The 57,671-nt window shown below is 62.1% G+C and carries 36 protein-coding genes, 2 tRNA genes, 3 rRNA genes and 1 pseudogene (2 of these 42 cut by a window edge); 12 read left to right on the top strand and 30 right to left on the bottom strand.

Features of this window, described 5'->3' with window-relative positions; all coding sequences use genetic code 11:
• The 12 genes from AT395_RS19950 to AT395_RS20005 all read right to left on the bottom strand — a co-directional run.
• On the bottom strand, positions 1–312 hold the beginning of the coding sequence (locus tag AT395_RS19950) for a feruloyl-CoA synthase (protein WP_048628935.1). It extends 1,536 nt beyond the left edge of the window; 312 of the gene's 1,848 nt are visible here — the first part of the coding sequence; its start codon is at positions 310–312; its stop codon lies off the left edge, out of view.
• A 115-nt stretch (positions 313–427) separates the two neighbouring features.
• Positions 428–1,879: an aldehyde dehydrogenase gene (locus tag AT395_RS19955; protein ID WP_042114794.1), complete on the bottom strand. Its 1,452-nt coding sequence runs from the start codon at positions 1,877–1,879 to the stop codon at positions 428–430.
• Positions 1,880–1,926: 47 nt separating this feature from the next.
• Complete coding sequence (locus tag AT395_RS19960; RefSeq protein ID WP_042114793.1) at positions 1,927–2,757, bottom strand: p-hydroxycinnamoyl CoA hydratase/lyase; 831 nt, start codon at positions 2,755–2,757, stop codon at positions 1,927–1,929.
• A 140-nt stretch (positions 2,758–2,897) separates the two neighbouring features.
• Entirely contained in the window at positions 2,898–4,040 is a 1,143-nt protein-coding gene (locus AT395_RS19965; RefSeq protein WP_042114792.1) for a porin, read from the bottom strand.
• Positions 4,041–4,178: 138 nt separating this feature from the next.
• Complete coding sequence (gene mhpT, locus AT395_RS19970; RefSeq protein WP_224787512.1) at positions 4,179–5,435, bottom strand: 3-(3-hydroxy-phenyl)propionate transporter MhpT; 1,257 nt, start codon at positions 5,433–5,435, stop codon at positions 4,179–4,181.
• 304 nt (positions 5,436–5,739) lie between these two features.
• Positions 5,740–6,198 (bottom strand): MarR family winged helix-turn-helix transcriptional regulator, encoded by a 459-nt coding sequence (locus AT395_RS19975; RefSeq protein WP_042118013.1) that lies wholly within the window; start codon positions 6,196–6,198, stop codon positions 5,740–5,742.
• A gap of 344 nt (positions 6,199–6,542) precedes the next feature.
• Entirely contained in the window at positions 6,543–6,908 is a 366-nt protein-coding gene (locus AT395_RS19980; protein WP_042114791.1) for a response regulator, read from the bottom strand.
• A 46-nt stretch (positions 6,909–6,954) separates the two neighbouring features.
• A complete protein-coding gene (locus AT395_RS19985; protein ID WP_052765518.1) occupies positions 6,955–7,596 on the bottom strand; it encodes a chemotaxis protein CheX in 642 nt (213 codons plus the stop codon).
• 29 nt (positions 7,597–7,625) lie between these two features.
• Complete coding sequence (locus tag AT395_RS19990; protein ID WP_042114790.1) at positions 7,626–8,195, bottom strand: hypothetical protein; 570 nt, start codon at positions 8,193–8,195, stop codon at positions 7,626–7,628.
• Between the two features lie 16 nt (positions 8,196–8,211).
• Positions 8,212–8,940 carry a methyl-accepting chemotaxis protein gene (locus AT395_RS19995; RefSeq protein WP_042114789.1) on the bottom strand — a complete coding sequence of 243 codons (729 nt, stop codon included), beginning with the start codon at positions 8,938–8,940 and terminating at the stop codon, positions 8,212–8,214.
• 97 nt (positions 8,941–9,037) lie between these two features.
• Positions 9,038–11,461 carry an MCP four helix bundle domain-containing protein gene (locus tag AT395_RS20000; RefSeq protein WP_048628889.1) on the bottom strand — a complete coding sequence of 808 codons (2,424 nt, stop codon included), beginning with the start codon at positions 11,459–11,461 and terminating at the stop codon, positions 9,038–9,040.
• A 267-nt stretch (positions 11,462–11,728) separates the two neighbouring features.
• Positions 11,729–12,673 carry a LysR family transcriptional regulator gene (locus tag AT395_RS20005; RefSeq protein WP_048628888.1) on the bottom strand — a complete coding sequence of 315 codons (945 nt, stop codon included), beginning with the start codon at positions 12,671–12,673 and terminating at the stop codon, positions 11,729–11,731.
• Between the two features lie 124 nt (positions 12,674–12,797).
• On the opposite strand from AT395_RS20005, the gene AT395_RS20010 reads away from it, so the two are divergent.
• A complete protein-coding gene (locus AT395_RS20010; protein WP_048628887.1) occupies positions 12,798–14,057 on the top strand; it encodes a flavin-dependent oxidoreductase in 1,260 nt (419 codons plus the stop codon).
• Positions 14,058–14,164: 107 nt separating this feature from the next.
• A complete protein-coding gene (locus tag AT395_RS20015) occupies positions 14,165–15,523 on the top strand; it encodes an MFS transporter (RefSeq protein WP_048628886.1) in 1,359 nt (452 codons plus the stop codon).
• On the opposite strand, the gene AT395_RS20020 is transcribed toward AT395_RS20015, so the two are convergent.
• The 6 genes from AT395_RS20020 to AT395_RS20045 form a co-directional block, all read right to left on the bottom strand.
• The gene (locus AT395_RS20020; protein WP_042114783.1) at positions 15,524–17,161 is read right to left on the bottom strand and encodes a gamma-glutamyltransferase family protein; all 1,638 of its coding nucleotides are present in this window, start codon (positions 17,159–17,161) and stop codon (positions 15,524–15,526) included.
• An 83-nt stretch (positions 17,162–17,244) separates the two neighbouring features.
• Positions 17,245–18,168: an ABC transporter permease gene (locus AT395_RS20025; protein WP_224787513.1), complete on the bottom strand. Its 924-nt coding sequence runs from the start codon at positions 18,166–18,168 to the stop codon at positions 17,245–17,247.
• 13 nt (positions 18,169–18,181) lie between these two features.
• Complete coding sequence (locus AT395_RS20030) at positions 18,182–19,126, bottom strand: ABC transporter permease (protein WP_042114782.1); 945 nt, start codon at positions 19,124–19,126, stop codon at positions 18,182–18,184.
• 35 nt (positions 19,127–19,161) lie between these two features.
• A complete protein-coding gene (locus AT395_RS20035) occupies positions 19,162–20,661 on the bottom strand; it encodes an ABC transporter substrate-binding protein (protein ID WP_042114781.1) in 1,500 nt (499 codons plus the stop codon).
• A gap of 41 nt (positions 20,662–20,702) precedes the next feature.
• Positions 20,703–21,791, bottom strand: a complete 1,089-nt coding sequence (locus AT395_RS20040) for an ABC transporter ATP-binding protein (protein WP_048628885.1) — start codon at positions 21,789–21,791, stop codon at positions 20,703–20,705.
• The gene (locus AT395_RS20045; RefSeq protein ID WP_376738405.1) at positions 21,788–22,813 is read right to left on the bottom strand and encodes an ABC transporter ATP-binding protein; all 1,026 of its coding nucleotides are present in this window, start codon (positions 22,811–22,813) and stop codon (positions 21,788–21,790) included. Before AT395_RS20045 ends, AT395_RS20040 begins: the two co-directional genes overlap by 4 nt.
• Before the next feature lie 150 nt (positions 22,814–22,963).
• Here AT395_RS20045 and AT395_RS20050 point away from each other — a divergent pair, with 150 nt between their 5' ends.
• Positions 22,964–23,833, top strand: a complete 870-nt coding sequence (locus tag AT395_RS20050; protein ID WP_048628884.1) for a LysR family transcriptional regulator — start codon at positions 22,964–22,966, stop codon at positions 23,831–23,833.
• Positions 23,834–23,902: 69 nt separating this feature from the next.
• Here AT395_RS20050 and AT395_RS20055 read toward each other — a convergent pair whose 3' ends face one another.
• A complete protein-coding gene (locus AT395_RS20055; RefSeq protein ID WP_042118007.1) occupies positions 23,903–25,237 on the bottom strand; it encodes an MFS transporter in 1,335 nt (444 codons plus the stop codon).
• A gap of 160 nt (positions 25,238–25,397) precedes the next feature.
• Here AT395_RS20055 and cyoA point away from each other — a divergent pair, with 160 nt between their 5' ends.
• The 5 genes from cyoA (at position 25,398) to AT395_RS20080 (ending at position 30,409) form a co-directional block, all read left to right on the top strand.
• The gene (gene cyoA / locus AT395_RS20060; protein ID WP_042114777.1) at positions 25,398–26,432 is read left to right on the top strand and encodes a ubiquinol oxidase subunit II; all 1,035 of its coding nucleotides are present in this window, start codon (positions 25,398–25,400) and stop codon (positions 26,430–26,432) included.
• A gap of 65 nt (positions 26,433–26,497) precedes the next feature.
• A complete protein-coding gene (gene cyoB, locus AT395_RS20065) occupies positions 26,498–28,489 on the top strand; it encodes a cytochrome o ubiquinol oxidase subunit I (RefSeq protein ID WP_042114776.1) in 1,992 nt (663 codons plus the stop codon).
• An 82-nt stretch (positions 28,490–28,571) separates the two neighbouring features.
• Positions 28,572–29,150, top strand: a complete 579-nt coding sequence (gene cyoC, locus AT395_RS20070) for a cytochrome o ubiquinol oxidase subunit III (protein WP_376738404.1) — start codon at positions 28,572–28,574, stop codon at positions 29,148–29,150.
• Positions 29,147–29,548 (top strand): cytochrome o ubiquinol oxidase subunit IV, encoded by a 402-nt coding sequence (gene cyoD / locus AT395_RS20075; protein WP_042114773.1) that lies wholly within the window; start codon positions 29,147–29,149, stop codon positions 29,546–29,548. Before cyoC ends, cyoD begins: the two co-directional genes overlap by 4 nt.
• 12 nt (positions 29,549–29,560) lie before the next feature.
• The gene (locus AT395_RS20080; RefSeq protein WP_376738403.1) at positions 29,561–30,409 is read left to right on the top strand and encodes an SURF1 family protein; all 849 of its coding nucleotides are present in this window, start codon (positions 29,561–29,563) and stop codon (positions 30,407–30,409) included.
• Positions 30,410–30,428: 19 nt separating this feature from the next.
• On the opposite strand, the gene pdxR is transcribed toward AT395_RS20080, so the two are convergent.
• Entirely contained in the window at positions 30,429–31,871 is a 1,443-nt protein-coding gene (pdxR, locus tag AT395_RS20085; RefSeq protein WP_048628883.1) for a MocR-like pyridoxine biosynthesis transcription factor PdxR, read from the bottom strand.
• A gap of 203 nt (positions 31,872–32,074) precedes the next feature.
• On the opposite strand from pdxR, the gene AT395_RS20090 reads away from it, so the two are divergent.
• Complete coding sequence (locus AT395_RS20090) at positions 32,075–32,734, top strand: M24 family metallopeptidase (RefSeq protein ID WP_048628882.1); 660 nt, start codon at positions 32,075–32,077, stop codon at positions 32,732–32,734.
• 677 nt (positions 32,735–33,411) lie between these two features.
• A complete protein-coding gene (gene ggt, locus AT395_RS20095) occupies positions 33,412–35,034 on the top strand; it encodes a gamma-glutamyltransferase (RefSeq protein ID WP_224787517.1) in 1,623 nt (540 codons plus the stop codon).
• Positions 35,035–35,152: 118 nt separating this feature from the next.
• On the opposite strand, the gene AT395_RS20100 is transcribed toward ggt, so the two are convergent.
• The 3 genes and pseudogenes from AT395_RS20100 to AT395_RS20110 all read right to left on the bottom strand — a co-directional run bounded on the left by AT395_RS20100 (position 35,153) and on the right by AT395_RS20110 (position 37,578).
• Positions 35,153–35,797 (bottom strand): methionine ABC transporter permease, encoded by a 645-nt coding sequence (locus AT395_RS20100; RefSeq protein ID WP_047827180.1) that lies wholly within the window; start codon positions 35,795–35,797, stop codon positions 35,153–35,155.
• Between the two features lie 70 nt (positions 35,798–35,867).
• A pseudogene (locus tag AT395_RS20105) lies at positions 35,868–36,671 on the bottom strand (methionine ABC transporter ATP-binding protein); the annotation flags it as partial.
• 85 nt (positions 36,672–36,756) lie between these two features.
• Entirely contained in the window at positions 36,757–37,578 is an 822-nt protein-coding gene (locus AT395_RS20110) for a MetQ/NlpA family ABC transporter substrate-binding protein (protein WP_047827178.1), read from the bottom strand.
• A 324-nt stretch (positions 37,579–37,902) separates the two neighbouring features.
• Between AT395_RS20110 and AT395_RS20115 the strand changes: the two genes are divergently transcribed.
• A complete protein-coding gene (locus AT395_RS20115) occupies positions 37,903–39,171 on the top strand; it encodes a serine hydrolase (protein ID WP_231606119.1) in 1,269 nt (422 codons plus the stop codon).
• A gap of 45 nt (positions 39,172–39,216) precedes the next feature.
• Here AT395_RS20115 and AT395_RS20120 read toward each other — a convergent pair whose 3' ends face one another.
• Positions 39,217–40,731: an MFS transporter gene (locus AT395_RS20120; RefSeq protein WP_047827177.1), complete on the bottom strand. Its 1,515-nt coding sequence runs from the start codon at positions 40,729–40,731 to the stop codon at positions 39,217–39,219.
• A gap of 325 nt (positions 40,732–41,056) precedes the next feature.
• On the opposite strand from AT395_RS20120, the gene AT395_RS20125 reads away from it, so the two are divergent.
• Positions 41,057–43,135: an OPT family oligopeptide transporter gene (locus AT395_RS20125; RefSeq protein ID WP_047827176.1), complete on the top strand. Its 2,079-nt coding sequence runs from the start codon at positions 41,057–41,059 to the stop codon at positions 43,133–43,135.
• A gap of 1,044 nt (positions 43,136–44,179) precedes the next feature.
• Here AT395_RS20125 and rrf read toward each other — a convergent pair.
• From rrf to AT395_RS20155, 6 genes are all read right to left on the bottom strand, one after another.
• A 5S ribosomal RNA gene (rrf, locus tag AT395_RS20130) occupies positions 44,180–44,292 on the bottom strand.
• A 144-nt stretch (positions 44,293–44,436) separates the two neighbouring features.
• Positions 44,437–47,314: ribosomal RNA gene (locus AT395_RS20135) — 23S ribosomal RNA — on the bottom strand.
• Between the two features lie 283 nt (positions 47,315–47,597).
• Positions 47,598–47,673 (bottom strand) — tRNA-Ala (locus AT395_RS20140).
• 45 nt (positions 47,674–47,718) lie between these two features.
• Positions 47,719–47,795 (bottom strand) — tRNA-Ile (locus tag AT395_RS20145).
• A 64-nt stretch (positions 47,796–47,859) separates the two neighbouring features.
• Positions 47,860–49,392 (bottom strand): 16S ribosomal RNA (locus AT395_RS20150).
• The 16S, 23S and 5S rRNA genes sit together here with 2 tRNA genes alongside, the layout of an rRNA operon.
• 621 nt (positions 49,393–50,013) lie before the next feature.
• On the bottom strand, positions 50,014–57,671 hold the 3' portion of the coding sequence (locus AT395_RS20155) for a filamentous haemagglutinin family protein (protein WP_167370742.1). The gene runs 5,524 nt beyond the window's last position; only the last 7,658 of its 13,182 coding nucleotides appear in the window; its start codon lies beyond the right edge, outside the window; it ends in the stop codon at positions 50,014–50,016.

Raw genomic sequence — 57,671 nt, forward strand, 5'->3', positions numbered from 1 at the left:
GCCGGACAGAATCGCGATCGGGCGCTCGGCCGACAACCCGCGATCGCGCAAGGCCTGACCGATGGCGCGGGCACGTTGCAGCATCTGCGCGTACGTAATGCCGATCCATGCGCCGTCGGGGCCGCGCCGTGCGATCAACCAACGCTCGGGATGCCGGGCGGCCCCCGACACCAACCGATCGGTCAGCCGCTCGGGAAAATCACCGAGTGCTTCACGCGAGCGCAGATACCAGAACTCGCCGTCGCGCCGCACTTCCACACCGGGATTACCGATAGTGACCGGGCGGTAGCGATGCGCCGCGATATCCGGCATCTCAGCCGCCGTCGTGTTATTGCCGTGATTCAAAACGCTGTCTCCTGCTTCTATCCCGCCGCGACGCACTCTCAGGCGCGTTCGCGGGCGGGCCCATCCTCATCCCGTCACGCCGTCAGATCGGGTAGTGACGCGGGGTCGTTTGCACCGTGATCCAGCGAAGCTCCGTGAACTCGCCGATGGACGCCTTGCTGCCAAAGCGGCCGTAACCGCTCGCCTTCACCCCGCCGAACGGCATCTGCGCTTCGTCGTGCACCGTCGGTCCATTGATATGGCAGATGCCCGATTCGATGCGCCGGGCCAATTGCATGGCGCGCGACACGTCTCGACTGAAAATTGCCGCCGACAGACCGAATTCGCTGTCGTTGGCCACATTCACGGCTTCGTCGTCGCTCTGCACCCGTTGGATCGTCACCACCGGGCCGAACGACTCTTCGCGATACAGACGCATCGCAGGCGTCACACCATCGACAATCGCCGCCTGCATGATCGCGCCCTCGACGCGGCAGCCCAACGGCAAACGCGCACCATGCTCGCGGGCATCCTCGACAAGTGCGGCCACGCGCGACGCCGCCTGCGCACTGACCATCGCGCCGAGCACGCTGTCAGGCGACGTCGGCGATCCGGCAGGCAATTTCGCTGCCTTGGCGGCGAGCTTCTCGACAAAGGCGTCGGCGATACGCGCATCCACGATGACCCGCTCCGTCGACATGCAGATCTGCCCTTGATTGAAAAAGGCGCCGAAGGCAATGCCATCGACGGCGGCATCGAGATCCGCATCGTCGAGCACGAGCACCGGCGCCTTGCCGCCCAACTCCAGCAACGCCGGCTTGAGATGCTCTGCCGCGAGACGCGCAATGATGCGCCCCACATGCGTGGAGCCGGTGAAATTCACACGGCGCACGGCCGGGTGGGCAATCAGACGCGCCACGATGTCGCCCGCGTCTTCAGGGGCGTTCGTCACGACGTTGACGACCCCGTCGCCAAGCCCCGCCTCGTGCAGACATGCGCCGATCAGCGCATGCACACCGGGACACTGTTCCGACGCTTTGAGCACGACCGTGTTGCCGCAGGCGAGTGGCATGGCGAGCGCTCGCGTGGCCAGAATGACCGGCGCGTTCCACGGCGCAATGCCCAGCACCACGCCAACCGGCGAGCGCACGGCCAGCGCGAGGCTGCCCGGCACATCGCTCGGAATCACGCTGCCGTCGATCTGCGTGGTCATGGCCGCCGCTTCTCGCAGCATGTTGGCCGCGAGCATGACGTTAAAGCCGTACCAGTTGGCCATCGCGCCGGTCTCGGCCGCGCCAATGGCAATGAACTCGGCCGCACGGCTGTCCATACGTTCGGCAGCCGCGAGCAAACGCTGACGCCGCGCCGTGGGCGAGAGCGCCGCCCATGCGGGGAATGCCGCTTGCGCAGCATCGACTGCCGCGTCGGCATCCGCCAACGAGGCCGCCGGGGCGCGCGTGGCGACTTCGCCCGTCACCGGATCGATTCGCTCGAACGTCGCTCCGCCTTGTGCGCCACGCCACTGGCCGCCGATCAGCATCTGAACTTCATGCATTGCGCGATTCCTCTTTCGTCTGTTCGTTCACGAATGAACGCTGTGCGTCAGCGCTTGTAGGCTTGCAGACCCGGCTTGATCGACTTGTCGTCGAGGAACTGCTTGAGGCCCTGCTCGCGGCCATGCTCGGGGTCGCGCAATTGCGCCTGATCGAGCTTGGCGTACAGATAGTCTTCGCTCTGCTCCCACGTGAGTTCGCGTGCGCGCTTGAAGCCATGCTTCGCGGCACGCAGCACCACCGGGTTCTTCTCAAGCAACTTGCCGGCCAGTGCAATGGTGGCATCGCGCAATTGGGCCAGCGGCACGCTTTGATTGACCAGCCCCATGTCGGCAGCTTCCACGCCGGTGAACGTGTCGCCGGTCATGATGTAGTGCAACGCACGACGGTGGCCGACCGTATCGGCCATGGCCTTGCTCACCAGATTTCCCGGCGGAATACCCCAGTTGATCTCCGACAGACCGAAGACAGCTTCATCGGCAGCGATCGCCAGATCGCAGGCAACCAGCGGCGAGAAACCACCACCGAAGCACCAGCCGTTGACCATGGCAATCGTCGGCTTCGAATACATACGCAGACGGCGCCACTGCCAGTCCGATGCGTCACGGCGCACGCGTTCCTGCACGATCTCGGGTCCACCGTCGATCTCGCGGAAATATTCCTTCAGATCCATGCCGGCCGTCCACGCCGCGCCCGCGCCCGTGAGCACGACAACCTTCACGTCGGCATCGAGTTCGATCGCGTCGAGCACCTGATTCATTTCGGTGTTCAGCGTCGGGCTCATGGCGTTGCGCTTCTCCGGGCGATTGAAGATCACCCAGCCAATGCCGCCCTCGACCTTCACGTCGACCGTTTTCCAGCGTCCTTCGTATGCATTCATTTGCGTAATTCCCAAGTGTGCGGGGCAACTTGCGCCGCGCGCCGGGAGTGGCGCGCGGTGTTGCCGACACCCACATTTAATATCAGGCAACCTTACATTGCAAGGGCTGTGTTTTCAGTGGAAACCCTTAGCCCTGGATGTCAGAACGTATGACGCATGCCCAACATCACACCCGCCTGCCCTTCGCCTGCGGGCGGCGTAGTACCGCCACCGCCGCCGCTGACCGAGTACGCGGCGCGTGCACTGTTGAAGAGATAAGCGGCTTGCGCATAGACAGCCGTGCGCACCGAAAGCGAATACGTAGCGCGCAGCGTGGTCATGGTGCCGCGCGTGTCGTGATCGCTGTTGATGATGCGATAGACCTCGGTGTCCACCAGCCATGCCGGCGTGATGCTGTACGCCGCCCCGAGATAGAACAGATTCGAGTGCGTGTTGACGGCAGATGTCGAGACGCGACGCCCCAGCCATCCGCCGCCGACCTTGAACGCGCCGTATTTGTAATAGGCGCCGACGGTCGTGCGCGTGTCCTTATCGTTGCTGCTGGCGAAAGCCGACGGCGCCATGCCGTCGAAGAAGTTGGCCGCGGCATTCGTGCCGCCGCGCTGCTCTTCATATGACGCGGCCACACCGAAGTTGCTCGCGTCGTACTTGAGCATCACCGACCAGTCGCGGCACTGCACCGCTTGTCCGGGCACCTGGCCCGCGCAGGTGCCCTGCCCCGGCGAATTGCCCGTGCCGCCGGAATCGCGGCCGAACGAATACCCGGCGCCGAAGGTCAGCCCCTGCCAGCCGACCTGATAGGTGATCGCATTATCGGTGCGTGCGTTGGGAATGTAGGCGTCGAACGAGCCCATGCCGTAGATGTCCGGCCCGAGTACGTCGGAGCCCAGGAGGGCGTAATACGTCATGGTGTACTGCCGCCCCAGCGCCAGCGTGCCATAGGGTCCCTTGATCCCGACGAATGCCTGACGGCCGAACAGTCGCCCGCCCTGACCGAGATCGCCGCCGCGTATGTTGAAGCCGCTCTCCAACTGGAAGATCGCCGCAAGGCCGCCGCCAAGATCTTCCGAGCCGCGCAGCCCCCAGCGCGACGGCAACTCACCCGTTACCCCCGGCATGCGCACAACGGCGCCGTTCGGGCTCGCATGAGAGACGTATTCGATCCCGGTGTCGACAATGCCGTACAGCGTGATATTCGATTGCGCACCGGCAATGCCGGGAGCCGCCAGTGCGGCAGCGGCGGCGAGGGTTGCGAGCGCACGTGTGCGAGAAGGAAATGCCATGCGAGTCTCCAGATTATTGATGTCGTTATGAGTGCTATCTTGCTTCGGCGAATGCGCGCGAGGCGCACAAGAAAAAACGCGACGGGGCAGCCGAATGCCGTCCGTCGCGTGCAAGCGAGGCCAACCGTTTGAGGCAGGTCAGTCAGCCGCGCGGGGACGACGGATAAGCGTGAGTGCGGCCAATGCAGCCACGATGGTCACGGGAATGCTGGCGCCGATCACCACGGCCGCGCTGCTGCCTACTGCGAGCAGCATGCCGGCAGCGAGCGGCCCGACCACTGAGCCGATACGCCCGATCGCCACGGCTGTGCCCACGCCGGTGCCGCGCATGGCGGTCGGGTAATAGGCGGCGGCGAGCGCGTAGAGCACGGACTGGCCGCCAATGATGAACATGCCCGCGAAGAACGCCGCCGTCGCCAGCACACCGAAGCCCTGGGCGGCGGCCAGACCGACCAGCGAAGCGATCATGCCCAGATACATCCCACCGATCACGAGCGACATACGCGCGCGGTCCATCAGGTAGCCGAGCACGAGCACGCCGACCGCACTGCCCACGTTAAAGAGAATCTGCACCCAGCCGATGTCGCCACGCGCCAGGCCGCGCGACCCCATGAGCGACGGCAGCCAGTTGAGCAGGAAATACAGCACGATGAGTGTGCAGAAGTAAGACACCCAGAGTTGAACAGTCGAGACACCGCGCCCCTCGGAGAACAGCACCTTCATCATCGGCGCAGGCGTGGCGCGCTGGCCTTGTGCAGTCGCCGCGGCAAACGCGCGTGACTCCGGCAGGCACCACGCCAGCAATGGCAACAGGAGCAGCGGGCCGACACCTCCCACGTAGAAGATGTGCCGCCAGTCGGCGTCGCTCACCGCCAGCATGCCGATCGTGGCCGCGATGCCGCCTCCCAGCGGAATGCCGCAGTACATGATGCTCACGGCCGTGCCGCGCAAACGCGGCGCGACGGCTTCCGACGACAGCGCGATCAGGTTCGGCATCGCTCCGCCCAGCCCGATCCCTGTGAGCACACGCACGATCACCAGCATCCAGAAGTCCGACACAAAGGCGGTGGCAATCGACAACACGCCGAACAGCGCCGCCGAGAGCATCAGCACGCGCTTGCGGCCGATGCTGTCCGCCAGCCGCCCCCCCACCATCGCGCCGGGCAGCAAACCGAATGTGCCGGCAGAGAACGCGATCCCCATTTGCGCGACGCTCAGGCCAAACTCCTTGGCCATGCCGCGCGCCGCGACCCCAACCGACTGGAGGTCGAGGCCTTCGAGCAGCGCCACGGCAAAGCACAAGGCCAGCGTCAGCGCCACCGGACTGGTGCCGCTTGCCGCGCCCTCCGCCGCCAAAGGCAACGCTCGTGCGCCGCCGTCCCGATTCGATTCCATGGTGTCTCCTTTGATCTTCTTGATGGACTTCGGTCGCCGCCCGCACGGGGCAGCGCCTGATACGAAGTCAGTCGACACCGGCGACACCGCACGCAAGCGAGTGTCTGCACAGATCATTTAATCAGGTAGCCTGATATTAACGACGTAAGTACGACAGCCACGGCGATGCCGCAAGTGCGGCTCGTCGTTGTCGTCTTACCGTGTCACTGGGATTCGGTCGCGCGTGTCTTCGCGTCGACGGACTCCATTTAATATCAAGCTACCTGACAATACAAGCAATCGGCAGGTCGGGACAAACCCGGAGTCAGTCGCGCAGATTTCGCACGAACATTTCGAGATGGCGTTGCACGGCGGCGGCGTCTTCGCGGCTCACGTCGGCACGCATACGCGTGTCGATCTCCTTGGCCACGGCTTCGCACTGGGCGAGCACGCGCCGGCCTTCGTCGGTCAGTTGCAACAGTACGATGCGGCCGTGATTGGGATCGGGCTCGCGCGTGATCCACTGACGCGACGCCATGACGCTCACCACCTCGTTAGCCGACTGCGGGGTGATGAACGAACGCTGCGCGAGTTGGGCGTTGGAGAGCTTGCCCCGGGCATCGAGCACCGACAGCGCGGTGAACTGGGCCAGCGTGAGGCCCAGCGGCGCCAGCGCTTCCGACATGTGGCGGCGCAGCAAACGATCGAGACTGGCGATAACGTACGTCAGTCGCAGCTTGGAACGGCGCGGGCGCGCCTCGGATACGCCCGATTCCTCGAGCATTTCGCTGCCGGATTCCAGCCCAAGGGGGTCGCGGGACGCCACGGCGGCCGACTTCTTTTTCTGGGGTACAACGCTCATGGTGAGATCGCGGACCCGCGCACACAACGTGCGCGGATTTTCGCGTGGTGCGGGAAAGTCAGCAGTGTAACGCCGCCGCCGTGCGGTGGCGACGGTCGATCCACGGTTCATGCCGACGATGAGCGGCGCTATCGGCTCTTACAGGCTCTTACAGGCTCGTACAGGCTCGTACAGGCTCGTACAGGCTCGTACAGGCTCGCACAGACTCGTACAAGCGCGTACCCCCCTCCGGGGCCAGCGCGGTACCCGCCGCGCCGGCCGTGCGTTCAACTGGCGAGCTTGCGGAACGTCTCCAGCACGGCATCGCCCTTGAACGGCTTGACGATCCAGCCCTTCACACCGGCGGCCTTGCCGCGTTCCTTCATCGCCGGGCTGCTCTCCGTGGTGAGCATCACCACGTTGACGGTCTTGTTCGCGAGTTCGCTGCGAATCTTCTCAACCATCGTCAGGCCGTCCATATTCGGCATGTTCACGTCGCTGATGACGAGCTTCACGCCGGGGCTGGCCTTGATCTTCGCCAGGCCGTCCTTGCCGTCGACGGCAGTGTCCACGTCCAGGCCGTTCTTGCGCAGGAATCCCGCGACTTCGTCGCGCACAGTGCTCGAGTCATCGACCACGAGAATCTTCGACATGGTGTTGTCCTTGTGTGTAAGAGAGAGTGGTAGGTGAGCCGGGATCTCAGAACAGTTCCAGCGCCCCGGTCTCGACGGGCTCGGTCGCAGCCTGCGCGGCTTCGCGAAACGCTTCGGGCGACCAGTTCAGACTGAATACGAAGTGTTGATGCAACGTCACGATCTGTCCGTTGACCGGATCGGTGAGCCGATAGACGAAGCACAACTGCGGATTGTCGGTGCCGAACGAGATGTACTTCTGCTTGTGATTGATGAGCAGAGGCACCTGCACCTGCGCACGGTCGACCGCCGACGGGTCGCCCATGTAGCGATTCTTGAACGCGCCCCAGATCAGGTTCGTCAACTCGCCGAGCATGCCGTTCAGCTCACGAAATCCCGCCTGCCCTTCGCAACGCCCCGTATGTTCGAGCAGTTGCATGAACGGCACCTGTTCGGCCTGCATCATCATGTAGCCGCGGCACCAGGCGCTCTCGAGCGGGATCAGGCTGAAGACTTCGCCAAAGATAATGCGATCGCGCACTACGCTGGGCGGCTCGCAATTCAGCGCAATCTCACCGAACAGGCCGCGAAACACGCCGTCGGTAATGTCGATCATCCCGCGCACGAGCGCCTCGGGATATTCGTGCTCGACACTGTCTTCGAGGATCAAAAACTGGCTGACCGACTCGCGGGGGGTGCTTCGGTTCATTGTCGTCATTTCCTATGGCCTATGCCGATTCAAAACAATTCCAGTTCGCCGCTGGTGTCCTGCGTCTCGCTGAGTTCGGCATTGAAGTCGAGCGGCGCGTGCGCGCACACGCACAGCGTGGCGGCCAGACGCACCGAGCCGTCGAGCGTGATGTCCCACGACGCCAGATGGTTCGGTTTGAGCTGCATGAGGTGAGGCACGCAGCGCGCACTCAGCACATACGGCGTCGACATGCCCAGATCGGGAAAATAGTTGAGCAGTTCCTGATTGATCGCCCCGCAGCAAAGATTGCTGATTTCGAGGAAGACCTCGCGAAACGGCTTGTCGCTGTCGTCGCCGGCGAAGTACCGCGTAGTGATGTCGTCTTCGTCGAAATGCAGCACCAGCAGCATGCGAAAGCCGATGGAGGAGATCGTGAGTACGACCACGTTGGCGTGCCGCACCCCGATGGCGACTTCGGTATCCGGGGTCGCCGAATCCGTCTGACGTACCGCGATCGGTACGATGTCGCACGCGGCGTCCGGCGTGCGGGCCAGCCGCGTGCGGGCCGCCTTATGCAAAATGCGTTCGAAACTGTCGCGTGCCTGAGCGCTGATCACAACGAGACCTGCCTGCTTAGTGAAGACGGGAATGCAACTGCTGCGCCAACGATTCGACGCTCGAGAGCGAGGCCGCAATCATCTTGCCGCCCGCCTGAATGTCCTGAAAGGTTGCCGTGGTCGTCACGTCGTTGCGATGCAGGCTGTCGCGATAGCTCTTCGACAACTCCTCTGAGCGCGTGGCAAGCGCACGCACTTCGCTCGCGACAATGCCGAAGCCGCGTCCCGCCGTGCCTGCACGCGCGGCTTCGATTGACGCATTGAGCGACACGATCAGCACATGACGGACAATCGACGCCAGTTCATGGTTCTTCGCGTGCATGTCCTGATTCTGCGTCATGAGCGAGATCATCTGTTCGTGCCAACGCTCGAACGTGGCCGCCAACCCGCGCAAGCGCGCAGCCTCTCCGGCAATGCGCTCAGCCTCGGCTTGCCAGAGGCCCTTGGCTTCGAGCACGGCGGCTTCCGACTTACGCGCCGCCTGCAAATCCAGTTCCGCCTGCGCGAGACTCGCTTGCAGCGTGGCAAGCGTCTCGTCGTGCGCCTGCGCTGCGTCCTGCTGGCTGGCAACGGCCAGACGCTCGCGCTCAAGGGCCTGCGCCAGCGCCTCGTCGTGCGTCTTCGTCAACGCGCGCCAATGCGCGGTCGCCTGCGCCATGCGCCAGCGATGCGCGACAAACGCCGCCACGCCCGCGCCGATCACGCCGGCAAGGGCGCCTGCCAATAGCCACTCCACTGCATCCATACGCCATTCTTCTCCGAAAGCGGCACGGCGGCGGCAGACCGTCAGGCCTGCGCCGCCTCGCCCATCGTGCTTACTATGCCAACGGTGCGGCCGTTCCTCAGACCTTGTCGGCTTGCGACAGACCGCCACGCGAGGCGGAACGCTCGCCGAGGTCGACAGTCGGCAAGTCGACGGCATCGGCCGCCACACTGTTCAGGTCGAAGCCATCGACCACGAGGTTGTCGGGCAAGCAAACCACCGTCTGAAACTGACGGTATTCGGCGCCCTTTCGCTCATCGGTAAAGCGCAGTTCGATACGGCCGTGTTCGCGGCGCACGAAGTCCTGCACGGCGTCCATGCCCACGCCGCGCCCCGATACCTCGGTCACTTGTGCGGCTGTCGAGAAGCCCGGACGGAAGATGAACTGGGCGATCTGCTCGTCCGTCACATAGGTTTCGGCCGTAATCCAGCCTCGCTGAACTGCGATGCTGCGAATGCGATGCAGCGCCAGTCCGCGACCGTCGTCCGTGAGCGTGACTTGCAGCATGTTGTGATCGAGGCCGACTTCAATGTCGATGGTGCCGGCGGCCGGCTTGCCCTTCGCGCGGCGCTCGTCTGCATCTTCCAGCCCGTGATCCATCGAATTGCGCAGCAGGTGCATGAACACGTCGCGCAGAATCCGCACGGCCGGCGCGCGCAGGCGGTAGCCGTTGTCGTCGATACGCACAACCGGGGCCGGCTTGCCGAGTTCGGCCGCGAGCGAGGGCAGCGAGTCCAGCACGCCGCCCAACGCTTCGCCCACGCCTTCGGTGCCCAGCAAGCGCAATGTCTGATGAACGGCGTCGCGCATGGCCACGAGTTGCAACGGATCGTTCGGATCGGCCGCTTCGAGCATGCGCAGGCACGCGCGAATGTGCGCGCGATCGACCACCATCGACTGCTCGTCGGGCGTTCTGCCCGGGCCCTTACGGCCAAGGCTCATCTCGTTGATCTGCGCGTACGTGTCGACCGCCTCGCGAACCCGTTCGAGTTCGCGCATGAGGCCGTCCTGATCCCACAGACGGGCAACGTCGGGCTGGCGCAGTTCGTGATAGCGCTGCTCGGTCTCGTGCACCACGTTCGTCAGGTATTGCAGGTTATAGGTGCGCGCGTTGCCCTTGATGGTATGCATGTTGCGGAACAGTTCCGCAATGGCCGCGCTATCGGCTTGCGAGTGCTTGCGGATAATGCGCTCGTTCTCGCGAATGAAGCCGGTCGAGCTTTCGATAAAGTGGTGGAACTTCTCCTGACTCACCGCCAGAATCTCGCCGATCATCTCCAGGCGCTGCTTCTGCTCGCTGGCCTCGGCCGCGAGTTCGCGCAATTCGGTCACGTCGCGCACGCACAGCATCAGACGCAGGATGGTGTCGCTCTCGTCGGTAATTGCAGACCACGTCAGATCGAGCTGCTTGATACGGCCGTCGGGCATGCGCTTGCCGATCTCGCCGACCAGCAGGTGCTCGTTGAACGCGAAGTTGATGGCGTCCTGTCCGATACAGGCATCGATGGCGGCTTCGACCTGCGAGAGCGCGTCGGAACCCAGATCGCTGTCGCCGAAGACGAGTTCCATGACCGGACGGCCGGCGATGTCCTGCGTCTCGAAGATTGCCTCGAGGTAGGCCGAGTATTCGCCGTGCACCTTCGAGCCGTCGATGACCGTCAGAATGCCCTGCTGCATGTTTTGCAGCATCGCCTGAATGTCGGCCGTCTTCTGCTTGAGTTGCGCCGAGCGCTCCTGAATCTTCTCGATCATGCCGTTGAACGCCACGATCGAATGTCCGATTTCATCCATGCGGCCGACCGGCACGCGACGGGTGAAGTCCTGACTGTTGGCGATCTCGCTCATCATGGCCTGCATGCGCGACAGCGGACGCGTAATCTGCCGATACAGCAGTGCACCGATGGCGGTGAGCAGCACAATCGCCAGCCCGGTCACGAGAGCAATTGCCGTCGTGGTGGTCGAGAGGGTGTCGTTCAGTGTGGCGATGGCCGAATCTTTCTGGCGGTTCTTCTCGACACGCAGCGTATTGACCACGCCTTCGAGTTCGTCGCGATATTGCGCGACCATCGCGAAGAGGAAGGCCTGTGCCATCTCGGTCTTTCCGGCTTGCTTGAGCTTGGCGGTGTCGTTGATGGCGTTGAAGTAGTTCTCGACACTCTCCCGGGCCTGCGTCACGAGTCCTTTCTGCGCGTCGCTCGCGGCGCCTTCGGTCTGCCGCGCCAGCGACTGGTCGATTTCGCCATGCAGCTTCTTGAGATTCTCGAGCGCCTGATCGACGACGGTGTCATCCGGCGCGTAGACCAGCGTCATGGTGGCAATCTGCACCGCCTTGACCTGCGAGACGAGATCGGCGGAAGCCAGCGCGCTCGGCACTACGCCTTCCGTAACCTGCCGCACCTTGTGAGCGCTGGCGCGGGTCTGATAGACCGCGTAGCCGCCAATGATCGAGAGCGCGACAAACGTCAGGATCACCAATAGCGTTATTCGATGACGGATCGTCATTGCGTCGTTTCCCCGGGTCGCACCGGCGCCCGGTGCCACGCGTGAGTTGACGCAGTAGATCGGCCGCCGAATTAGTTGTAGATTCCTCGTGCGCCGTGATTATTGCGGGTGAACTGTGACGATTCGATGAATCCACAGAAGCTTCATGTCTCCTGCCTGCGGCAATGCCGTGTAGGAATCCGAGATGAGTAAGCGCGCACCAACATGCGCCTCGCATAGCCCTTAGTCCTCACACGGTCCCCCGGCGCAGACTCGCGATCCTTCGTTTCACCGTGCGTGCGCCATGGCGTCGATCCGCTGCATCGACGCCATCGCCAGTTCGGTGAATTGCCGCCAGAGTTCGGGCTTCGAGCGCCCGCGCTTCACAATGCGATGAAAGCCCAGCGAGACCTCGGGGTGAGTGAGTACCTCGCAGCGCACCGCGCGATGACGACAGGCAGGAAACGCAAACGTCGGCATGATGGCCGTGCCGAGGCCCGCTTCGGCCATACCGATCAGCGTTTCAAAGCGGCGAAACATCGGGCGCGGTTCGTCGGCACGGCCAATGCGTGCGAGATGTGTCTCCACCAACTGCTGGATGGGATTATCCGGCGGCAGTCCGATGAGCACCTCGGCGCGCAGCGCTTCCCACGCTGTGCGGCCATCACTCTCCGCCCTGCCGCGCCGGGCCGCTTTGCGCGGCAAATGCTTCCCCGCTGCCGAGACCCTCATCAACCGGAAGGATTGCATCAGCGTTCGCTCGATACCGTGCGACGCCTTGGTGAAGAAGCCAAAACCGAGATCGGCCTCGCCTTGCTCGACGAGGCCCTGGACTTGCGCGAGTTCCGCTTCGTGCAAACGCACGTCCACATCGGGATGGGCCTGCCGAAACGCCCCGAACCACTCCGGCATCAGATGCGACGACACGAGCGGCGTGGCCGCGATGCGCAGTGTCTTGCGTTGCGCCTGCCCGAACGCCGCAATCTGCACGGCCACGGTATCGAGTTCGCCGACCGCCGCACTCGCCACGGGCAACAACGCGTGCCCGGCTTCGGTAAGCGTCACGCTTCGCGTAGTGCGATCGAACAGCCGGCTGCCGAATTGCGTCTCGATCTCTCGCATCATGACCGACAACCCCGCCTGCGTAATGTGCAGCCGCTCGGCCGCCCGCGTGAAGTTACCGAGCGTGGCCACAAGCACAAAGGCCTTCAACTGACGCAGTGAGATGTTCACGGGAGACTCATAAATATTGGATATGAATTCATATGATAGTCAAAATTCTCCAATGACTGACGACGCGGTCTAATGGTGGCCATTCCAGAACCACCAGCGCATTGCCGCTCAGGAGACACGCATCATGTCCTCATCGATCGATGTGGCCATCGTCGGCGCCGGGATCGGCGGTCTGACCCTCGCTCTCAGCCTTCACGACGCGGGCATCGCCTGCCGGGTATACGAAGCCGCTGCCGAAATTCGTCCCCTCGGCGTGGGCGTGAACATCCTGCCGCACGCCGCTCGCGTGCTCGACGGACTGGGCCTCACGCCTGCCCTGCGCGAGGTCGCCGTTACCACCCGTGAATCGGCGTTTTACAACCGCTTCGGTCAATTCGTGTACAGCGAACCGGCCGGCGAACATGCCGGCTATGCGTGGCCCCAGTTCTCCATTCATCGAGGCGATCTGCAAGGCGTGCTGCTCGCCGCCGTGCGCGAACGCCTGGGGCAGGGTGCAGTCGTCGAAGGACATCGATGCACCGGCTTCCGGCAGAGCGACGACGAAGTCGAGATCTCGTTCGCATCCCCCGACGGCGAGACGCTGGCTCCCGTCAGGGCCCGCCTGCTCGTGGCGGCCGACGGCATTCACTCGGTTGTGCGCAAGCAGTGCTATCCGACAGAAGGTGCGCCGCGTTATTCGGGCGTGAACATGTGGCGCGGCAGCGTTGTGCTGCCGCCGTTCCTCACGGGTGCGTCGATGGTCCGTGCGGGCTGGCTGTCCGTGGGCAAGATGGTGATCTACCCGATTCGCAACAATGTCGACGGCCACGGAAACCAACTGGTGAACTGGGTCGCCGAGATCGAAGCTCCCCGGCCTGCGCGTCGCGACTGGAACGGCGTGGGACGTCTGGAAGACTTCTTCCCGACGTTCGCCGACTGGCATTTCGATTGGCTCGATGTGGCCGGCATGATCGAGGCGACCGAGACCATTCTCGAGTACCCCATGGTCGATCAGGACCCATTGCCGCGCTGGACCTTTGGGCGCGTGACGCTGCTCGGCGACGCCGCACATCCGATGGTGCCGCGCGGTTCCAACGGCGCTGGTCAGGCGATTCTCGATGCGCCGTGTCTGGCCGCGCAATTACGCGAACACGGCATCGTGCCCGCCGCCCTCGACGCCTACGAACGCATTCGGGGTAAGGCCACGGCCGAGGTGGTACTGATGAACCGCAAGGCGCCGCCCGACGCCATCTTGCAGACCGTGCACGAGTTGAGCGGCGACAAGCCGTTCTCGCGAATCGAGGATGTGATCAGCATCGCTGACCTCGCGGAGATCTCGAATCGCTACAAGAACGTTGCCGGGCTGAACCGAGAATCGCTGAACGCCGCGAGCACGATCCGCTAAACCTCTACGGCGCTGTAACGCCGACCACGCGTGCGTACCGCCGGGTTCGCACGCTTTTGCCTTTTCGACAGAGCCTCGCCAACGAGGCCGTTCACGGAGACTGTGTGATGCCCATCCACCGCATCGATTTGCGCGCGCTCATCGACGAGCGTCCCTTTGGCCGCTATCAGGTCTTCGTCACGGCGCTATGCGCGCTGATCGTTTTTCTCGACGGTTTCGACGCGCAGGCCATCGGCTATGTCGCGCCGGCCATCGTCCATGCGCTGAACATCGAACGCTCGGCGCTGAGCCCGGTGTTTTCGGCGAGTCTCGTCGGTCTTACGCTCGGTGCGCTCATCGGGGGCCCGGTATCGGACCGTGTCGGCCGGCGGCCGGTGCTCATCGCGGGCATGCTGATCTTCGGTGCGATGTCGCTCGCCACGGCCCTCGCCCAGTCCGTCACGTCATTGCTCGTGCTGCGGCTCGCCACGGGCGTCGGTCTGGGTTGCGTCATGCCCAACGCCATTGCGCTCACCAGCGAATTCGCCCCCGAGCGCGTTCGCTCGACGGCCATCATGGTCATGTTCTGCGGTTTCTCGCTGGGCGCTGCATTGGGTGGCCTCGCCGCAGCCGGGCTGATTCGCGACTTCGGCTGGCAATCCGTTTTCGTCGTGGGCGGCGTGCTTCCCCTCGTCGCCGCGCTGGTCGCGTGGCGCAGTCTGCCGGAATCGCCGCGCTTTCTCATCGTTCGCGCGAAAGATCCGGCGCGTCTGCGCGGCGTACTGCGCAAGTTGGCGCCGGACCTGCCCGCCGACGCGCAGATCGACGGCGGCGTCGACCTGCACGCCGCCGCCCGCACGGGTGTGGGCGCACTCTTCGCCGACAAGCGCGCCCGCATCACCCTCTTGCTCTGGGTGATCTTCTTCATGAGTCTGATGGATCTTTACTTTCTGTCCAGTTGGCTGCCAACGGTGATTCACGATGCGGGCATCGCGCTGGACACGGCCGCGCTCATCACGTCGATGCTCCAGATCGGCGGTACCCTCGGCACCCTGACGCTGGGACGCGTGTTCGACCGGGTGTCGCCGTTCAAGGCGCTCGGCGCGGTCTATCTGTGTGCTGCGGTGTGTGTCGTGCTGGTCGGTCTGGCGGGAACGTCGGTGAGCGTGCTGGGCGCGACCATCTTCGGTGCGGGGTTCTGTGTGGTGGGCGGGCAAATCGGCGCCAACGCGCTGGCCGCGCGCACGTACCCTACCGCGATTCGCGGCACCGGGATCGGCTGGGCATTGGGGATTGGCCGCCTCGGTTCTATCGTCGGGCCGATCGTCGGAGGCGTACTGCTGGCCCTGCACTGGGACCCGCAGCATCTGTTCATGATCGCCGCGTTGCCCGTGTTCCTGGCCAGCGTAGCGGCGTTCATTATCAGCGTGGGCGCACGGTACGAAACGCACCGTGCGGCCCGCGCAGCAGGCGAGGCGACCTCCTGATCAGTAACCGGCGGCCAGACCGTCCCGGCGGCTATCGCTGGCGGCGACATAGCCGCGCTCCGGATCGTTGCGATCCAGACGCCAGATGTACTGGCCCGAGCCGAAGTCCATGTACGGGTCGTCGATGGATTTCAGTTGATGGCCCATCGCGACCAGCCCCGCCACCGTTTCGCGGTCGAGCGTCGATTCGATATCGACGGTGAAGTCGCGATTGACCTTCCAGCGCGGCGCGTCGCATGCCGCCTGCGGCTGCTGGCCGTAGTCGATCATCCGCACGATCGATTGCAGATGCCCCTGCGGCTGCATGTCGCCGCCCATCACACCAAAGCTCATCACGGCTTCGTGCTTGCCGTCGACCTTCTGCGTAAGGAACGCCGGAATGATCGTGTGGAACGGGCGCTTGCCGCCTTCGACCACGTTGGCCGACTTCGGGTCCATCGAGAAACCGCAGCCACGGTTTTGCAGCGCGATCCCCAGATCGGGCACCACGACCCCCGAGCCGAAGCCCATGTAGTTCGACTGGATGAAGCTCACCATCATGCCCTGCTCGTCGGCCGACGACAGATAGATCGTGCCGCCGGACTTCGGCATACCGAAGTCGAAATGCGAAGCGCGCTCGGGATTGATGAGCTTTGCACGCGCGGTGAGGTAGGCGTCGTCGAGCATCTGCTCGGGCGTGACTTCCATCGAACGCGGGTCGGCCACGTATTTGTAGAGATCGGCAAAGGCGAGCTTCATCGCCTCGATCTGCAAATGCTGCGAATGCACGCGATCGACCGCCAGACGCGACACATCGAACTTCTCGAGAATGCCCAGCGCCATGAGCGCCGCGATCCCCTGACCGTTCGGCGGGATCTCATGCACCGTGTAGCCGCGATAGTCCTTCTCGATGGGCTTGACCCAGTCCGCGCGGTAGTTGCGCAGATCGTCGGTTGTCATTGCGCCGCCATGCTGCGCGGACCATGCGGCGATGCGCTGCGCGATCTCGCCTTCGTAATAGGCGCGCGGCCCTTGCTCGGCAAGCATGCGCAAGGTGCGCGCATGACCCGGCATGCGGATCATTTCGCTCGTTGTCGGCGCGCGGCCGTTCGGCATGAACGTTTGCGCGTACCCCGGCAGGTCCTTCAATTCCGGCACCGCCGCCGCCCATTTGCGCGCCACGATATGCGCCACCGCATGACCGCGCTCGGCGATCTCGATGGCTGGCGCCATGAGATCGGCAAACGGCAGCTTGCCGAACTTCGCGTGCAGGGCTTCCCAGCCGGCGATCACGCCCGGCACGGTCGTGGTGTCCACACCGCGCGTCGGTTGTTTGGCAATGCCATGCTGCTCGCCGTACTTCTTGCGGAAATAGTCGACGTTCCACGCCGCGGGCGCAACGCCCGACGCGTTAAGGCCGTGCAGCTCCTTGCCATCCCAGACGAGTGCGAAACAGTCGCCGCCCAGGCCGTTGGACACCGGCTCCACGATCGTCATACACGCGGCAGCGGCGATCGCGGCGTCCACCGCATTGCCGCCTTGCCACAAGATGCGCAGGCCCGCTTGCGCGGCCAGCGGGTGCGATGTCGACACGATATTGCGGGCGAACACCGGCATGCGCGGCGTCGGGTATGGGTTCTGCCAATTGAATTGCGTCATGGGACTTCCTGTTGACCTTTGTCTCGAATGGTTGGAATGGGTCTGCCGGGTGGTTGCCGAGGATGACTTCGTCGCTCACCGCATCATTGCTCGCGCGGATCGAGCGCATCGCGCAAGCCGTCGCCCAGCAGGTTGAAGCCGAGTACCGTCAGGAAGATTGCGATACCGGGGAAAATGGACATCCAGGGCGCCTGCTCAACAAAGTCTTTGGCCGTATTGAGCATCGAGCCCCACGACGGCAACGGCGGCAATTGCCCCAGCCCGAGAAACGACAGGCTCGCCTCGGCAATGATCGCGGTCGCCACCGTCAGACTCGCCTGCACGATAATCGGCGGCAGCACGTTGGGCAGGATGTAGCGCACGATGATGCGCGTATCGGTCAGGCCAATGGCGCGTGCCCCTTCGACATACTCTTCCGCCTTGACGGTGAGCGCCTGTGCCCGGGCCAGCCGGACGAAACGCGGCATTGCCGATACACCGATGGCAATCATCGCGTTCGTGAGACTCGCGCCCAGAAACGCCGCCATTGCAATCGCGAGAATCAGGAACGGAATCGACAGCAGCGCGTCGGCCAGTCGCGAGACAATGGCGTCGACCCAACGGCCGAAATATCCCGCGAGCAAGCCCAGCGGCACACCGATCACCACGGCGATACCGACCGACACCACGCCTGCTGCGAGCGAGGCCCGTGCGCCGAAGATCATGCGAGCGAGCACATCGCGGCCCAACTCGTCGGTACCGAACCAGTGCAGCGCACTCGGCGCCTGGCGTACGGTCATGAAGCTCGTGGCAATCGGATCGTAAGGCGACAACCACGGGGCAAAGATCGCGACAATCACGGCGAACGCCACGATGACGGCCCCCGCGACTGCCGCCCGGTTGCGCGCGAACTTGCGCAGACCGCGATGGCGACGCCGGGGCAAACGTTCGGCACCTGCCACGACGGTGACGGGACTCGTGCCTTCGGGCACTGGCGATGCGGAAGAAGTGTTGGGCAATGCGGCCATGTTCAGAGAGGTCTCAGGCGCGACGCAGGCGCGGGTTGAGCAGGACGTAAAGCACGTCGGCCAGCAGATTCAGCACGATGAAACCCGCCGCCGTCACCAGTACCACGCCCTGAACTACTGCATAGTCGCGGTTGAACACAGCGTCGACGATCAGCTTGCCGAAGCCCGGAATCGTGAAGACCTGCTCGGTGAGCACGGCCCCGGCGAGCAATTCGCCGAAGAGCAGCGCGAGCACCGTCACGATAGGAATCAGCGCGTTGCGCAGCGCATGTTTGAGCACGACGGTGCCGCGCAGCAGCCCCTTGGCCCGCGCCGTGCGAATGTAATCGGTTCGCAGCACGCCGAGCATGGCGCTGCGCGTATGGCGCATCAATTGCGCGCCGAGCGCCGCCCCCAGTACGAATGCAGGCATCACCATCGTCTTGAGGCTCATCCACAGATCTTCGCCCGGTGGCACGTACCCCGAAGACGGCAACAACTGCCAGCGCACCGAGACAAGGAAGATCAGCAGAATGCCGAGCCAGAAGTTTGGTATCGACATACCCGATAACGCCAATACGTTCGCGCCGTAATCGATAGCCTTGCCGCGATTCGCCGCCGACAGAATCCCGAGCGGAATGCCGATCCCGATGGCAATCGCCAGCCCGAACATCGCCAGTTGCAGCGTGACGGGCAGCTTCTGCGCGATAAGCGACGTTACCGGTTCGCCCGTGCGCAACGACGTGCCGAGATTGCCATGCAGGACATCGCCAATCCAGAGCGCGTACTGCGTGGGCAATGGCTTGTCGAGGTGATACTTCTCGCGCAGGGCGGCAATGACCTGCGGGTTCTGGTCCTCGCCGGCCATTGCGAGCACGGGATCGCCGGGCAACATCTTCTGAAGCCCGAAGATCATCATCGACACGATGATGAGCGTGGGGATCGCGACCAGTGCACGATGAACGACGATGCGCAGCATGGCGGCTTGTTCTCCTTTTCCCGTTTATCCGTCGATCACTTGACGCTTACGCCGCGCAGGCGAATCAACCCGTCGGGATACGCGACGAACCCCTGCACCTTCTTGCTGAGCACATACGGCCACGGCTGCACGTACAGGTAAAGGATGGGATCCTCGTCGGCCAGAATCTTGTTCGCCGCGTCGTAAAGCGGTTTGCGCTCTGCCACGCTGGACTTCACACGCGCGTCGTTGAGCAGCTTGTCGACCTCGGCATTGCAATACTGCCCGTAGTTGAGGTTGCCTTTGCAGGTCACGAACTGATGCAGGTTGCCGTCCGGGTCAACGCGACCCGACCAGCCGTTGTAGAGTACGTCGAAGTCGCCGCGATGCGCTGCGTCGAGCGCCGCCGCATAATCCATCGGCCGCAGCTTGAGCGTAATGCCCGCTTCGGCGAGCATCGCCTGCAACATCTGCGCCATTTGATTGGAGACGGTGTTGTTGCCAAAGCTCAGGGTCACATCGACCTTCTCGAAGCCCGCCGATTTCAACAGCGCCTTCGCCTTGGCAACGTCGCGCCGGGTGGTCTTGATCGACGTGTCGTAGTACTGCCCGGAGCGTGGCAGTGCCTGATTGGCCGGGGTGAAGATCCCGCCGCCGATCACCTGATTGATAGCGTCACGATCGATCGCCAGGTCGAACGCCTGACGCACGCGCTTGTCGCGCAACGCCTTCGGCGCGTTCGCTGCCACGTTGAACGTGAGACCGTAGTACCCCAGGCCGTCGATGCTGACGAAGTTCAGGTTGGCATCGCGCTTGACCGACTTCACATCGGACGGCGACAGGCGCTCCAGCATGTCGAGTGAGCCCGAGCGCACATTGGCCAGGCGCACGGTCGTGTCGGGAATCGGCAGGAATATGACCTTCTGCGTCGGATACTTGTCGGCGTCCCAGAAGCCCGCGAATTTCTCCAGCACCACGCGGTCGTTCTGCACGCGCTGCACGAACTTGTACGGCCCGGAACACACGGGGCGAGCCTGCACGGCAGCGTCGTCGGCAAGCGTCTTGGGTGCGAGCATCATGCCTGCGCGGTCCGAAAGCGTGGCGAGCAGCGCGGAATCCGGGGCCTTGAGCACAATGTTGACCGTCGTGTCGTCGACTGCGTCGACATGATCGATGGATGACAACTCGCTCTTGCGATTGCTCGCGGGCATGCTGCGCGCGCGATCGAGATTCGCCTTGACGGCGCGCGCGTTGAACGGCTCGTCGTCGTGGAACTTCACCCCCTGGCGCAGCTTGAACGTCCACGTCTTTCCATCGGCACTGACGCTCCACGAGGTAGCGAGCATCGGCACGAACTTCAGATCGGTGCTGATATCGACCAGCGAGCTGCACAGCGAGCGCAGCACCATGCGGTCGACGACCTGCGAACTGCGCGCGGGATCGAGCGAACCGATGTCCTCCTGCAAACCGATGCGAAGCGTCGACTGCGCCATCGCAGAAGCGGCACCGGTCGCGAGAGACGCCGCCAGAACAAGATCGAGCAAAACGTTGCGCATGCGTGAGATCCCTTGTGTGTGATGGTGTAGTGAGAGTGTTGTTATCCGACGATCGCCGCGTCGGCCTGTGCCTGCCGTGCACGATACAGTGCAAGGCGCGCTTCCAGCTTTTCGCTGGGTGCCGCCGCGCGCGCTGGACTGGCGCCGGCGTTCTGAATCTCGCGCCAGAAGTGGCACGCCACCTGCCGCCCGTCGGGCAGTACTTCGTCCACGGGCTTTTGCTCGCGACACGCCGCCCTGGCGTGCGGGCAGCGCGGATGAAAACGGCAGCCCGGCGGCGGTGCGGTCGGGCTCGGCAATTCGCCGCCGAGCGGCGCACGCTCGCGCCGCAAGTGCGGGCGGCTCGCCGGAATCGCCTGCAAAAGCGCCTGCGTATAAGGGTGCAATGGGTTGTCGAACAAGGCGTCGGCGCTCGCCAACTCGACAATCTCGCCCAGATACATGACGGCCACGCGGTCGCTCATGTGACGAATCACCGCCAGATCGTGCGCAACCATGATGAGCGTCAGGCCGAAGTCGTGCTTGAGCCGTTCCAGCAGATTGATGACCTGCGCCTGCACGGAGACGTCGAGCGCGGACACCGGTTCGTCGCCAACGATCACTCGCGGCTCGCCGGCCAACGCGCGCGCAATGCCGATACGCTGGCGCTGCCCGCCAGAGAATTCGTGAGGGAAGCGCTGCGCATAGTCAGGTTGCAGACCCACCGTGCGCAATAGCTCGGCCACGCGCTCGTCGCGGGCACGTCCGTGCGCGAGCCCGTGCAGTGCGATGGGCTCGCCAATCAGGCCCCCCACGGTCATGCTCGGATTGAGCGACGCGAACGGGTCCTGAAAGATGATCTGCAATTCGCGCCGCAGACGACGCATTGCCCCCGCCCCCAGCGTCATGATGTCTTCGCCCTGATAGCGAACTTCACCGCGCGTGGCGTCGAGCAGGCGCAGCAACAGCCGCCCCAGGGTGGATTTGCCACAACCGGATTCGCCCACGATCGCGAACGTCTCGCCAGCCTGTACGGCAAACGACACACCGTTGACGGCATACACCGTCGGCGCTCGGGAAAAGCCGACGCGGTGTCCGCCGAAGTGCTTGGTCAGATCGCGCGCTTCCAGCAACGGGGAGGGGGCATTCATATGGCGACCTCTTCCAACGGCGTGGCGGGGGGTGTCAGCGCTTCGACCGGCGCGAGCCAGCAGGCAACGCGATGCGCACCGTACAAGGTGCGCTCGACCGGCGCCTCGCGTGTGCAACGGGCTTCGGCGAACGGACAGCGCGGCGCAAAACGGCAACCGGCAGGCATACGCTCGGGCGACGGCACGGCACCGCGAATGGTGGCAAGCGTGCCTTCGCGTTTGCCGATCGACGGGATCGCGCCCATCAGGCCGACGGTGTAAGGATGTTGCGGATCGTCGAAAATCTCGTCGACCGTGCCATATTCGACGATGCGCCCCGCATACATCACGGCAACGTCGTCGGCAACTTCGGCCACCACGCCGAGATCGTGCGTAATGAGTACGACAGCCGTACCGGTTTCGCGCTGCAAAGTCTGAATGAGCGAGAGCACTTGCGCCTGAATCGTCACATCGAGCGCCGTAGTCGGCTCATCGGCAATCAACAGCGCGGGCCGGTTGGCCAGCGCCATCGCGATCATGACTCGTTGACGCATACCGCCCGATAGTTCGTGCGGATAGTTGTCGAGCCGGGTCTCGGGCGCAGGAATGCGCACCCGCTTGAGCATGTCGAGCGCCTCGGCGCGCGCAGCGCGCCGGTCCAGCCCCCGATGACGGCGAATGCCCTCCTCGATCTGATGCCCGATCGTGAACGCCGGGTTCAGCGAGGTCATCGGTTCCTGAAAGATCATCGCCAGCCGATTCCCGCGCAAGTCGGCGAACGACCGCTCGTCGAGCGCCAGCAGGTCGCGGCCTTCGAAGATCGCCCGGCCCGCCACGATGTTCGCGGGCGGGCTGGGCAGCAGGCCCATCAGGGCGAGCGACGTCACGCTCTTGCCGCACCCGGACTCGCCAACGATGCACAGCGTCTTACCGGGATGCACGGCAAACGACACCCCGTCGATCAGGTTCGGCGCGTCGGGCGCCTTCGAGAATTTCAGCGAGAGTCCGGTGACATCGAGCACCGGCCCGGCGTCTGCGGGCATGGTCATGGGCGCGTGGTGTGGGTCGGTCTTCGTGCCCTGCCTCCGGGCAAGCCGGTCATCAGGGATGTGCATGACACGATTATGTCTCGCACACTATCAAAGGAAATATTAATATTTCTTTTTCATTCGTAAATTATTCTTAACTCCCAGATGCTCACGTTACGGATGTTGAAGACGTTCCGGCTGGTGGCCCAAACCGGCTCGTTTGCGGCGGCGGCAGAACGTGCGTCGCTCACTCAGGCGGCGGTCAGCTTGCAAATGCGCGGGCTGGAAGACGCTGTCGGTCAACGACTGTTCGACCGGCGCGGACGGCAGATCACGCTCACGCGTCAGGGGCGCGACCTGTTTCCCCGTGTCGAACAGATTCTGGCGCTGACGGCCGAGCTGACGGCAACCCCCATCGACGCCATGCAGGGCCCGGTGACCATCGGCGCGGTGGTGTCGGTCATCGGCGCGCTGTCGCTCGTGGTCGCAGAACTGAAAACAGCTCACCCTCGGCTCGACGTGAGGCTCACCTCGGCGCGCTCGGACGAGCTGACCGACCTCGTCGAGCAGGGCGAAGTCGATATCGCCGCCGTGGTCGCGCGTGCTGACGATGCTCGTGCCGACGGGCTGGTGTGGACACCGCTCTACACCGAACCGATGGTCATGGTGGTGAATCGCGATGTCACCGAACCTGAACCGCAGAGCATTCTCGATGAATACCCGTTTCTGCGCTTCGACCGGCGCGTTCGCACCGGCATGGTGGTCGAGCAGGCATTGCGCGCAGCGAAGCTCAGCGTGACCGAATATCTCGAGTTGAACTCCATCGAAACGATCGTGGCGCTCGTGCGCAAGAATGTCGGGGTATCTGTGCTGCCGCTGCTGCATCGCGGCGACTGGCAATCCGACCCGCTGCTGCGCATCGTCCCGATTGCGCAACCGCCCTTGCTGCGCACGGTTGGCATGATTCATCGGGAACACGATTCGCGCACACACAACATTACGGCCGCCATCGCCGCCATGTTGCAAGACGCGTGAAGGCCTCCCGGAACGAAAAACGGCGCGAACCCGTCGCGCCGCTGACATGCCCTTACGCGATGTGCAGCGTCAGTCGCGTGTCTCCAGGGCCTTGTTGATGCGTAAGGCCAGCAGCGTGCACACGGTGCCCGAGAGCAGATAAGCACTCACGGCGACCAGCCCGAACTCGGACGACAACCCCAGGGCCACGAGCGGTGCAAACGCCGCACCGAACAGCCACGCGAAGTCAGTCGTGAGCGCCGCGCCGGTATATCGGAAGCGCTGCTCGAAGTTCGACGTCACGGTCCCGGCCGCCTGCCCATACGACAGCCCGAGCAGCGCGAACCCTACCAGAATGAAGATGTCCTGCCGTGTCGAATCGCCGCCCATCAGGTACGGGGCAAACAGAGCGAATATCCCGATGAAGATGGCGAACAGGCCCAGTGTCGTGCGTCGGCCAATGCGGTCGGCAATGCGCCCGGAAATAACCGTGCATACGATGGCGATCGCCGCTCCGCACAGTTGCACAATCAACACACTGTTCAGATCCTGCGTGTTTTGCAGCGCAACCCACGACAACGGGAATACCGTCACCAGGTGGAACAGCGCGTAGCTGGCGAGTGCCGCAAATGCGCCGAGAAAGATGTTGTAGCCCTGTGAGCGAACCATTTCGCGCGTGCTGATCGGCTCCAGTTGACCTTCTTCGAGCATCTCCGTGTACTCGTGCGTCACCACCAGACGCAGCCGCGCAAACAGCGCCACCACGTTCACGGCGAATGCCACGTAAAACGGATAGCGCCAGCCCCACGTGAGGAAGTCGTCGGACTCAAGGCTCCAGTGCAGGAACAGGAACAGCCCCGCCGCAATGATGAAACCGATCGGCGCGCCCAACTGCCCCATCATCGAATACCAGCCGCGCCGTTGCGGTGGCGCGTTCATGGCGAGCAGCGACGGCAGGCCGTCCCACGAGCCGCCAAAGCCAATGCCCTGAATCAGACGGAAGAAGGCCAGCAGCCAGATCGCGCGGTCGCCCAGCACCGCATATCCGGGCAGGAAGGCCATGCCGGCCGTCGCCGTACCAAGCACGAACAACGCAGCGGTCAGCTTCACACTTCGTCCCCAGCGACGCTGCACGTTCATGAACAGCGCTGTGCCGAACGGACGCGAGATAAACGCGAAGGAAAAGATCGTGAACGCGTACAGCAGGCCTTTCAGGCCGTCCGCAAACGGAAAGAAAACGTGGGGAAAGACGAGGACAGCGGCGATGCCGAACACAAAGAAGTCGAAGTACTCGGAGGTACGTCCGACGACCACACCGACCGCGATTTCCTCCGGCGCAATGCGGGACTTGCTCCCGTGATCGTGCGCCGTCGTCGCGACGGTAACGCCCTGCGGCGTCGGCGTTTGATGAGCACTGCTTGACATTATCGGACCCCCTTGCGGATCGGGATGACCATGACACTCGTGCCAGAAAAGCATCGCAGGTATCTCGAATCGACGCTATAGGGTTTACCCTAAATTGATGCATGAGAGAGGGGAGTCCATGATGGATCCGGTCTAAGGCTACGGTTCCATCAATCGCAGCATGACTTCCCCCAAGTTCCTTCGCGGGGTACTTTTGCTCCCCGCCGCCGTGTTGCTGTCCGGATGCAATACCGTATTGATGTCGCCTTCGGGCGATCTCGCGGTAAGGCAGCGGGACATCATCATCGTTTCCACCGTTTTGATGTTGCTGATCATCGTTCCGGTGATCGTGTTGACATTACTCTTTGCGTGGCGCTACCGCGCCTCGAACAAGAACGCCGTCTACACTCCCGAGTGGGATCATTCGACGCTGCTCGAACTGCTCATCTGGGCTGCGCCGCTGTTGATCATCATCGCGCTGGGGGCGCTCACCTGGGTGAGCACGCACAAACTCGACCCCTATCGGCCGCTGGAGCGGATCGACGCCAGGCGCGATTTGCAGCCCGACACGCGCCCGCTGACGGTGCAGGTCGTGGCGATGGACTGGAAGTGGCTCTTCTTCTACCCCGATCAGGGTATTGCGACCGTCAACGAGCTGGCCGCGCCGGTGGACCGGCCGATCCGCTTCGAGATCACGTCGACCACGATGATGAACTCGTTCTTCGTGCCTGCACTGGCCGGTCAGATCTACGCAATGCCGGGCATGGAGACGAAGCTCCACGCGATCATCAACAAGCCCGGCGTCTATGACGGCTTCTCCGCGAATTACAGCGGGGCGGGCTTCTCCGGTATGCGCTTCAAGTTCCACGGTCTCTCGGCAGACGACTTCGACGCTTGGGTGAAGCAGGTCAAGGCGAAGGGCGACAACCTCACGCGCGACAAATACACGGCGCTCGAAAAGCCTAGCGAGTGGGTTCCCGTGCATTACTACGGCGATGTCGCCCCCGATCTCTACGACGCGATTCTGAATCGTTGCGTGCAAGCCGGGCAGCCCTGTCTGAAGGACATGATGGACCAGCCCAATCACCAGCATGCGAGCAGAGCGCGCGCAGGCAAGACCGACGCGTTGCTTGCCGACGCGATGTGCACGGCGGAAAACACCGTGCAGTTCGCTTCCGGCGTGCAGCGTGCCCCCGGTGGAGGGCTCACGCAGTGACATACACCGCGCGCAACCCTCGACAATGATGCGCCTCGCGCGCGAATGATCCCAGGCTCTCGCTTATGGACATCGTCAAGCTGATCTTCGGCCGCCTCACGATCGAGGCGATTCCGTACCACGAACCGATCCTGCTCGCGACGTTTGCGGGTGTGGCGATCGGCGGCATCGTCGTACTGGGCGCCATTACCTACTTCAAGCTGTGGGGCTATCTGTGGCGTGAGTGGTTCACGAGCATCGATCACAAGAAGATCGGTGTCATGTACGTGATCCTCGGCATCATCATGTTGCTGCGCGGCTTTGCCGACGCCGCGATGATGCGCCTGCAACAGGCGGTCTCGTTCGGCGACAACATGGGGTATCTGCCACCGCACCACTACGATCAGATCTTCACGGCGCACGGCGTGATCATGATCTTCTTCGTGGCGATGCCGCTCGTGACCGGCCTCATGAATTTCGTGGTGCCGCTGCAAATCGGCGCGCGCGACGTGGCGTTTCCGTTCCTCAACAACTTCAGCTTCTGGATGACGACGAGCGGCGCAGTGCTCGTGATGATGTCGCTGTTCGTCGGCGAATTCGCCCGCACCGGATGGCTGGCGTATCCGCCGTTATCGGGCGTATTGCAGAGTCCGGACGTCGGCGTCGATTACTACATCTGGGCCTTGCAGATTGCGGGGATCGGCACCCTGCTCTCGGGGATCAACCTGCTCGTGACCATCGTGAAGATGCGTGCACCGGGCATGTCGATGATGCGCATGCCAGTCTTTACGTGGACGTCGCTGTGCACCAACGTACTGATCGTGGCCGCCTTCCCCGTGCTGACCGCAGTGCTGGCCCTGCTGGCGCTGGATCGCTACGCAGGCACGAACTTCTTCACGAACGATCTCGGCGGCAACGCCATGATGTACGTGAACCTGATCTGGATCTGGGGCCACCCCGAGGTCTACATTCTCGTGCTGCCGGTGTTCGGCGTATTCTCCGAAGTCGTCTCCACGTTCTCCGGCAAGCGGCTGTTCGGCTACGCGTCGATGGTCTATGCAACGGTCGTGATTACCGTGCTGTCGTACCTCGTGTGGCTGCACCACTTCTTCACGATGGGTTCCGGCGCCAGTGTGAATTCGTTCTTCGGCATCACCACCATGATCATCTCGATACCGACCGGAGCGAAGATGTTCAACTGGCTGTTCACCATGTATCGCGGCCGTATCCGCTTCGAAGTGCCCATGCTTTGGACGGTCGGCTTCATGGTGACGTTCGTGATCGGCGGCATGACCGGTGTGCTGCTCGCCGTGCCGCCGGCAGACTTCTCCTTGCATAACGGCCTGTTCCTGATCGCCCACTTCCACAACGTGATCATCGGCGGCGTGATCTTCGGGATCATGGCGGCGATCACCTACTGGTTCCCGAAGGCCTTCGGCTATCGCCTCGATCCGTTCTGGGGCAAATGCTCGTTCTGGTTCTGGTTCATCGGCTTCTACGTTGCCTTCATGCCGCTGTATCTGCTCGGCCTGATGGGGGTGACGCGGCGCATGAGCCACTTCGACGATATGTCGCTGCAGATCTGGTTCCAGGTCGCCGCCGTGGGCGCGCTGCTCATCGCCATCGGTATCGGGTGCTTCATCGTCCAGCTCGTGGTGAGCTTCATGCGCCGCGAGCAACTGCGCGACGACACCGGCGACCCGTGGAATGGCCGCACGCTGGAATGGTCGACGTCCTCGCCGCCGCCGGCTTACAACTTCGCCTTCACGCCGATCATTCACGACAACGATGCCTGGTGGCAAATGAAGCAGCACGGCTTCAAGCGTCCGGAGAGCGGTTTCATCCCGATTCACATGCCGAAGAACACCGGCGCAGGCATCATCCTCGCCGGGCTGGCAACGGTCTGCGGCTTCGGGCTCATCTGGCACATGTGGCTGGTGGTGATCGTCGCTTTCGTGGCGCTGCTGGCGGTCGCGATCGGCCACACGTTCAACTACCACCGCGAGTACTACATCCCGGCCGATCAGGTCGAACACACGGAGGCAGCGCGCACGCGACTGCTCGCCCAGAATGTCTGACACGACCGCAACGTTCCCGCCGGGTGGTGCCCCGCTCGGGGCCCACACGCCGAGTCCGCCGCGCGACGGCGAACTGAAGTTCATGATGACGAGCGACTATCACCCGCCTAACGGGACGTTGCTCGGCTTCTGGATCTACCTGATGAGCGACTGTCTCGTCTTCGCCTGTCTGTTTGCGGCGTATGGCGTACTCGGGCGCAACTACGCCGGTGGGCCTACCGGCGCGGAATTGTTCGAACTGCCGCTCGTGGCGCTAAACACGACCTTCCTGCTGCTCTCGTCGATCACCTACGGGTTCGCAATGCTCGAGATGCAGAAGCGCCGCCAAAGCGCGGTGCTGGGCTGGCTCGTGGTGACCGGCTTGCTCGGCGCGGCGTTCCTTTCGCTGGAGCTGTACGAATTCGCAACCCTCATTCACGAGGGCGCCGGCCCGTGGCGCAGCGCGTTCCTGTCGTCGTTCTTCGCGCTGGTGAGCACGCACGGGCTGCACGTCACGTTCGGCATCGTCTGGCTCATCACGCTCATGGTGCAGGTCGGCAAGCACGGCCTCACTGCGCCTAACCGCCGCCGTCTGATGTGTCTGTCGATGTTCTGGCACTTTCTCGACGTCGTGTGGATCGGCGTCTTCACGTTTGTCTATCTGATGGGAGTGCTGCCGTGAGCACCCACGACTCGACGATGCACGATGCCGACGGGCACGATCACGACCACGATCATGGCGACGAAGGGCCGCACAGCACGCTGCGCGGCTATACGACCGGCTTCATCCTGTCGGTCGTGCTGACGGCGATTCCGTTCTGGTTCGTGATGGGCGGGGTGTTCGAGAAATCGAGTACCACCGCGATCATGATTCTGTTTCTGGGCGCGATTCAGATCGTCGTGCACATGATTTACTTCCTGCATATGAACGGGAAGTCCGAAGGCGGCTGGAACCTGCTGTCGCTGATTTTCACGATCGTGCTGGTCGTGATTACGCTGTCGGGTTCGCTATGGGTGATGTATCACCTGAACCAGAACATGATGCCGGGTATGATGCAGGATACGAAAAACCTTCCTTGAACGGCATTTCCCTTGAGCAGCAATCGACTTCATGACTCGGGGGGCGCGCAGCGCCCCCCGCGCGCTCCCGGCGCGCCCGCCCGTCCCTCATCCCTCCGGCTGGTTATTCTCGGCGTCATCACGCTGGTGCTGATCTCGGTGTTCGCGTCTCTGGGCACCTGGCAGCTCCATCGCCGCGCATGGAAACTCGACCTGATCGAGCGCGTGAATTCGCGCGTGCATGCCCCGCCCACGCCGGCCCCCGGGCGTTCTCAGTGGCCGGCCGTCAACGCGGCCAACGACGAATATCGTCATGTCTCCCTCACGGGCACGTATCAGTTCGACAAAGACACACTTGTGCAGGCCGTCACCGATCTGGGTGGCGGATACTGGGTGCTCACACCGTTGCGCACGGCTGACGGCAGCGAAGTGCTCGTCAATCGGGGCTTTGTGCCGCCGGGCTGGAAAGAAGCGGTACCCCCGGCCCCCGCGGGCGAAGTGACCGTTACCGGTCTGCTGCGCATGCCCGAACCGGGCGGCGGCTTCCTGCGTAAAAACGCCCCGTCGGAAAACCTCTGGTACTCGCGCGACGTCGCGGGCATTGCGGCCGCACGCGGCTTGACGGCAACCGACGTGGCGCCTTACTTCATCGATGCCGATGGCAAGCCGGGCGTGGCTGCGGAATCGAACGCCGTGCGAGGCGATGCCGAAGCCGTCACCGGCAAGGCACCGGCGCGCGACTACCCCGTAGGCGGGCTCACCGTAGTGCAATTTCCGAACAACCACATGAGCTATCTGCTGACGTGGTACGCGCTGGCCGTCATGTCGGCAGTCGCCGGTTGGTTCGTGATCCGGCTCGAACTGCGCAAGCACACGCCGTAAAACACCGCACGACGCACGCTCAGTCTGCCGCCGCCGCAATGGCGTCGGCCATCCGCATCGCAATTTCCGGCAGCCGCGCGTCGTCGAGCGCGGCGTAGCCGAGCACCAGCGCGGGCGTCACGACCTGCGAACGGGTGAACTCTCCCAGCCCTTCCACGAATATGCCCTGCTCACGCAGCGTTGCGACGAGCGCCGCCTCGTCGATATGCGACGGCAGCCAAAGCACAAAATGAAATCCCGCATGCTCGCCCGTCACACGGCACGGCGTCGGCACGTATGTGCGAAGGGCATCGAGCAACAGATTGCGACGGCGCAGATAAACACTGCGCGACGCCCGCAAATGCCGCGCGAAATCGCCGGCGTCGATATAGCTTGCCAACGCCATCTGCTCGATAAGACTGTTGGCCCGCCCCGACGCCGAGCGCAGCCCCGCAATTCGGGTGAGCAGCGCAGGGGGTGCCAGCAGATAGCCAATGCGCAGCGACGGGAACAACGTCTTGTTGAAGCTGCTGCAATGAATCACGCGATCACCGGTATCGATGGCCTTGAGCGCAGGCAACGGCGCGCTGCCGTAGCTGAATTCGCTGTCGTAATCGTCCTCGACGATCCACACATCCCTTGCCGCCGCCCATTCCAGCAGTTGCATGCGACGGTTGATCGACATTGTGGTGCCCAGCGGCGCCTGATGGGCAGGCGTGACATAAGCAATGCCCGAACGCCCCTCGCCGAGGCGCTCGGCAGCCTCGACGACAAAGCCCTCATGGTCGACAGGCACGCTCACGCAGCGTGGCGGCGGCGCCTTGAGGAGCGACGCGAGATTCTTGTATCCGGGGTCTTCGAGGTAGAACGCGGTGGTGTCGTCCGCGAGCACGTCGGTCACGAGATCGATGGCATGGCGAATGCCCGTCGTCACGACAATCTCGGCGGCATCGCATGCGATACCGCGTGTCATGCGCACATAGCGTGCGATGCTCTCGCGCAGCGGCAAATAGCCGCGCGGATCGGTATCGGCCAGCAACTCGGGCGTGACCGCACGCAGTGCGCGATTCATGTGCTTGCGCCACACGGGCAGGGAAAACAGCGCGGCGTCCACCGAACGGCCCGTCTTTAGCGCAATCGACGCCGCGTTTTCGGGTAGTGGTGCCGCCAGCTTCCCGGCGTCGCGCATGGCATGAGACGCCGCCGCCACCGACAGATCCGCCACCACTTCGGTACCCGCGCCAACGCGGCTCGCCACATAGCCTTCGAGTGTCAGTTGCTCGAAAGCCAACTCGACGATGCCTCGCGACACGCCCCATCGTTCTGCCAGCGTGCGTGTAGACGGCAACCGGTCGCCTCGCCGCAACTCGCCCGCCACAATGCGCTCTCGCACGCAACGGTAGACCCACGCCTGTCGTGTCTCCTTCTCGTGGCGATCCGCGAGCGGCAGTTCGAGCGATTGGCTAAGGTGTCGTCGGCGCATGGCGATGGTTGAACGAGGGTGGGTTCGGGCAGGCAAAGGCCCATGACGTGACAGTGGGCATCAAAGTGGCCCAATCGAAAGTGCAATAAATGGCGCTTCGAATTATACAAGTCAGCCTTTATCCTGATCGGCATGGTGCTTGTTCCGAAAGCTGCAACGCGACGGGCGGTCCTCAAAGTCATCAAGATCAGTGGAGAGATGCAATGGAGTTGGCACAACGAGAAGCGGTCGGGGCAAAGTTCAGCGCCGCCGCCATGCAACGTGCGCAGGCCCTCACCTGGGAAGCGGCCGAAAAGATCGCCGCCATCGTCAAGCCGGGCATGCGCGAATCGGAAGCCATTGCCGCGAGCAAGGCGCTGCTCGAAACACTCGGCATGGACCGCATCTGGCATCCGGTACTGATCCGTTTCGGCGAAAACACGCTGCGCACGTTCAGTGAGCGCAGCGACAACGATCCGGTCCTCGGCAACGACGACATCTACTTCATCGACATTGGCGTGGTGTTCGGTGCGCACGAGGGCGATTGCGGTTTCACGCGCACGACCGGCACCGATCCCGAGATGCAGCGTTGCGCCGACGACGCGAAGCGCCTGTTCGACATCGTGCACGCTCACTGGCGCACCCAGGGCGTGAGCGGTCAGGCCCTGTACGCCTTCGCGAAGGCACAGGCCGAAGCGATGGGCTGGGTGCTCAACCTCGACATGAAAGGCCACCGCGTCAGCGACTTCCCTCACGCCATCTACAAGGCCGGCAAACTCGCCGACCTGACTGATACGCCCAGCGGCGGCCTGTGGATTCTGGAGATCCAGATCGCGCATCCGACACGCCCGTTTGGCGCGTTCTACGAAGATCTGCTGGTCTGAGGTCTGATCCGCCCGCCGGGTCCGGGGAGCGGCAGAGGTTGGTGTTGCCGCTCAACACCGCGTTCAATCCGGCTCTCTCTGCCTTTTGCCGCCCTGATCTGCGTCCGTCCACCCGCGCGAAAGCGCGCCTCATCGACGCGACACCCCGTCGATAACGACGTGGCGACAGCGCAACAACCCCGACGTGGAATCCGCTCTTTTCGCGTCGATTCGCCTCGCGATCCGCTCCGTTTCAAAGGACAATCCGCCGCCATCATCTGACCCTAAATATCGCTCAGCGCTTGCCAGTGAAGGCGCGAGCGCATTTCTGCGAAATGTCCAGAGCCACCTCACATCGCGCTGTGGCCCGCCCCCCGGACTTTTGGCGCATCTTTCCCCAATTACCCGTTATGCGGTACCGTTCGATAGTCGACGGAACTTTTACGCACTTCAGTCATACGGCAGCGGAGACGTCGCCCCGGAACAGTGCCGGCCTCAGGCGCTGCGCGTGGGCGAGCTGGCCGGTCGTGCGTCCGTCGCAAGCGCAGTTGAAGTTCCATTAATCTCGCTCAGACAAGAACCACAGAAAGACGATGAAAAACCCAACCTTCACCAAAGCGCTTCTGGCGACAGCTCTGAGCTGTGCGCTATTCAACGTCCACGCAGCCTCGCAGGCACCGGTCGGTGCCGAGAACGGTATGGTCGTCACGGCCCAGCACCTTGCGTCGAAAGTCGGCGTGGACGTGCTCAAGGCCGGCGGTAACGCCATCGACGCCGCCGTTGCCGTGGGTTATGCCCTCGCCGTGGTGTATCCGGCAGCCGGCAATATCGGCGGCGGTGGCTTCATGACGATCCAGCTTGCCGATGGCCGCAAGACCTTCCTCGACTTCCGCGAGAAGGCCCCGCTGGCCGCCACGGCGAACATGTATCTCGATAAGGACGGCAACGTCATCAAGGGTGCCTCGACCACCGGCTATCTGGCAGTGGGCGTGCCGGGCACCGTATCGGGCATGGAATACGCCCGCGAGAAATACGGCACGAAGACGCGTCAGCAACTGCTCGCCCCGGCCGTCACGCTGGCGGAAAAGGGCTTCGTGCTCGATCAGGGCGATGTCGACATGCTGTGGACATCGACCAAGGATTTCGAGAAGGACCATGCCAACTCGGGCGCCATCTTCCTGAACAAGGGCAAACCGTTCCAACCGGGCGAGCGCCTCGTGCAGAAGGATCTCGCACGCACGCTCAAACTCATCAGTGCCAAGGGCACCGACGGTTTCTACAAGGGTGAAGTCGCCGACAAGCTCGTGGCGTCGATGAAGGCAGGCGGCGGCATCATCACGCAGGCCGACCTCGATCAGTACAAGACCCGCGAACTGGCCCCGGTCGAGTGCGACTATCGCGGCTATCACGTGGTGTCGGCGCCGCCCCCGAGTTCGGGCGGTGTGGTGATCTGCGAGATCATGAACATCCTCGAAGGCTACCCGATGAAGGAACTGGGTTTCCACTCGGCACAAAGCGTGCAATACACCATCGAGGCAATGCGTCACGCGTACGTCGACCGCAACAGCTATCTGGGCGACCCGGACTTCGTGAAGAACCCGATCGCGCAGTTGCTCGACAAGAACTACGCCGCCAAGATCCGCGCCGCCATCAATCCGCAGAAGGCCGGAATCTCGCAAGAGATCAAACCGGGCGTGCCGCCGCATGAAGGCAGCAACACTACGCACTACTCGATCATCGACAAGGACGGCAACGCCGTGTCGGTCACCTACACGCTCAACGACTGGTTCGGCGCGAAGGTCATGGCCAACGGCACTGGCGTGTTGCTTAACGACGAAATGGACGACTTCACCGCCAAGGTGGGCGTGCCGAACCTGTACGGTCTGATTCAGGGTGAAGCGAACGCCATCGGCCCGGGCCGCCGTCCGCTGTCGTCGATGAGCCCGACCATCGTCACGAAGGATGGCAAGCCGGTCATGGTGGTGGGTACGCCGGGCGGTAGCCGCATCATCACGGCAACGCTGCTGACCATGCTCAACGTCATCGATTACGGCATGAACCTGCAAGAAGCCGTGGATGCACCGCGCTTCCACCAGCAGTGGATGCCGGAGGCCACCAACATCGAGCCTTTCGCGCTGAGCCCTGACACGCAGAAGATTCTCGAGAGCTGGGGCCAGAAGTTTGCCGGCCCGCAACCGGCGAACCACATCGCCGCCATTCTCGTGGGCGCACCGTCGCTGGGCGGAAAGCCGATCGGCAAGAACCGTTACTACGGCGCGAACGATCCGCGTCGCAATACGGGTCTCGCACTCGGGTATTGACGCAATGCTGTAATCCGGACGACGTCCGGATTCAGTCTGTCGATGGGGCCGCGCGAGCGGCCCCATTGGTTTTCGATGCCGTCAGCGACGTCGGCCACACCAAGCCGTGTCGACCCCATCAGCGACGGTGATCGACACGTCGCGCCAGCCGTTCGCCTGCGAATTGCACAAGTGTGACGAGGGCAACGAGAATCACGATCACATTGAACATCACACTGGTTTCGTAGCGTTCGTAACCGTAGCGCACCGCCAGATCGCCCAAACCGCCCGCGCCGACGGCCCCGGCCATTGCCGACGCGCCGACCATCGCAATCACCGTCACCGTCGCGCCGCCGAGAATTGCGGGCAATGCCTCGGGCAACAATACGTGGCGCACGATATGCCAGCGACGGCAGCCCATCGCCCGCGCGGCTTCGATCAGCCCCGGCTCGATTTCGCGCAGACCGACTTGCGTCACGCGAGCAAAGAACGGGATCAGATGCACGGCCAGCGGCACCACGGCAGCCCACGTTCCCATGGTCGTGCCGACGATCCAACGCGTGACCGGCAGCAGCGCCACCAGCAGAATAATGAACGGCACGGCGCGGAACAGGTTCACCACCACCGACAGCACCCGGTTCACACGCGGTCGCGGCGCCAGACCGCCCGGCGCAGTGACCACCAGCACCACGGCCAGCAACAACCCGACCGCGAAGACGATGGCGCAAGCGCTCGTCACCATCATTAACGTTTCGCCAAGCGCGCGCAGATATTTATCGAACATGGGGATTCCGGGATTTTCAGAGCGCGCGGATCTGCGCCTGCGCACGAGGCGCCGCCAGACGCCCTTGCCATGCGTGTTGAAGCGGGCGCAGTAACGCGCGGGTGGCATCGGCCTGCGGATTGGCGAACACTTCGTCGACCGCCCCCAACTCCACGATGCGCCCCTGGTCGAGCACCAGCACGCGGTCGCACGCCTGATGGATCACCCCCATGTCATGGGTGATGAGCACCACAGTCAGACCGAACTCTCGCTGCACATCGCCGAGCAGCGAGAGAATCGCGTCGGTTGTCTCGGGGTCGAGCGCCGAGGTCGCTTCGTCGCACAGCAGAATTTCGGGACGGTGGACGAGCGCCCGCGCAATGCCAACGCGTTGTTTCTGTCCGCCCGAGAGCATGGCGGGATAGGCTTGCGCTTTGCCCGCCAGCCCCACGAGCGAGAGCAGTTCGTTCACCCGAGGGGCGATCTGTGCTTTGGGCACACCCGCCACGCGCAGTGGCAATGCAACGTTTTCGAAGACGGTCTTCGCCGAAAGCAGATTGAAGTGCTGGAAGATCATGCCGATACGACGTCGAAGGCCGACGAGCGCGTCTTCGCGGAGGGTCGCAACGTCGACGCCGTCGATCTTGACGTGTCCGCGGCTCGGTAATTCCAGTGCGTTGATCGTTCGCAGCAGCGTGGATTTCCCAGCACCGCTGCGGCCGATGATGCCAAAGCTCTCGCCGCGTTGCACCGCGAACGAGACCTCTTGCAGCGCGGCGCTCGATGCCCCGGCATAGATTTTGCCGAGCCCATCGAACGTGATGTGCGCAACTTCGCGCGTGGCCGCCGTAGGCAACCGTGTGACGGGGGCCGTCAACGTGTGTCGGGTAGTCATCGCCTATTCCTCGCTGGTGACATGCGCCCTGGAGCGATTCGGGAGGGACGCCGGATGCGGCGTCGTGTCATGTTTCATGCCCGCGTCAGAACGCCGGGACGACCGAGCCCTGGTATTTCGTCTCGATGAACTTGCGCACCTCTTCAGACTGGTACGCCTTGACCAGCGGAGCCACCCACGGCGCGTTCTTGTCTTTCTCTCGCACAGCGATGATGTTCACGTACGGGTTGTGTTCGCGCTTCTCCACGGCAATGCCGTCGCGCGTGGCAATCAGGCCGGCCTGATAGGCGAAGCTGTTGACGATAGCCGAGGCGTCCACGTCGGGCAGTGAGCGAGCCAGCACGACCGAGGCGCTCTCGATGAATTCAAGCTTGCGCGGATTGGCCGTAACGTCGGCAAGCGTGGCCGTGCCCGTGTACGGATCGAAGCCATCACGCAATTTGATCAGGCCGTGGTCGCGCAAAATCACGAGCGCGCGGGTCTGATTGCTCGGATCGTTCGGCAAACCAATCTTCGCCCCCGTCGGCAGCGCTTCGAGCGACTTGTACTTCTTCGAGTAAAAGGCGATGGGTGAAATCAGGGTGTCGCCAACCGCCACGAGTTTGTAGCCGCGCTGCTTGACCTGATCGCGCAGGAACGGAATGTGCTGGAACGAGTTGGCGTCGAGATCGCCGTTGTTGAGCGCTTCGTTCGGGCTCGCAGTGCCGGAGACCACCACCGTCTCGACGTTCAGGCCCCGCGACTTCGCAACCTTCGTGACGACTTCCCAGATCTCCTCGTCGACACCGCCGCGCACACCGACCTTGAGCGGTTTGTCAGCCGCATGCGCCCCCATCGTCCCCATCGTGCCGATGGCCAGTACAAGCGAGAGACTGCCGAGCAGGCGAAACAAGTGGCGGCGTTGCATGGGTGATTTCCTTTCGATAGAGAGCGGGAGGGCGCCGATTCAGGCGAAGGCACAGTTTAGGAAATCGCCCAACAGGCCGTCCAATAACCAAAAACGCAAAGCAAATACGGCGCGCGGCGCAGAGCATTCGTACGCCGAAGGTTCGATATAGGTAACTTTTTGTAATACATCACCGCAAAATTCAGGAACTCCTCGTCGACCTGCCGTCCAACAAGTTTCCCGTGTATTGCGTCTGCGTCCCGCGTGGCGGCTCCCCGCTGCGCGAGGTGGTTCCTTTTGCATGCACGCGTCGACCGTCACACCTCACTACGGAATCGCGCGAAGATGTCTACCTCGTGGTACTCGCTGCTCAGCCCCTCTCTGCCCCGCCTCTATGGCGTGCCGCCACGCGTCGTCGCGCTCGCACGCCTGGTGCTCTTTGGCGTGATATTGCTGATCGCAGGGCTACCTGTGAGCGACGCGCTCGGCGCCACAGCGCATCACGCCAACACTGGCAAGCGCCGTGACGATACCGCCAGGAAGAAGAAAGCCGTGGCGAAAAAGCCGGCAAAAACCACGCACCGGAAAGCAGCGGCGGCAAGTACATCCCGCAAACGAGCGGCGACCCCTCGTGCGAAGGCGCCTTCCGGGCGCAAGGCTGCAAAACCGCCACGCCAGGCGAAAGCTGCGGCAAAGCGGCCTGCTGCGAGTCCAAAACGCAAGGCCGGAGCGAAGCCGTCGACGGCCATGGCTCGTGCTGCGCCGGTGGCCCCTGCGGCCTCGGCCAAAGCCGGCAATGCAGCCGCCGCGCAAGTGAGCACCGACGCGAAACCCCGATTACTCGCGCGTTGCGGCTTCACGCCGGCGTCACGCAAACGCCTTTTCTCGCGAGCCGTTTATATCGTCGACGAGAAAACGAACACGCCGCTCTTCGCCCTCAATGCGGATCAGGTTCGCCCGATTGCCTCGCTGTCCAAGCTAATGACGGCTGTGGTCTGGCTCGATAGCAGGCCGCCGATGCGCGCGCCACTCACCGTGACGACGGCGGATCTCGATACGCTCAAGTACACACATTCGCGTCTCGCGGTGGGCTCAACGCTCTCGCGCGCCGACATGTTGCACATCTCGTTAATGGCGTCGGAGAACCGCGCCGCCGCCGCGTTGAGCCGCGACTATCCGGGCGGACGCGCGGCGTTCATCTCCGCCATGAACGCCAAGGCTCGCGCCTTGAACATGCCCAACACACGCTTCGAAAACTCGACAGGGCTGTCGCCGCGCAATGTGTCGACGGCGCGCGAACTGGCGCGCCTGGTGCGTGCGTCGAACGCTTATCCGCTCATCCGCCGCTATTCGATCGATCATCAGCAACGAGTGCGCACGGGCAAAGGGCAATTGCAGTACGTCAATACGAACCGACTGGTGCGCTACGGGAAAGTGAAGGCGAGTGTGCAGAAGACCGGTTTCATCAACGAGTCGGGGCACAACATGGTGATGCGCGTGATGGTGCATGATCGGCGCCCCGTCATCGTGACGATGCTCGGCAGCGACACCCCCGAAGGCTCACGTCTGGACGGCGTGCGTATCGCGCATTGGTTGTCGTGTTCGTTGCAGTGAAGCACGCACTCACCAGACAGTGAGCACGCGCTTCGAACCTATGGTTCAGCGCTGGCGTGCGTGCCAGCGGCCCCAGACGGCGGTCGCGAAAAGCAGCAGCGCGCCCGCGCCGATCACGGCGTTGAAGCCTTGATTGAAGGCAGCGTTCGCCACGCTCATCAGCGTGTCGGCAAGTGCCGGCGGCAGATGCTCAGCGACCAGTTGCGCCTCATCGAGGCTGTCGCGCACGGTGTCGGGCAGCGCTGCCGTTTGCGGCACGTCCATTGCCCGGCCGTAGACGAACGTCAGCAGGCTTCCCATGAACGTCACGCCCAGCGCGCCGCCCAGTTCGTAAGACACCTCTTCGACCGATGCCGCCATGCCCGCGCGTTCAGGCGGCGCACTCTGCATGATCGTGCTCGATGCAGCCGTCATCGTCGCGCCGACGCCAAGGCCGAGAATCGCCAGCGATAGTGCCGAAAACAAGAAGCCCATGTCGCGTGCCACGAGGTAGCCCGCCATACCGACGGCGGACGTCAACAGCGCAATCGGCAACATCCGTGCGCCGCCCATTCGCGGCAGCAAACGCCCGGCGATCGGCCCTGCTACGAAGGCAGCGAGTGACAACGGCATGCTGGCCAACCCGGCTTCCAGTGGCGAATACCCGAGGACCAGTTGCAAACGCTGGCTGAATACCAGTTGCATGCCGATCAGGGCAGCAGCGGCCACCACCGCTGCGGCCACCGCGCCCGAAAACGCCGGATTGCGGAACAGGGCAAAGTCCAGCAGCGGATGCGCGCTGCGTTGCTGCCGTTTCACGAAAGCCCACAGAAAAGCGACGCCCACGATCAGCGCGACAGCGACCGTCGACCAGTCCGGAAACGGTTTGCCCGCGCTCTTGATCGCATACGTCAACCCGATCAGGCCGACCATGAAGAGCAGCGATCCGAACCAGTCCCACGGTTGCGCCGACGTGGCACCACCCTTCGGAATCAGCCACCACGCGAGCGGCAATGCCACCAGCACGATCGGCACGTTGATCAGGAAGACCGAGCCCCACCAGAAATGCTCGAGCAATGCGCCCCCGACGACCGGCCCGAAGGCTGCACCACCGGAAGCGACCGACGCCCAGATGCCGATAGCGAGCGCTCGCTCATGGGTGTCGGCGAAGGTCAGACGAATCAACGACAACGTCGCGGGCATCATCATCGCAGCACCCACGCCGAGGAAAGCACGCGCACCGATAAGGAAATTGGCGTCAGGAGCCAATGCCGCCGCAAGCGACGCCACGCCGAAGACCACCAGCCCGGCAAGGAACAGACGCTTGTGGCCGAGTCGATCGCCCAGCGTGCCCATGCCGAGCAGCAAGCCCGACACAACGAGCGCGTACGCGTTGACGATCCACAGCTTGGCGGAGGCCGTTGCTGCGAGATCGTGGGTCAGACGAGGCAGTGCCGTATAGAGCACCGTCATGTCGATCACGATGAGCAGCAGCGCTACCGACACAATGGCAAGCACCAGCCAGCGACGTGCGCCGCTCGACGGGGTTACCGGATGCAATGAGGTATGCAGACTGGACATCGGAAAGCTCCTTTAACTGCGCGGCGCTCCTTTCCCTCGGAGCGGCCACGCGTTTGCTTCTAATTCTAGGGAAAACCCGCATCATCCATCATTAAATCATTTGAGAAAAGTTAGATTCCATCGGTTTAATAGATGACATTTCGGCGCATTGAAATTCATCAAGCGGCAGGGCAGACGAAAGTGGGTGGGGGCTAACTTCGGACAGCGAAAAAAGAGCGATTCGAACGGTCGTTCTATCTCGCCCGTCAAGACTGGCGGTGCACCACAGGCGCGCATACAATTTGCGCCACATTCCCACAGGGCGAAAAATCCCCCCGATTCATACATGGCATCTCTTCCGACCCGAATTCCCGACGCCGTCTCGCTCCCCGAGCTGACGGTGCGTGGCATGATCCTAGGCGCCCTGATCACCGTGGTGTTCACCGCCTCCAACGTCTACCTTGGTCTGAAAGTCGGGCTGACATTCTCCTCGTCGATTCCGGCGGCCGTCATTTCCATGGCCGTGCTGCGCGCATTGCGCGGCGGCAACATTCTCGAAAACAACATGGTGCAGACGCAGGCGTCGGCGGCCGGCACGCTGTCGTCGATCATCTTCGTGCTGCCTGGTCTGTTGATGATTGGTCACTGGCAAGGCTTTCCGTTCGGCCTGACGCTCGCGATCTGCGCATCGGGCGGCATTCTCGGCGTGTTGTTCACCATTCCGCTGCGACGCGCGATGGTTGTCGACAGCGAGCTGCCCTACCCCGAAGGGGTGGCGGCGGCAGAAATTCTGCGCGTTGGCAGTGAAGGCGACGACGTCGCTTCGGCCGGCGGAAAGACGTCGCCAGCCAAAAGCGACAGTGCCAGCGAAACCAGCGGTGTGCGCGAAATTGCGTTCGGCGGCGCGATCTCCGCACTGTTCGCGTTCGCCACGGCGGGCCTGAAGGTATTGGGAGAGAGTATTACGGCGTGGATTCCGGCTGGCGCCGCGGTCTTCCGCCTGACAACCGGTTTCTCGCTTGCCCTGATCGGCGCGGGGTATCTCATCGGTATTGTTTCAGGCTTGGCGATACTGTTTGGCATTGTGTTTAGCTGGGGCATTGCGGTGCCGGTGCTCACCTCCATGACGCCGAACACCGATAGCCAGACGATTGCCGCGTTTGCCAACGGTCTGTGGCAGCACAAGGTGCGATTCATGGGAGCCGGCGTCATTGGCGTGTCTGCGATCTGGACGCTCATCACGCTCGCGAAACCGATGATCGACGGTGTGAAGACGTCGTTCACTGCGCTGGGACAATCGCGCAGTGCACGCGGCAAGGGCGCTGCATTGGGGCGTACCGAGCAAGACCTCTCGCCGTATTGGGTGATCGGGCTGACGCTGGTGTGCGTGGCGGTGTGGGTTGTGACATTCGGCGTGTTTCTTGCACAGGCCCCGCTATCGTTCGGCGCGATTGCAACGCTGGTGGCTTGCAGTGTGGTGTTTGCTGTTGTCTTCGGGTTTCTGGTGGCGGCAGCCTGCGGCTACATGGCAGGACTGGTGGGCTCGTCGGCCAGCCCGATTTCGGGTATCGGGATCGTTGCAGTGGTGCTCGTCTCGCTGCTGATTCTCAGTGTCAGTCAAGCAAGCGGGCTGCTCGACACGAGCGAGGGCAGCAAGCTCGCGATCGCGTTGGCGCTGTTCACCACGTCGGCCGTCATCGCCATTGCAACGATTTCGAACGACAACCTGCAAGATCTGAAAACGGGTTGGCTGGTGGGTGCCACGCCGTGGCGTCAGCAGGTGGCGCTGCTCGTTGGTTGCGTGGTCGGTGCGGCGGTGATTCCCCCGGTGCTGAACCTGCTATACAACGCGTACGGCTTTACGGATGCGTTGCCGCGTCCAGGCATGGACCCATCGCAAGCCCTTTCGGCACCGCAGGCAATTTTGATGACGGCCATCGCGAAGGGCATTTTCACGCATAAGCTCGATTGGTCGATGCTTGGCATTGGTGCGTTGCTCGGCCTCGCCTTGATCGCCATCGATGCGGTGCTGGCAAAGCGCGGCGGTGTCGCGCGGTTGCCGGTGATTGCCGTGGGCATCGGCATCTATTTGCCGCCGACGATCGGTTCGGTGCTGGTGATTGGTGCCGTGTTGGGCTGGATCGCTCAACGTGTGCTGAAAGCGCGCGCAAAAGCGCAGGGCAAGGATTACGGTCCATTCGCAGAAGCGGCGGAACGACGGGGGGTGTTGTTGGCGTCGGGCTTAATCGTCGGTGAAAGTCTTGTCGGCGTGGCGATGGCGATGGTCGTTGGCTTCACCGGCTCCGATGCGCCGTTGGCCATCGTCGGCAACGGATTTGCCCCGACAGCCGAATGGCTCGCGCTAATCGTGTTTGCCGGTATTTGCGTAGTTCTGGTTCGACGGGTCCTTGCGACAACCCGATAACGCGTAAATCGCGTGAGTCCATTGGTGTCTTAGCTTTCGACTGTGCGCTGTGAGCTGTTCGATGTCCGTCCGGTATCGGGTGGCTTACAGTATCCCTCCCGCCTTCCCCAATCTCCACTTGCTCAGTCGATTGACGCAGCGCACGGCGAAACGCCAGCCCGCTGTCGCGCGTCGTGTTTATTCAGACTCATTCCGTTAACGGTTATCAGCGGAAGGCGTCCGGATTGCACCGGAGTGACCAGAAACGGCCTCCGCTGATCGCAATAAATTCCTGATCTGGATGAAAGCCACTCTTCCCGATTCATCTGAATTTTCATCTGAATTACGTAGCTCGATACGTCGCAGACGACGCCAACAGAGCGAAGCGATGTATCGTGTGACGGCCGCAGACGATACGGCAAACGGAAGGGACTGCTTACTGGTGGGGCGCACTCCGCTGGTCGTCGCGAAAACTGCAAAAACTGCGAAAGCTATACGTCCGTTTGCAAGATCATTGGACGACCTGTCTGCTGCATTGCGTGGCACAAATCAAAGCCAATCAAACGGATTCACATAAGCAGTGCGAATCGTCCCTCGTGGGTTCGTGGTCACAGGGTGATTCGCCTTGGCGCCATCCCGTGCCCTATGTAGGGCAGCGAAAACAATTGGTCGATAGCGATAGCAACGACGTTAGCGGTAGCGGTAGCGGTGGGATATTAGCAATGACATCCCGCAAGCTCTCGGTCCGCCGTGTAGCCAGACGCCCGGGATCGACCAATGACGTGGTCGAGTCTGGATATGCAAAACGGGAGGCTTGCATCACGGCATCGGCTAAGGACCAGTAGCGACGCCGGCATCGGCCAGTGACATGAGCTAAGAACCAGTCTCGATTGCCGACATCAGCCAATGTCCTAACAGTGATTCGGGATCGCCAGCGCATGCTGCCGAGGCTCCCCAAGCCGATGAATCACGCGGGGAGTTTCAAAGGAAGAATCCCGCGAGCCATTGGACGCGCACAAAGCAAAAACCCCTTGCTACGCGTTGTAGCAAGGGGTTTTTAGGGGAGCCTGACGATTACCTACTTTCACACGGGTATCCGCACTATCATCGGCGTGGAGTCGTTTCACGGTCCTGTTCGGGATGGGAAGGGGTGGTTCCAACTCGCTATGGTCATCAGGCATAACTTGTATGTTCTGCTGCACTAGGCGTGCAACAAAACCAATTCAGAAGAAGCGTAGTACATCATGTAGTTTGGGTTGTGAATGTATCAGCGCCATTTGGCGCACACACGTCACTCAAACCAGGGAAAACACACTGGTTATAGGATCAAGCCTTACGGGCAATTAGTATCAGTTAGCTTAACGCATTACTGCGCTTCCACACCTGACCTATCAACGTCCTGGTCTTGAACGACCCTTCAAAGGAATCGAGTTCCTAGGGAAGTCTCATCTTAAGGCGAGTTTCCCGCTTAGATGCTTTCAGCGGTTATCTCTTCCGAACATAGCTACCCGGCGATGCCACTGGCGTGACAACCGGTACACCAGAGGTTCGTCCACTCCGGTCCTCTCGTACTAGGAGCAGCCCCCTTCAAACTTCCAACGCCCACGGCAGATAGGGACCAAACTGTCTCACGACGTTTTAAACCCAGCTCACGTACCTCTTTAAATGGCGAACAGCCATACCCTTGGGACCGGCTACAGCCCCAGGATGAGATGAGCCGACATCGAGGTGCCAAACACCGCCGTCGATATGAACTCTTGGGCGGTATCAGCCTGTTATCCCCAGAGTACCTTTTATCCGTTGAGCGATGGCCCTTCCATACAGAACCACCGGATCACTATGACCTGCTTTCGCACCTGCTCGACTTGTCAGTCTCGCAGTTAAGCACGCTTTTGCCATTGCACTATCAGCACGATTTCCGACCGTACCTAGCGTACCTTCGTACTCCTCCGTTACACTTTGGGAGGAGACCGCCCCAGTCAAACTGCCTACCATGCACTGTCCCCGATCCGGATTACGGACCTAGGTTAGAACCTCAAACAAGCCAGGGTGGTATTTCAAGGACGGCTCCACAGAAACTAGCGTTCCTGCTTCAAAGCCTCCCACCTATCCTACACAGACCGGTTCAAAGTCCAATGCAAAGCTACAGTAAAGGTTCATGGGGTCTTTCCGTCTAGCCGCGGGTAGATTGCATCATCACAAACACTTCAACTTCGCTGAGTCTCGGGAGGAGACAGTGTGGCCATCGTTACGCCATTCGTGCAGGTCGGAACTTACCCGACAAGGAATTTCGCTACCTTAGGACCGTTATAGTTACGGCCGCCGTTTACCGGGACTTCAATCAAGAGCTTGCACCCCATCATTTAATCTTCCGGCACCGGGCAGGCGTCACACCCTATACGTCCACTTTCGTGTTTGCAGAGTGCTGTGTTTTTATTAAACAGTCGCAGCCACCAGTTTATTGCAACCCCTTCACCCTTCTGGCGCAGGCCAGTCAAGCTACAAGGGCGTACCTTATCCCGAAGTTACGGTACCAATTTGCCGAGTTCCTTCTCCCGAGTTCTCTCAAGCGCCTTAGAATACTCATCTCGCCCACCTGTGTCGGTTTGCGGTACGGTCTCGTATGACTGAAGCTTAGAGGCTTTTCTTGGAACCACTTCCAATTGCTTCGCGAACAAGTTCGCTCGCCCCACAGCCTTGAATTACGCGCCCGGATTTGCCTAAGCGCCTTCTCCACTGCAGGGACCGGGACTTCCAACACCCGGACAACCTTCCGCGATCCGTCCCCCCATCGCATCATACGACGGTGCAGGAATATTAACCTGCTTCCCATCAGCTACGCATCTCTGCCTCGCCTTAGGGGCCGACTCACCCTACGCCGATGAACGTTGCGTAGGAAACCTTGGGCTTACGGCGAGGGGGCCTTTCACCCCCTTTATCGCTACTCATGTCAGCATTCGCACTTCTGATACCTCCAGCATCCTTTACAAGACACCTTCACAGGCTTACAGAACGCTCTCCTACCATGCGAGCAAGCTCGCATCCGCAGCTTCGGTATATTGCTTAGCCCCGTTACATCTTCCGCGCAGGACGACTCGATCAGTGAGCTATTACGCTTTCTTTAAAGGGTGGCTGCTTCTAAGCCAACCTCCTGACTGTTTTAGCCTTCCCACTTCGTTTCCCACTTAGCAATATTTAGGGACCTTAGCTGGCGGTCTGGGTTGTTTCCCTCTTGACACCGGACGTTAGCACCCGATGTCTGTCTCCCGTGATTGCACTCTTCGGTATTCGGAGTTTGCTATGGCGAAGTAATCCGCAATGGACCCTTCAACCATGACAGTGCTCTACCCCCGAAGGTGATACACGAGGCACTACCTAAATAGTTTTCGGAGAGAACCAGCTATTTCCAAGTTTGTTTAGCCTTTCACCCCTATCCACAGCTCATCCCCTAATTTTTCAACATTAGTGGGTTCGGACCTCCAGTACGTGTTACCGCACCTTCATCCTGGCCATGGATAGATCACTTGGTTTCGGGTCTACACCCAGCGACTGAACGCCCTATTCGGACTCGCTTTCGCTACGCCTTCCCTATTCGGTTAAGCTTGCCACTGAATGTAAGTCGCTGACCCATTATACAAAAGGTACGCCGTCACCCCTTACGAGGCTCCGACTGTTTGTATGCATGCGGTTTCAGGATCTATTTCACTCCCCTCCCGGGGTTCTTTTCGCCTTTCCCTCACGGTACTGGTTCACTATCGGTCGATTACGAGTATTTAGCCTTGGAGGATGGTCCCCCCATCTTCAGACAGGATTTCACGTGTCCCGCCCTACTTATCTCAAGCTTAGTTCCACACCAGGGTTTTCTCATACGGGGCTATCACCCACTATGGCCGGACTTTCCATTCCGTTCTGATAACACCGGTGCTAAATCTTGAAGGCTGGTCCCATTTCGCTCGCCACTACTTTGGGAATCTCGGTTGATTTCTTTTCCTGCAGCTACTTAGATGTTTCAGTTCGCCGCGTTCGCTTCGCTAGACCTATGTATTCAGTCTAGGATGACCTAAAAGGCCGGGTTTCCCCATTCGGACATTTGTGGATCAATGCTTATTTGCCAGCTCCCCACAACTTTTCGCAGGCTATCGCGTCCTTCATCGCCTGTAATCGCCAAGGCATCCACCACATGCACTTATTCGCTTGACCCTATAACCAGAATGTCTTCCAGCTATAGGTTGAGTTATCGCGTTGTGCCGTATTCCAAGTCATCTTTCGATCACTTAAATACTGGTTGATACAATCACAACCCGTACAATTTCCACGCGCCATCTCTAACGCGCTTCCGTTGTACTACTACTTCTTCTAAATTGTTAAAGAACAAATACTGCATGACATTGCTGTCATTCAAAAACATTCACGTTTCATCACCATTGGGATTTACTGCAGACGTAAAAGCTTTTGACTGACATCGATGTGCGATCTAAGGAATTGGTGGAGGCAGACGGGATCGAACCGACGACCCCCTGCTTGCAAAGCAGGTGCTCTCCCAGCTGAGCTATGCCCCCATTTCAAGCCAGTTACCATCTGACTTGGTCAGGCGGTGGTTAGCTTGGTGGGTCTGGAAGGACTTGAACCTTCGACCCCCGCCTTATCAAGACGGTGCTCTAACCACCTGAGCTACAGACCCGACTTAGATCTACGCAGTCAACAACCGATAAGCGTGAACACTCAACTTCCAGTGCTTGCTCTAGAAAGGAGGTGATCCAGCCGCAGGTTCCCCTACGGCTACCTTGTTACGACTTCACCCCAGTCATGAATCCTGCCGTGGTAAGCGCCCTCCTTACGGTTAGGCTACCTACTTCTGGCAAAACCCACTCCCATGGTGTGACGGGCGGTGTGTACAAGACCCGGGAACGTATTCACCGCGACATGCTGATCCGCGATTACTAGCGATTCCAGCTTCACGCAGTCGAGTTGCAGACTGCGATCCGGACTACGATCGGTTTTCTGGGGTTAGCTCCACCTCGCGGCTTGGCGACCCTCTGTACCGACCATTGTATGACGTGTGAAGCCCTACCCATAAGGGCCATGAGGACTTGACGTCATCCCCACCTTCCTCCGGTTTGTCACCGGCAGTCTCCTTAGAGTGCTCTTGCGTAGCAACTAAGGACAAGGGTTGCGCTCGTTGCGGGACTTAACCCAACATCTCACGACACGAGCTGACGACAGCCATGCAGCACCTGTGTTACGGTTCTCTTTCGAGCACTCCCACCTCTCAGCAGGATTCCGTACATGTCAAGGGTAGGTAAGGTTTTTCGCGTTGCATCGAATTAATCCACATCATCCACCGCTTGTGCGGGTCCCCGTCAATTCCTTTGAGTTTTAATCTTGCGACCGTACTCCCCAGGCGGTCAACTTCACGCGTTAGCTTCGTTACTAAGGAAATGAATCCCCAACAACTAGTTGACATCGTTTAGGGCGTGGACTACCAGGGTATCTAATCCTGTTTGCTCCCCACGCTTTCGTGCATGAGCGTCAGTATTGGCCCAGGGGGCTGCCTTCGCCATCGGTATTCCTCCACATCTCTACGCATTTCACTGCTACACGTGGAATTCTACCCCCCTCTGCCATACTCTAGCCTTGCAGTCACGAATGCAGTTCCCAGGTTAAGCCCGGGGATTTCACATCCGTCTTACAAAACCGCCTGCGCACGCTTTACGCCCAGTAATTCCGATTAACGCTTGCACCCTACGTATTACCGCGGCTGCTGGCACGTAGTTAGCCGGTGCTTATTCTTCCGGTACCGTCATCCCCCCGAGGTATTAACCCAGAGGATTTCTTTCCGGACAAAAGTGCTTTACAACCCGAAGGCCTTCTTCACACACGCGGCATTGCTGGATCAGGCTTGCGCCCATTGTCCAAAATTCCCCACTGCTGCCTCCCGTAGGAGTCTGGGCCGTGTCTCAGTCCCAGTGTGGCTGGTCGTCCTCTCAGACCAGCTACAGATCGTCGCCTTGGTGAGCTTTTACCTCACCAACTAGCTAATCTGACATCGGCTGCTCTTGTAGCGCGAGGCCCGAAGGTCCCCCGCTTTCCTCCTCAGAGCGTATGCGGTATTAATCCGGCTTTCGCCGAGCTATCCCCCACTACAAGGTACATTCCGATGTATTACTCACCCGTTCGCCACTCGCCACCAGGTGCAAGCACCCGTGCTGCCGTTCGACTTGCATGTGTAAGGCATGCCGCCAGCGTTCAATCTGAGCCAGGATCAAACTCTTCAGTTTAAACCTGTTACTGTTTTCGGTTTTCGTGATAAATCACTTGAACCGGTCGCTCTCAAAGTATGCTGACAAGTTAATTACTTAACTTACCTATTACTATGTGAGCCTCAATAAATTTAAAGCTAATCTGCCGAAGCAGACGCACTATTCATCGAGTGCCCACACTTATCGGTTGTTCAATTTTTAAAGATCAATCGCATCTGACTTCGCTTCGTCGCACACTTACCGCGCCGTCGCTTCGTTTTCTGCGTCGCTGCATCAGCAGCAGAGAAGTGAGATTATGTCGCAGCTTCTCGTCGTCGTCAACAGTTTTTTTCACTTTCTTCGCTCGTCGCCGTAGCCACTCGCTCGCATCAAAACCGCCAACCACCGGGCTTTGCAGCCCGTCTCGCTTCGCCTTCGTCGCCGCTTTCGCTGCGTCGCTGTCGTTGCGAGAGACGAGATATTAGTCACCTTCGACGAACTGCGCAAGCCCTTTGTGAAACTATTTTGAAAAGCCGGCAAATTCCTCCCGGTCCTCTATATATAGAACGATCAAATGACGTGCGGCTGCGCTGAGCAATGCCAGGACAGCCGCACCATGCGCCGAACCACTTCCCCACAAGGCAAGGAGTCCTTCCCGCGTCAGCGCATCAGGTTTTTCCGCTCCGTGGGCGTCAGCGCCTGCAACTGCGCTTCACTCAGGTTCATCTGCCCGAGCACCTGCACCGGCGACGCCGGATCGTAGCGTAGCGTCCGGCCGCCATCGGCACGCGGCTTGCCGGTCACATCGCCCGAGGTACTCGCATCGAGCATGCGCACCGAGAAGATCGACGGCTGATTCTGCCGCGCCGACGCCCGATCGCGGGATACCGCGTCCTGTGCCGCGGCCGCCGCCTGCGCGGCCGTCGCACTGGCATTCGTGAGCGCACCCACATTCACCGCCGCGATAGTCGGAATGCCGACGGATTTACCCTGCACCTGAATGTTCTCGGCATTCATCACTCGCAACGCCGCGATGTTCACATTGCCGGAGACCCGAATCCCCGCCTCGCCCGCGTCGATCGTGCCAAGCGGCGCAATCAGATCGATGTCGCCCGGCGGAATCTCCGGGATCGGGTTCAGCGTGGCAATGCCGGCGCCGGTGTTCGGTGTCGTCGGCGAAAGCGAGACCAGCCCAAGGTTGTCATAGACGCGACGCTGCGGCGTGTAGACCACCGTGGACTTCGAACCGCGACCCGCGTTGATATCGCCCTGCGCAGACCAGGCAAGAATATTGCCACCAAACGTGGTGAACACGCGGCTCTGACCGAGCAGGATGCTGTCTCGCGCATACATGTCGATGTTGCCGCGCCCCTGCGTGAGCACACCGGAGCCTTCGCCCGGCACAAAACCACCGTCCACGCCAACGAGCGAACGCCCGCCCGGCGTCATGATGCTCACCCCACCACCGAAGTCGGTATGGATACCGGCGTCCTGAACTTCATAGTGAGGAACGTCATACGCAGGACTGCCACGCGCGACCCATTGCGCCTGCGTCAAATACTTCACACCAGGCACCGGACGTGTCGTCGGTTGGCGATTCAGATTTTGCAGGTAGTAGAGCGCACTGCTGTACATCGTGAGACTACCGTCGTATTGGCGCGACGCACCGTTCTCGTCCAGCTCGGGGAAGAGCGTGGCGATGGCTTCGCGCCCTCGCAGATAGCTACCCGCGCGCGGGCCGCTCGCATCGTTGTACTCACGCCCCGATGCGCGCAGTTCCGCGAAGTACACGTCGCGCAGATACGCGCGCTGCTGCTCAGCCGGCAAGGCGTTGAAGAACTGACGGGCATCCATCGACGCCGCGTCGAAATGCCGCCCGAGCGCATTGCGGCCGCCGAAGCGTGTCGCGAGCCAATTCACGAGATATAGCTGGCTTTGCTGAGCGAACTCATTACGCAGATCCCGTTTGGCGATGCCGCCTGCGCTCCCGGCGGCCTGACTCGCCGCGTCGAATTCCGCCTGCTTCGTCACGAGGAACGCCTCGGCGCCTGCCGCCTCTCCGCGATAGCCGAACTCCTGCCCCAACCATCCGGAAAGCGTGAGTTCTCCGCCGTACACGACGACCGCCTTGCCCGGCTGATCGGCGAACGGCCGTCCACCGTCCGCCAGATTCGCTGCATCGAGATACCGGGCGGCAAACGCCTTGAAGTCGATGCCGTCGAGCCCCCGCGGCCCGACACCCGCCGCGACTGCAATCGCAGCCCCGTTGCTCCGGTCGCCGGGTTTTACGTTGGCGAGCGCGCCGAGACTACGCAACTCCGCCTTGTCGCCCATGAAGACATTGCGGCCCGCCGTGATTTCCAGCAACCCCGGACCCGCCACGTAGAACGTGCTGTAAAGAATGTCCCGGCCTGCGGAGACCACGGAGATATCGTCTGCCGAGTTTTGCACGATCAGGTTGCCGCGCATTGTCGTCGACGCGACCCTCATCGGGCGTCCCGGATTGTTGACCGGATCAGCAAAGTCAGGCGTGGTGGTCCAGCCGGCGAAGTCAGCGTCGGTGCTCAAATAGGTGCCGAGCGGCGTTCCCGAGTTGACGATGTCACGCCCGGCCCGAATCGCCACGGCGCCATTGCCTTCATACCAGGTCGGCTGCGTGCCGGCGACCGGCGTTATGCTGCCGCGGTAGTCGATGCCGCCCGTTTGCAGTCCGACGATATCGCCTGTGAGTGCATAGAAACGCGCCGGCGCGATGCCGGTGAAGTCGTAGCCGGAGACGGTCGCCTGGGTCAGGCTGAACATCGGGAACCGCGTCGCGGAATCCGGGCTGTAATAGAACAGGAGTTGCGGTGCGATGGCATCTTGCCGCACGTTCGTGAGGTAAGCGCGGCCAAACCATGCATCGCGCACGCCCCCCATGAAGGCAGGGTTTTGCGGCGTCGGTAACGCCGTGGGATCGGCAGCAGAACGACTGATAGGGAACCCGGACCCGAACAGGGATTGGCCGGCCATCATCTCAAGCGCACCACCGTCGGGCGCCACCCGGAACAACGAACTGACCGGCTCCGGTGCCAGCAACGCCGGTGTGTCGCCGATCGTCACTTTCGACTCTGCGTCGAGAATACGGGTTGCGGAGAAGCCGTTGTAAATATTGCCGCTCGCGGCGACCGCGCGCAGTGTCGCGGGCAGCACGAAACGGCCGTCTGTCGAAGCGTAGTTCGCCCCCGGTCTCGCGTCGGCCATCGCGGTGAGTGGTGCGAGATTTCCGCCCGCACTGAACAAGTCGATGGCTGTGGAAGGCGTCCACAGCGTGAACCAACTGAATCCTTCGCCGCTATAGTGGGTGCCCGACACCGTGAACGGCGTGCCGTTGGTGCGCTGTTGCGCGCGCGTTGCATCGCCATAGCCGCCGATCACCAGATCGCCGCGCGTGTCGATGCGAATGGTCGAGTCGCCGAGCACCAGCGTGGGTCCCCCGGTCGCCATGCCAATCTGGGGCGTAAACACATCGCGCGCCCGGGTCTCGCGCAAATCGGTGGTACCGAACAGCGCATCGACACCGCCCAGCGCCCCCGCTTCGATACGCGTGACACCGCGCAGGTTGGTGAACGTGCCGTTCAGCCCAAGGTTGCCATTGCGCCACTCCGCCGAGTCCCTGATCACACTACCGGGCTGCGTGATGGCACGAACTTCTCGTACAGGATTCAGACCGCCGCCAATCCGCACGTCGAGATCGCCGCCGCCTGTCAATTGAATCTGCGAACCGTCCGCCGACACTCGACCGGTGCTACCTACCGCGACATTCAAGCCCTCGCTGCGAGCGAGCGCGCTCGGGCCGTAACTATTGCCTGCCCCCATGCGGGACTCCAGCATGCCGGCGTTCGCACCGGCTTCGAGCACCACATTGCCGCCGCCGAGCGTGCCAAGTCCGGCGAAACCCACCAGGAACGGCGCCTTCTCGAATGCCGCGTAGCCGTCTTCCTTGCCGACCACATACGTCCCGAAATTGACCCACCACGCACTCGGCACACCCCCCTGCGCAATCACAGAACCCGATCCCTGCCGCCACAGCCAATTGCCAAGATTGCCGGCGTCCGGAACGGCTCGCGGCACACCAAAGCTTGTCGAGCGTTGATACCCGTCGCGTGTGCCAACGGTGTCGCCACGAATATCGCCCTGAGCGCGCACGAACAGATTGCCGCCATGCTCCGGATACCACGCGCTGTAGAGACTCTGCGCACCGCTGACGTAGGGCTCGAAAGCCGCCCCCTCTGCCCCCAGCACGGACGTATTCTTGATCGTGGCCCGTGCGAGGTTATAAGCGCTCGTCACATCGCGCGCCTGCGTACCCGCCGTATATACCCCGAACGGCGAACTCATCGTGAAGTTACCCGCCGCGAGCATGTCGAGATCGCCCGTGCCGGTACGCACCACGCTGAAGACCGGTTCTCGAGCGGGCTGCGTCTTCAACTCGTACTCGGCGGGAATGCCGGGCGTCACGAGTCGGAACGCATCGTAGTACCCGTTCCACATGTCGATGTCCGCGGGCGTGGAGATGCCCCAGGCTATCAGTTCCTCGGGCGTCACAATCTCCCCCTCGACGGCGCCCAGCTCTGCCGCATCGGGGCCCCAGCGATAGACACCGAGCGTGCCGGTCCCCGGCTTGAGTACATTGAGCACGCCCATGCCATAGTGGGTATCTGCAAGCGTCAGGTGACCATCGGCCTTCAACGGCTGCAACGCACGCGGATCGGCAGCCGATGTATCGGCGCCAGCGACAAGCCGCAGCGACCATGACGCCGAGCCCGCCTGAAGCATCGGCGCCAGCGCATGGATCTGCCCCTGATTGCCATCGGCATCCGCCGGGCGCAAGTTGACGAACAGCTCGCCTCCCGGCAACTTAACGTCGGTCTCGGCCGGAATGATCGCGCCCTTGCGCAGCAACACGTCAGCGGCGAGCTTGAGATTCACCGGCATCACGGCGCCCGCAGGCCACCGCATGGCCGTCACAGAAGTGTCCAAAGGCAACACCATGCCGGCATCGATCTGCATGCCGGAGCGCAAGGTAAGGGCTGACGTCAGCGCCGTTCCCGCCGGGTACACCACGTTGCCCGTCGCATCGCGCACGGCCGCCCCCAGAACGGTGCCCAACGGCAGCGTCAGATCGGCGCTCAGTGTGATGCGAGCGGGCAAACGCGTGCCCGCAGGCAACTTTGCCGCTGCCACCTGAACGTCGTAGTTGAGCTTGCGATCGGCGGGGAACTCCGTGCCGGCGGCGAGCGTCACCAACCCGCCCACCGGGATCACAGCGTCGCCGCCCCACCCGGCAGTTCCGCTGGTGAGCACCCACCCCTTGCTGTCTGCGCCCGGCGTGAGCTTACTGGTATCAAACCCGTCAGTCAGACTGCCGAAGACGCTCAGATTTCCCCCGGCACGAATCGTCAGCGAGCCCGCCTCGCCGCTGCCCCACACGCCGGTCTTCTGCGTGTTCGGGTTCAGGCTCGCATAGCGATAGCGCGACATGTCGATATCGCCGTCCAGGTGAATGTCGCCGTCAGGCGTCGCGCTGACGATCTCGACACCCGGGCGCAGATGGAAGGCATCGGTATAGCGGCGCAATCCGGCCAGCCGCGCCAGCAACGCGCCATTGGCCAGCGCGTTCGACATGAACGTTTCGTTCTGCGCGTGAAGCGCGTCCAGATAAGCTTGATTGACGACCTGATACGGACGGCCATCGATGGAAACATCCGTACCGGCCGGTGCCTGGGTGTCGCGGTACATCCCGTTGACGGTGATCGAGCGCGCACCGTCGATCACCACATTACCGCCCGCGTCGATCGCGATGTCGTTGCCCTGCGCTTCGTTCGCACCGCCCAGGCGCTTTGCGCTGATCTCGACCGTACCCACCGACAGGGGCGTGCCATTCGCGTTGCTCGTCCCGGCACGCACATCGAGCCGTGCACCGTCGGCCAGCACCACCCGTCCCTGATTGCCGTTGATCTCGATGACCGCACGGTTGGAGGCTTCGATGGGCTGCCCATAACTGTCCAGACGCAGCGTAGTACTGTGCGCGTCGAGCACCGCGTTGCCGCCGACGCTCACGCCATCGCGCGCCGACAGGCGAATGGTGCCCGCTTGTGCGCCACTCGCGTCGACGCGGCCGAGCACATCGAGGCGCCCCCCGTCGATCGAGAGCGTGATCTCACGCGCCTTGAGTTCGTCGCCAACGACAAGACTGCCCTGCTTAATCTGGAAACTGCGGTTGCCAAAGACGCCGCCTTCGGTCAGACGAGCATTGAGCCCGCTGAAATCGTCGATGTGCTGAGCGCGGAGGTCGACGCCTCCCGCAGCGAACGGCACCCATGTGCCACCCGCATCGTAGCGACCGCTGGCACTACCGAGCACCTTGCCCGCCATCGATACAACACCGCTGGCCGGTGACAGCGCCGTCACCGTGAGCTTGCCGGCCCGGTTTTCCAGCGCCGACAGATCGACGCGCGACCCGGCGGTCTGGCGCACGTTGCCGTTGGCGCTCGACAGGACCATATCGCCGCCCCAGCTGTATTTGCTGGTATCGAAGAAATCGAGCTTGCGTCCGGCCAGATCGAGTTGGGCGCCGTCACCCAGTGTCACATCCGCCTGTGCGGCGACGGTTAAACGGCCGCTCGGCAGCACGACATTCGTGTCGACGTTGGCGGCTCCGCCAGCGCTGAGCGCGATTTCGGCCCCCAGCGCAGCCACGAGCTGGCTGTTGTCGATCACGGGTTTCGTGCGAGCACTCGCGTTCACCACCGACACATTACCGCCCGCGACAAACCGGTTCACCGACCCTGCCGCGCCCGTGAGCAGTGGCGTATCGATGACGATGTCACCGCCGCTGTAATCGAAATCCTGCTTCTGGTCGTTCCACCCGTTCTGTGAGCGATAGACGGACAGGCTGCCCTTCTGGTTGGCAGTTACCCGTTCGCTGGCGTTGAGTTCGACTGTCGAGAAACCGACTGTCATGCGGTTCATATCGTGATTGACGTCGCGCTGCGTGGCCGGTCCGAAGCCGAACTCGATCTCCCGAGCGTCGAGGGACAAGCGGCCGCTGCCGGTGCCTGCCCCACCCTCGACAATGGCGCCCCCCGGTGACTTCGAGCCGGTCCACACGAGCCGGTCGGTGCGAATACGCGCGAGTGCATCGCTCGCGCCGTATCCGAAGATGGCCGGCGTGCCCAGCACGAGCACGTCGATGCTCGATTTTCCGGTCGCAGCATCGATCGTCGATAGCTCGACGGAATCGTAGAAATTGATCGAATCGCGTGCGATGAGAGACAGGCTTTCCAGCGCAGGCGCACCATAGGTCCGGTCGCCACGTAACAGCCGCGACAGCACCGTCTGGTTGAGCGTCAGTCCTTGCGCCAGACGCCCGGATGCGGCGAGCGAATCCAGCGATGCCTGATCGCCGACATTGACCCGCCCCACAGCGAGCGACAGTTGGCGTGTGCCGTAGCGCACGGCATCGGTGATCGTGAAACGCTTGTCTGTCGCCACCGCAATCGAGCCTTCGGAAAGCAGCAGCGTTTCACCTGCACATGTCGCGCCCGCCGCACAAACGCCAAGGTCGATATACCCTGCGCCGAAGGAATCCTGTGCGCCGGTCGGCAACGGCGACAGCATCGAGAGCCGGCCATTAGACACCGCCAGCACACCCGCCGCCCCCGGCGCGTAGGTATACCCCATCGTGGAATCCCACATCGGCATGCCGAAGCCGAGTGTGTTGATGCCGCTCCCCTGCTCGACGGTAATGCCCTTGGCGGGGGAGATCGTCACGATGAACACTTCGCTGGCGCGCAGCATTGCGCCACCGCGCAGCACAACGTTGTAGGCGTTGCCTGTGAACCCGGCTGTCGTGGCGCTGAGAATCGACCCTGTGGCATCGGCGGAGACCACGGGCAGTCCACCAATCCCCATGCGTGCCGCGCCGATCGCGTTCAGATCGTCCGCTCTGAGCGAAATAAGCGACTTGTCGCCTTGCTGAGGTGTTGCGCCTGCACCGAGGATCTCGAAGTTGCCGGAGAACGGCGCAGTGACCAGCAGGCTGGCGCCGTAACCGCCCTTGGCCGGGGTGACGTTCGCCGAGCCCTGAAAGCGCAACGCTGGCGTATCGGCGATTTTGCCCCGGTAGGCATCCGACAGGAAATAGAGATCGAGACGCTTGGCGTCCGCCTCGATCAGCGCACGAGGTGCTCCGACACGCTCGCTCGTAGCACGAGCGAAATCTGCGTAGCTCATCTCGTTGTACTGCGAGTAGGTGCGCAGGACATCTGCCGAAG

It is taken from the genome of Pandoraea apista, from assembly GCF_001465595.2.
GTDB classification, from domain to species: domain Bacteria; phylum Pseudomonadota; class Gammaproteobacteria; order Burkholderiales; family Burkholderiaceae; genus Pandoraea; species Pandoraea apista.

Bases quoted from the DNA above. Each gene is read 5' to 3' on its own strand.
- AT395_RS19955 (WP_042114794.1), bottom strand. From the start codon at position 1,879: ATGCATGAAGTTCAGATGCTGATCGGCGGCCAGTGGCGTGGCGCACAA.
- AT395_RS19960 (WP_042114793.1), bottom strand. From the start codon at position 2,757: ATGAATGCATACGAAGGACGCTGGAAAACGGTCGACGTGAAGGTCGAG.
- AT395_RS19965 (WP_042114792.1), bottom strand. From the start codon at position 4,040: ATGGCATTTCCTTCTCGCACACGTGCGCTCGCAACCCTCGCCGCCGCT.
- mhpT (WP_224787512.1), bottom strand. From the start codon at position 5,435: ATGGAATCGAATCGGGACGGCGGCGCACGAGCGTTGCCTTTGGCGGCG.
- AT395_RS19975 (WP_042118013.1), bottom strand. From the start codon at position 6,198: ATGCTCGAGGAATCGGGCGTATCCGAGGCGCGCCCGCGCCGTTCCAAG.
- AT395_RS19980 (WP_042114791.1), bottom strand. From the start codon at position 6,908: ATGTCGAAGATTCTCGTGGTCGATGACTCGAGCACTGTGCGCGACGAA.
- AT395_RS19985 (WP_052765518.1), bottom strand. From the start codon at position 7,596: ATGAACCGAAGCACCCCCCGCGAGTCGGTCAGCCAGTTTTTGATCCTC.
- AT395_RS19995 (WP_042114789.1), bottom strand. From the start codon at position 8,940: ATGGATGCAGTGGAGTGGCTATTGGCAGGCGCCCTTGCCGGCGTGATC.
- AT395_RS20000 (WP_048628889.1), bottom strand. From the start codon at position 11,461: ATGACGATCCGTCATCGAATAACGCTATTGGTGATCCTGACGTTTGTC.
- AT395_RS20010 (WP_048628887.1), top strand. From the start codon at position 12,798: ATGTCCTCATCGATCGATGTGGCCATCGTCGGCGCCGGGATCGGCGGT.
- AT395_RS20015 (WP_048628886.1), top strand. From the start codon at position 14,165: ATGCCCATCCACCGCATCGATTTGCGCGCGCTCATCGACGAGCGTCCC.
- AT395_RS20020 (WP_042114783.1), bottom strand. From the start codon at position 17,161: ATGACGCAATTCAATTGGCAGAACCCATACCCGACGCCGCGCATGCCG.
- AT395_RS20025 (WP_224787513.1), bottom strand. From the start codon at position 18,168: ATGGCCGCATTGCCCAACACTTCTTCCGCATCGCCAGTGCCCGAAGGC.
- AT395_RS20030 (WP_042114782.1), bottom strand. From the start codon at position 19,126: ATGCTGCGCATCGTCGTTCATCGTGCACTGGTCGCGATCCCCACGCTC.
- AT395_RS20035 (WP_042114781.1), bottom strand. From the start codon at position 20,661: ATGCGCAACGTTTTGCTCGATCTTGTTCTGGCGGCGTCTCTCGCGACC.
- AT395_RS20040 (WP_048628885.1), bottom strand. From the start codon at position 21,791: ATGAATGCCCCCTCCCCGTTGCTGGAAGCGCGCGATCTGACCAAGCAC.
- AT395_RS20045 (WP_376738405.1), bottom strand. From the start codon at position 22,813: ATGCCCGCAGACGCCGGGCCGGTGCTCGATGTCACCGGACTCTCGCTG.
- AT395_RS20050 (WP_048628884.1), top strand. From the start codon at position 22,964: ATGCTCACGTTACGGATGTTGAAGACGTTCCGGCTGGTGGCCCAAACC.
- AT395_RS20055 (WP_042118007.1), bottom strand. From the start codon at position 25,237: ATGTCAAGCAGTGCTCATCAAACGCCGACGCCGCAGGGCGTTACCGTC.
- cyoA (WP_042114777.1), top strand. From the start codon at position 25,398: ATGACTTCCCCCAAGTTCCTTCGCGGGGTACTTTTGCTCCCCGCCGCC.
- cyoB (WP_042114776.1), top strand. From the start codon at position 26,498: ATGGACATCGTCAAGCTGATCTTCGGCCGCCTCACGATCGAGGCGATT.
- cyoC (WP_376738404.1), top strand. From the start codon at position 28,572: ATGATGACGAGCGACTATCACCCGCCTAACGGGACGTTGCTCGGCTTC.
- pdxR (WP_048628883.1), bottom strand. From the start codon at position 31,871: ATGCGCCGACGACACCTTAGCCAATCGCTCGAACTGCCGCTCGCGGAT.
- AT395_RS20090 (WP_048628882.1), top strand. From the start codon at position 32,075: ATGGAGTTGGCACAACGAGAAGCGGTCGGGGCAAAGTTCAGCGCCGCC.
- ggt (WP_224787517.1), top strand. From the start codon at position 33,412: ATGGTCGTCACGGCCCAGCACCTTGCGTCGAAAGTCGGCGTGGACGTG.
- AT395_RS20100 (WP_047827180.1), bottom strand. From the start codon at position 35,797: ATGTTCGATAAATATCTGCGCGCGCTTGGCGAAACGTTAATGATGGTG.
- AT395_RS20110 (WP_047827178.1), bottom strand. From the start codon at position 37,578: ATGCAACGCCGCCACTTGTTTCGCCTGCTCGGCAGTCTCTCGCTTGTA.
- AT395_RS20115 (WP_231606119.1), top strand. From the start codon at position 37,903: ATGTCTACCTCGTGGTACTCGCTGCTCAGCCCCTCTCTGCCCCGCCTC.
- AT395_RS20120 (WP_047827177.1), bottom strand. From the start codon at position 40,731: ATGTCCAGTCTGCATACCTCATTGCATCCGGTAACCCCGTCGAGCGGC.
- AT395_RS20125 (WP_047827176.1), top strand. From the start codon at position 41,057: ATGGCATCTCTTCCGACCCGAATTCCCGACGCCGTCTCGCTCCCCGAG.